50 protein-coding genes (2 of these 50 running past the window's edge) are annotated in these 57,671 nt (G+C 62.6%); 20 read left to right on the top strand and 30 right to left on the bottom strand.

Annotated features, from left to right (window positions below; genetic code table 11):
- Positions 1-687 carry the 3' portion of a polyprenol monophosphomannose synthase gene (locus ACX80Q_RS04785; protein ID WP_459329379.1) on the top strand. It extends 45 nt beyond the left edge of the window, so 687 of the gene's 732 nt are visible here — the last part of the coding sequence; its start codon lies off the left edge, out of view; it ends in the stop codon at positions 685-687.
- A 153-nt stretch (positions 688-840) separates the two neighbouring features.
- Here ACX80Q_RS04785 and ACX80Q_RS04790 read toward each other — a convergent pair whose 3' ends face one another.
- The 4 genes from ACX80Q_RS04790 to yczR form a co-directional block, all read right to left on the bottom strand.
- On the bottom strand, positions 841-1,182 hold the full coding sequence (locus tag ACX80Q_RS04790; protein ID WP_103467338.1) for an RNA polymerase-binding protein RbpA: 342 nt from the start codon (positions 1,180-1,182) through the stop codon (positions 841-843).
- A 173-nt stretch (positions 1,183-1,355) separates the two neighbouring features.
- Complete coding sequence (locus ACX80Q_RS04795) at positions 1,356-2,288, bottom strand: SPFH domain-containing protein (RefSeq protein ID WP_459329380.1); 933 nt, start codon at positions 2,286-2,288, stop codon at positions 1,356-1,358.
- Positions 2,289-2,374: 86 nt separating this feature from the next.
- Positions 2,375-2,860, bottom strand: coding sequence for an NfeD family protein (locus ACX80Q_RS04800; protein ID WP_459329381.1), 486 nt, complete (start codon positions 2,858-2,860; stop codon positions 2,375-2,377).
- Positions 2,861-2,923: 63 nt separating this feature from the next.
- A complete protein-coding gene (gene yczR / locus ACX80Q_RS04805; protein WP_459329382.1) occupies positions 2,924-4,333 on the bottom strand; it encodes a MocR-like transcription factor YczR in 1,410 nt (469 codons plus the stop codon).
- A 59-nt stretch (positions 4,334-4,392) separates the two neighbouring features.
- Here yczR and yczE point away from each other — a divergent pair, with 59 nt between their 5' ends.
- The gene (yczE, locus tag ACX80Q_RS04810) at positions 4,393-5,067 is read left to right on the top strand and encodes a membrane protein YczE (protein WP_459329383.1); all 675 of its coding nucleotides are present in this window, start codon (positions 4,393-4,395) and stop codon (positions 5,065-5,067) included.
- Here the strand turns inward: yczE and ACX80Q_RS04815 are convergent.
- Positions 5,064-5,975: a putative RNA methyltransferase gene (locus tag ACX80Q_RS04815; protein WP_459329384.1), complete on the bottom strand. Its 912-nt coding sequence runs from the start codon at positions 5,973-5,975 to the stop codon at positions 5,064-5,066. The two genes, yczE and ACX80Q_RS04815, sit on opposite strands and share 4 nt — an antisense overlap.
- A gap of 60 nt (positions 5,976-6,035) precedes the next feature.
- The gene (locus tag ACX80Q_RS04820) at positions 6,036-6,683 is read right to left on the bottom strand and encodes a peptide deformylase (protein WP_459329385.1); all 648 of its coding nucleotides are present in this window, start codon (positions 6,681-6,683) and stop codon (positions 6,036-6,038) included.
- Between the two features lie 222 nt (positions 6,684-6,905).
- On the opposite strand from ACX80Q_RS04820, the gene ACX80Q_RS04825 reads away from it, so the two are divergent.
- The 3 genes from ACX80Q_RS04825 to ACX80Q_RS04835 all read left to right on the top strand — a co-directional run bounded on the left by ACX80Q_RS04825 (position 6,906) and on the right by ACX80Q_RS04835 (position 10,720).
- A complete protein-coding gene (locus tag ACX80Q_RS04825) occupies positions 6,906-7,448 on the top strand; it encodes a GNAT family N-acetyltransferase (protein WP_459329386.1) in 543 nt (180 codons plus the stop codon).
- A 51-nt stretch (positions 7,449-7,499) separates the two neighbouring features.
- Positions 7,500-9,890, top strand: a complete 2,391-nt coding sequence (locus ACX80Q_RS04830) for an ATP-binding cassette domain-containing protein (protein WP_459329387.1) — start codon at positions 7,500-7,502, stop codon at positions 9,888-9,890.
- A 77-nt stretch (positions 9,891-9,967) separates the two neighbouring features.
- Complete coding sequence (locus tag ACX80Q_RS04835) at positions 9,968-10,720, top strand: alpha/beta fold hydrolase (protein ID WP_459329388.1); 753 nt, start codon at positions 9,968-9,970, stop codon at positions 10,718-10,720.
- Between the two features lie 705 nt (positions 10,721-11,425).
- Here ACX80Q_RS04835 and ACX80Q_RS04840 read toward each other — a convergent pair.
- Positions 11,426-11,620 (bottom strand): hypothetical protein, encoded by a 195-nt coding sequence (locus tag ACX80Q_RS04840; RefSeq protein ID WP_459329389.1) that lies wholly within the window; start codon positions 11,618-11,620, stop codon positions 11,426-11,428.
- A gap of 297 nt (positions 11,621-11,917) precedes the next feature.
- Between ACX80Q_RS04840 and ACX80Q_RS04845 the strand changes: the two genes are divergently transcribed.
- A complete protein-coding gene (locus ACX80Q_RS04845) occupies positions 11,918-12,157 on the top strand; it encodes a PLD nuclease N-terminal domain-containing protein (protein WP_459329390.1) in 240 nt (79 codons plus the stop codon).
- 361 nt (positions 12,158-12,518) lie between these two features.
- Here the strand turns inward: ACX80Q_RS04845 and ACX80Q_RS04850 are convergent, their stop codons facing one another.
- Entirely contained in the window at positions 12,519-12,809 is a 291-nt protein-coding gene (locus ACX80Q_RS04850; RefSeq protein ID WP_459329391.1) for a DUF4287 domain-containing protein, read from the bottom strand.
- 145 nt (positions 12,810-12,954) lie between these two features.
- Between ACX80Q_RS04850 and ACX80Q_RS04855 the strand changes: the two genes are divergently transcribed.
- Together ACX80Q_RS04855 and ACX80Q_RS04860 are read left to right on the top strand one after the other, a co-directional pair.
- Positions 12,955-14,589: an FG-GAP repeat domain-containing protein gene (locus ACX80Q_RS04855; RefSeq protein ID WP_459329392.1), complete on the top strand. Its 1,635-nt coding sequence runs from the start codon at positions 12,955-12,957 to the stop codon at positions 14,587-14,589.
- Between the two features lie 88 nt (positions 14,590-14,677).
- Positions 14,678-15,631: a proline dehydrogenase family protein gene (locus tag ACX80Q_RS04860; protein ID WP_459329393.1), complete on the top strand. Its 954-nt coding sequence runs from the start codon at positions 14,678-14,680 to the stop codon at positions 15,629-15,631.
- 64 nt (positions 15,632-15,695) lie between these two features.
- On the opposite strand, the gene ACX80Q_RS04865 is transcribed toward ACX80Q_RS04860, so the two are convergent.
- Together ACX80Q_RS04865 and ACX80Q_RS04870 are read right to left on the bottom strand one after the other, a co-directional pair.
- On the bottom strand, positions 15,696-16,880 hold the full coding sequence (locus ACX80Q_RS04865; protein WP_459329394.1) for a metallophosphoesterase family protein: 1,185 nt from the start codon (positions 16,878-16,880) through the stop codon (positions 15,696-15,698).
- Between the two features lie 200 nt (positions 16,881-17,080).
- Positions 17,081-18,052, bottom strand: coding sequence for a heme o synthase (locus ACX80Q_RS04870; RefSeq protein ID WP_459329432.1), 972 nt, complete (start codon positions 18,050-18,052; stop codon positions 17,081-17,083).
- A gap of 371 nt (positions 18,053-18,423) precedes the next feature.
- On the opposite strand from ACX80Q_RS04870, the gene tkt reads away from it, so the two are divergent.
- The 6 genes from tkt to pgl all read left to right on the top strand — a co-directional run bounded on the left by tkt (position 18,424) and on the right by pgl (position 26,795).
- Positions 18,424-20,571: a transketolase gene (tkt, locus tag ACX80Q_RS04875; protein WP_459329395.1), complete on the top strand. Its 2,148-nt coding sequence runs from the start codon at positions 18,424-18,426 to the stop codon at positions 20,569-20,571.
- A 160-nt stretch (positions 20,572-20,731) separates the two neighbouring features.
- A complete protein-coding gene (gene tal, locus ACX80Q_RS04880; protein WP_459329396.1) occupies positions 20,732-21,853 on the top strand; it encodes a transaldolase in 1,122 nt (373 codons plus the stop codon).
- 5 nt (positions 21,854-21,858) lie between these two features.
- On the top strand, positions 21,859-23,496 hold the full coding sequence (locus ACX80Q_RS04885) for a glucose-6-phosphate isomerase (RefSeq protein ID WP_459329397.1): 1,638 nt from the start codon (positions 21,859-21,861) through the stop codon (positions 23,494-23,496).
- Between the two features lie 16 nt (positions 23,497-23,512).
- A complete protein-coding gene (gene zwf, locus ACX80Q_RS04890) occupies positions 23,513-25,057 on the top strand; it encodes a glucose-6-phosphate dehydrogenase (RefSeq protein ID WP_459329398.1) in 1,545 nt (514 codons plus the stop codon).
- Entirely contained in the window at positions 25,054-25,995 is a 942-nt protein-coding gene (locus ACX80Q_RS04895) for a glucose-6-phosphate dehydrogenase assembly protein OpcA (RefSeq protein ID WP_459329399.1), read from the top strand. The genes zwf and ACX80Q_RS04895 overlap by 4 nt, the downstream gene beginning before the upstream one ends.
- On the top strand, positions 25,992-26,795 hold the full coding sequence (gene pgl / locus ACX80Q_RS04900) for a 6-phosphogluconolactonase (RefSeq protein WP_459329400.1): 804 nt from the start codon (positions 25,992-25,994) through the stop codon (positions 26,793-26,795). The genes ACX80Q_RS04895 and pgl overlap by 4 nt, the downstream gene beginning before the upstream one ends.
- A 263-nt stretch (positions 26,796-27,058) precedes the next feature.
- On the opposite strand, the gene secG is transcribed toward pgl, so the two are convergent.
- Together secG and tpiA are read right to left on the bottom strand one after the other, a co-directional pair.
- Positions 27,059-27,301, bottom strand: a complete 243-nt coding sequence (gene secG / locus ACX80Q_RS04905; protein ID WP_459329401.1) for a preprotein translocase subunit SecG — start codon at positions 27,299-27,301, stop codon at positions 27,059-27,061.
- 112 nt (positions 27,302-27,413) lie between these two features.
- Positions 27,414-28,229, bottom strand: a complete 816-nt coding sequence (gene tpiA / locus ACX80Q_RS04910) for a triose-phosphate isomerase (RefSeq protein WP_459329402.1) — start codon at positions 28,227-28,229, stop codon at positions 27,414-27,416.
- Here tpiA and ACX80Q_RS04915 point away from each other — a divergent pair.
- Positions 28,162-28,344, top strand: coding sequence for a hypothetical protein (locus tag ACX80Q_RS04915; protein ID WP_459329433.1), 183 nt, complete (start codon positions 28,162-28,164; stop codon positions 28,342-28,344). The two genes, tpiA and ACX80Q_RS04915, sit on opposite strands and share 68 nt — an antisense overlap.
- On the opposite strand, the gene ACX80Q_RS04920 is transcribed toward ACX80Q_RS04915, so the two are convergent.
- The 16 genes from ACX80Q_RS04920 to ACX80Q_RS04995 form a co-directional block, all read right to left on the bottom strand.
- On the bottom strand, positions 28,333-29,571 hold the full coding sequence (locus ACX80Q_RS04920) for a phosphoglycerate kinase (RefSeq protein WP_459329403.1): 1,239 nt from the start codon (positions 29,569-29,571) through the stop codon (positions 28,333-28,335). The two genes, ACX80Q_RS04915 and ACX80Q_RS04920, sit on opposite strands and share 12 nt — an antisense overlap.
- A gap of 8 nt (positions 29,572-29,579) precedes the next feature.
- The gene (gene gap / locus ACX80Q_RS04925; protein WP_459329404.1) at positions 29,580-30,587 is read right to left on the bottom strand and encodes a type I glyceraldehyde-3-phosphate dehydrogenase; all 1,008 of its coding nucleotides are present in this window, start codon (positions 30,585-30,587) and stop codon (positions 29,580-29,582) included.
- 234 nt (positions 30,588-30,821) lie between these two features.
- The gene (locus ACX80Q_RS04930; RefSeq protein WP_459329405.1) at positions 30,822-31,445 is read right to left on the bottom strand and encodes a superoxide dismutase; all 624 of its coding nucleotides are present in this window, start codon (positions 31,443-31,445) and stop codon (positions 30,822-30,824) included.
- Positions 31,446-31,553: 108 nt separating this feature from the next.
- Complete coding sequence (gene whiA / locus ACX80Q_RS04935; RefSeq protein WP_459329406.1) at positions 31,554-32,534, bottom strand: DNA-binding protein WhiA; 981 nt, start codon at positions 32,532-32,534, stop codon at positions 31,554-31,556.
- A 25-nt stretch (positions 32,535-32,559) separates the two neighbouring features.
- Positions 32,560-33,555: a gluconeogenesis factor YvcK family protein gene (locus ACX80Q_RS04940; protein WP_459329407.1), complete on the bottom strand. Its 996-nt coding sequence runs from the start codon at positions 33,553-33,555 to the stop codon at positions 32,560-32,562.
- A 2-nt stretch (positions 33,556-33,557) separates the two neighbouring features.
- A complete protein-coding gene (gene rapZ / locus ACX80Q_RS04945; protein ID WP_459329408.1) occupies positions 33,558-34,478 on the bottom strand; it encodes an RNase adapter RapZ in 921 nt (306 codons plus the stop codon).
- Between the two features lie 260 nt (positions 34,479-34,738).
- Positions 34,739-36,064, bottom strand: a complete 1,326-nt coding sequence (locus ACX80Q_RS04950) for a ferredoxin reductase family protein (protein WP_459329409.1) — start codon at positions 36,062-36,064, stop codon at positions 34,739-34,741.
- A gap of 134 nt (positions 36,065-36,198) precedes the next feature.
- Positions 36,199-38,181: an excinuclease ABC subunit UvrC gene (gene uvrC / locus ACX80Q_RS04955; protein ID WP_459329410.1), complete on the bottom strand. Its 1,983-nt coding sequence runs from the start codon at positions 38,179-38,181 to the stop codon at positions 36,199-36,201.
- A 190-nt stretch (positions 38,182-38,371) separates the two neighbouring features.
- Positions 38,372-39,040 (bottom strand): lysophospholipid acyltransferase family protein, encoded by a 669-nt coding sequence (locus ACX80Q_RS04960; RefSeq protein ID WP_459329411.1) that lies wholly within the window; start codon positions 39,038-39,040, stop codon positions 38,372-38,374.
- Positions 39,027-39,779: an HAD hydrolase-like protein gene (locus tag ACX80Q_RS04965; protein WP_459329412.1), complete on the bottom strand. Its 753-nt coding sequence runs from the start codon at positions 39,777-39,779 to the stop codon at positions 39,027-39,029. The genes ACX80Q_RS04960 and ACX80Q_RS04965 overlap by 14 nt, the downstream gene beginning before the upstream one ends.
- A 190-nt stretch (positions 39,780-39,969) precedes the next feature.
- Complete coding sequence (gene uvrA, locus ACX80Q_RS04970) at positions 39,970-42,858, bottom strand: excinuclease ABC subunit UvrA (protein WP_459329413.1); 2,889 nt, start codon at positions 42,856-42,858, stop codon at positions 39,970-39,972.
- A 124-nt stretch (positions 42,859-42,982) separates the two neighbouring features.
- Positions 42,983-43,375, bottom strand: a complete 393-nt coding sequence (locus ACX80Q_RS04975; protein ID WP_459329414.1) for a GntR family transcriptional regulator — start codon at positions 43,373-43,375, stop codon at positions 42,983-42,985.
- On the bottom strand, positions 43,372-45,309 hold the full coding sequence (locus ACX80Q_RS04980; RefSeq protein WP_459329415.1) for an ABC transporter ATP-binding protein: 1,938 nt from the start codon (positions 45,307-45,309) through the stop codon (positions 43,372-43,374). Before ACX80Q_RS04980 ends, ACX80Q_RS04975 begins: the two co-directional genes overlap by 4 nt.
- Positions 45,306-47,078 carry an ABC transporter ATP-binding protein gene (locus ACX80Q_RS04985; protein ID WP_459329416.1) on the bottom strand — a complete coding sequence of 591 codons (1,773 nt, stop codon included), beginning with the start codon at positions 47,076-47,078 and terminating at the stop codon, positions 45,306-45,308. The genes ACX80Q_RS04980 and ACX80Q_RS04985 overlap by 4 nt, the downstream gene beginning before the upstream one ends.
- A gap of 186 nt (positions 47,079-47,264) precedes the next feature.
- Positions 47,265-47,963: a PIG-L deacetylase family protein gene (locus ACX80Q_RS04990; RefSeq protein WP_459329417.1), complete on the bottom strand. Its 699-nt coding sequence runs from the start codon at positions 47,961-47,963 to the stop codon at positions 47,265-47,267.
- Positions 47,960-48,787, bottom strand: a complete 828-nt coding sequence (locus ACX80Q_RS04995) for a trans-aconitate 2-methyltransferase (protein ID WP_459329418.1) — start codon at positions 48,785-48,787, stop codon at positions 47,960-47,962. Before ACX80Q_RS04995 ends, ACX80Q_RS04990 begins: the two co-directional genes overlap by 4 nt.
- A gap of 44 nt (positions 48,788-48,831) precedes the next feature.
- Between ACX80Q_RS04995 and ACX80Q_RS05000 the strand changes: the two genes are divergently transcribed.
- From ACX80Q_RS05000 to ACX80Q_RS05010, 3 genes are read left to right on the top strand one after another with little or no spacing between them, the layout of a single operon-like run.
- Positions 48,832-51,372, top strand: a complete 2,541-nt coding sequence (locus tag ACX80Q_RS05000; protein WP_459329419.1) for a DEAD/DEAH box helicase — start codon at positions 48,832-48,834, stop codon at positions 51,370-51,372.
- A gap of 21 nt (positions 51,373-51,393) precedes the next feature.
- Positions 51,394-51,906 carry a GNAT family N-acetyltransferase gene (locus ACX80Q_RS05005; protein WP_459329420.1) on the top strand — a complete coding sequence of 171 codons (513 nt, stop codon included), beginning with the start codon at positions 51,394-51,396 and terminating at the stop codon, positions 51,904-51,906.
- Positions 51,903-53,195, top strand: coding sequence for an alpha/beta fold hydrolase (locus tag ACX80Q_RS05010; protein ID WP_459329421.1), 1,293 nt, complete (start codon positions 51,903-51,905; stop codon positions 53,193-53,195). The genes ACX80Q_RS05005 and ACX80Q_RS05010 overlap by 4 nt, the downstream gene beginning before the upstream one ends.
- 109 nt (positions 53,196-53,304) lie before the next feature.
- On the opposite strand, the gene uvrB is transcribed toward ACX80Q_RS05010, so the two are convergent.
- Complete coding sequence (uvrB, locus tag ACX80Q_RS05015) at positions 53,305-55,383, bottom strand: excinuclease ABC subunit UvrB (RefSeq protein WP_459329422.1); 2,079 nt, start codon at positions 55,381-55,383, stop codon at positions 53,305-53,307.
- A gap of 149 nt (positions 55,384-55,532) precedes the next feature.
- Between uvrB and ACX80Q_RS05020 the strand changes: the two genes are divergently transcribed.
- Entirely contained in the window at positions 55,533-55,877 is a 345-nt protein-coding gene (locus ACX80Q_RS05020) for a DUF4190 domain-containing protein (RefSeq protein ID WP_459329423.1), read from the top strand.
- Positions 55,878-55,963: 86 nt separating this feature from the next.
- Here the strand turns inward: ACX80Q_RS05020 and coaE are convergent, their stop codons facing one another.
- Positions 55,964-56,926, bottom strand: coding sequence for a dephospho-CoA kinase (coaE, locus tag ACX80Q_RS05025; protein WP_459329424.1), 963 nt, complete (start codon positions 56,924-56,926; stop codon positions 55,964-55,966).
- A gap of 19 nt (positions 56,927-56,945) precedes the next feature.
- Between coaE and ACX80Q_RS05030 the strand changes: the two genes are divergently transcribed.
- Positions 56,946-57,671: the 5' portion of an IMPACT family protein gene (locus ACX80Q_RS05030; protein ID WP_459329425.1), read on the top strand. Its footprint extends 18 nt past the window's final position; the window shows 726 of its 744 coding nt (coding positions 1-726); the start codon lies at positions 56,946-56,948; the stop codon falls past the right edge of the window.

Here is a 57,671-nt window from a genome sequence, read left to right on the forward strand (position 1 = left end):
CTGCCTAAAACGCTGACGCGCCTCCGTGCAGCCGTACCGCACGCGGATGTGCTGGTTGCCGACGACAACAGCCCCGACGGAACAGGCCAATGGGCCGACGAGTTCGCCGCCACCGACCCCGCCGTGCATGTGCTGCACCGCGCGGGCAAGGAAGGCCTGGGAGCTGCCTACCTGGCCGGCTTCACCTGGGGTCTTGACGCCGGCTACGACGTCTTGGTGGAAATGGACGCCGACGGCTCCCACCAGCCCGAGCAGCTGCCCCTGCTGCTGGATGCCATCGATGCGGGCGCCGACCTGGTGCTGGGTTCGCGCTGGGTGCCCGGCGGAAAGGTGGTCAACTGGCCGCTGCACCGCAAGCTGATCTCCACCTGCGGCAGCCTGTACTCTCGCGTCATCCTGGGCATCTCGATCCGCGACGTAACTGGCGGGTACAGGGCCTTCCGCCGCAGTACCCTCGAAGCACTCGACTTTAGCGCCGTCGAGTCTGTCGGCTACGGCTTCCAGGTGGACATGCTCTGGCGCGTGTGCCAGAAGGGCATGAAGGTTGTCGAAGTTCCCATCACCTTTGTGGAGCGCGAATTTGGTGCCTCCAAGATGAGCGGCAACATTGTCCAAGAAGCCATGGTCAACGTGACCAAGTGGGGCTTGACTGCGCGCTGGAACAAGCTGACTGGCCGCAACAAGTAGCATCATCTGGCCCCCTTCGCCCTCATGTACGACGGCGGAGGGGGCCTTGTGCTGCCCCGTTACGGAGCTTTGCTGCGGGGGAGTGTAGCGGGATGCAAAAAGGTGGGCCGCCCCACGTCAGGGCGGCCCACCTTTTGTGTAACTGGTGAAGGCTTAGACCTTCTCGCCACGCTTTTCGCGCAGGATGGTCAAGCGGTCAGCCAAGATGGTTTCCAGCTCGGGCAGCGTGCGGCGTTCCAAGAGCATGTCCCAGTGCGTGCGCACGGGCTTGTCGTTGGAGGTATCGGGAGCCTCGCCGTTGACCAGCAGGGCTTCCTTGCCGGTCTTGGACATCCAGGTTGCCGGGATTTCAGCTTCCGAGGAGAAGGTGACGAAGACCTGCTCTCCGTCGGCGCAGCGGTACTCCACGCTCTGGCGAGGAGCCGGCTCAACACCGGATTCTGTCTCCATGCTCTGTGCGCCCAGGCGCATGCCACGCAGGCTACGATCGCTCATGACTTCTCCCTAAATTTGTTGACGTCTATTGATTCAACGCTCCACTTGGCACAGTTGTTCCTGCGGGGAAGTGGGTGTTGAAAGCGGCCGGGCAAAAAGCCACGCGGCCAAACACCTATTATACGTGCTTGGCCGCGTCCAAGATGCAGCGGGTGGGGCTGGTGTGATGCGAGCTACTGCGTGGCAGGCTCTGTTGGTTCGACGGCGTCGTCCGCGTCTGTTGCCGTGTTCCCCAAAACGTTGCCGATGCCCTTCAAGGCTTCGCCCACTTCGCTGGGAATGATCCACAGTTTGTTTGAGGTTCCCTGGGCAATCTTGGGCAGCGTCTGGAGGTATTGGTAGGCCAACAGCTTCTGCGTGGGGTTGCCCTTGTGGATGGCGCCAAAAACCTTCTGGATCGCCTGGGATTCACCATCGGCGCGCAGGATGGCCGCCTTGGCGTCACCCTCGGCCTTCAAGATGGCCGACTGGCGCTCACCTTCAGCAGTCAAAATGGCTGACTGCTTGGTGCCTTCGGCCGTCAGGATGGCCGCACGGCGGTCACGCTCGGCACGCATCTGCTTCTCCATGGAATCCTGGATGGACAGGGGCGGGTCAATGGCCTTGAGCTCAACGCGGCTCACGCGGATGCCCCAGCGGCCGGTGGCCTCATCGAGCACACCACGGAGCTGGCCGTTGATCTGGTCGCGGGAGGTCAGGGCCTCTTCAAGGTTCAAGCCACCCACAACGTTTCGCAGGGTGGTTGTGGTCAGCTGCTCGACAGCCTGGATGTAGTTGGCGATCTCATAGGTGGCTGCACGGGGATCCGTCACCTGGAAGTACACCACTGTGTCAATGGAGACCACCAGGTTGTCTTCGGTGATGACGGGCTGCGGCGGGAAGGAAACAACCTGCTCGCGCAAATCCAGCAGCGGCAACAAACGGTCCACGAACGGAATCAAGACCGTCAGTCCCGGATTGAGTGTGCGCTGGTACTTGCCCAGGCGTTCCACCACGCCAGCCCGCGCCTGCGGGATGATGCGCACTGAACGGACTAGAACGATTACTACGAATATCAGTAGGACAAAGATTACAAATAGCCACACGAGTGTGCCAGCATCTCCCATGAAATCCCCTCTTTTCTGTGTAAAGAATCTGTGTACTCAGACGCTCAGGGCGCGCAGGCTCAAGCCCGGCGGCACCCTGGCGGCATTTAGGCTGTTGTTGTTGCCGGTCCGGCCGATTTTTGCGCTGAAGGGTAGTCGATGATGGCCGTGGCGCCGTCGATCGAGGCAACCTCCACGGTGGCCCCCACGGGAACGTCCACCCCTGTGTTAATCCGTGCAGTCCAAATGTCTCCACCGATCTTCACCAGGCCTGCGCTTGCACTCACGGCTTCCAGGACCACTGCCTTGTGACCGATCAAGCGGTCAATGTTGGAGAGCTGGTCCGCAGGTCCGCGGTGGAGGTGGCTCATGGCCAAGGGTCTGATCAGAACTGTGGTGGCCAGGGCTACAACGCAGAAGACCACAATCTGCAACCACAGTTCAGCGTGGAACAGGAAGGCCACAAGGGCGGCCAGTGCACCCACTGACATCAGGATGAAGTACAGGTTCAGTGTCAGCATCTCTGCAACGGCCAGGAGCAGGAAGACTGAGAGCCAGATAATCCAGCCGAAGTCATTAATCCATTCAAGCATTTCGTCCCCCTTAGAGACTGATGTGTACCTATGACACTACTACGTTGGGCTGGAAATTTCCGGCTAAATAACGCCCTGTTGGGGCATTCTTAAGGGGTCGGAGCCCACGTGCTCACCCAAACGGCTCAGGATGCTCACGCCGTCGCGCAATTGCTCATCGCCATAGCAGAACGGCAGCCGCAGGTACCTCTCGAACGCTCCGTCAATTCCGAAGCGGGGGCCAGGGACCAACCCCAAACCTTCGGCGCGCGCGGCCAGGGCCAGGGCCGAGCTGGAGATGGTTTCGGTGTTGATCCACAGTGACAGCCCACCGTCCGGGACTTCAACGTGCCATTGTGGCAGGTGTTCGGCCAGCAGCGCCACCAGGGTGTCCCGGCCGCGGCGCAGATCCAGGCTGCGGCTTGCCATCATGGAGGGCATGTCGGCCAGCAAGGTGGTGGCCACCAGCTGTTCCACCAGCGGCGTGCCCAGGTCCATGGCGGGCCTGTTCCGCAACAGTTGCGCCATGATCTCCCGTGAGCCACGGATCCACCCCACCCGCAAGCCACCCCAGGCAATCTTTCCCAGTGAGCCCAGGGTCAGCACACTGGGCGAGAAGGCTGCCATGGGTGGCATGGCGCCCCGGTCAATGTCCAGCAGTGCAGTGGTTTCATCCACCACCAGGACAGTGCCCTCACGGGCGGCTGCGGCAGCTAGATACTCGCGCTCCTGGATGGACATGCTCATGCCTGTGGGGTTGTGGAAATCCGGCATCAGGAAGGCCAGGCTGGGAGCGGCGCGGCGAATCTGCAGCAGCGCCTGGGCCAGGTCCCAACCGCCATCCTGCCGGACTGGAAACGCCAGGATGCGGGCGCCCATGGACGTGAAGGTATCCAACGCGTGCGGATACGTGGGTTGTTCCACCATGATCCGTTCGCCGGGGGAGTACAGCGTCCTTGTCACCAGGTTCAGGGCGTGTTGGGCGCCAATGGTCACCATGATCTGGTCCGCCGAGGTGGGCAAGCCCCTGTCGCGGTAGTGCTGGGCGATGGCTTCACGAAGATCGGGCAGGCCCACCATGTCGAAGCCGTCGTGCGAGAGGTAGTTGGGCAATTGTGCGACGGCGTCGGCGTAGGCGCCCTGGATCCCCGGGTAGGCGGGGGCCGTGGCCTTGGTGAAGTCAAGGGCCAGCCCATTGTGCATGCCGTGCTCGCCGCGTTCCCGGCCGGGAAGCCGCAGGGTGCTGCCGGAACCCCTGACACTGTCCAGGAAACCGTCGTCGCGCAATTTCGAGTAGGCGGCGGCCACGGTGGTGCGGCTGAGGTCCAGTGCCTGGCTGAGCTCACGTTCGGCCGGAAGCTTGGCGCCGCTGGAAAGCCGGCCGTCCATCAACAGCACCCGGATGCGCTCGGCCAAGGCCCGGTAGGCGGGGGTGTTGTTGCGCCATTCGCCCAGTTCGCGCGCCAGCCGCCTGCCCGTGACAAAAGAGTTCATAGATCCACATTAGTGGAATTGGCCCTTTTGCGTAAGTCCAGTTTGACTAGACTAGCCATATGCACTCGTTTCTCACCACCACCTCCCTGCCCATCCGCCTGATCCGGCTGTTCCTTGGCTTGGCGCTCTACGGAGTGGCCATCGCCCTAATGATCCGCGGAAACATTGGTGCGTCGCCGTGGGATGTCTTTTCACAGGGCGTCTCCCGGACGTTTGGCCTCTCCTTTGGCGTGTGGACCATCCTGATCAGTGGATTGGTCTTGCTGCTGTGGATTCCGCTGAAGCAGCGCCCCGGATTTGGCACCATTGCCAACGCCTTGCTGGTGGGGGCGTTCGCGGACCTTGGATTGGCCCTCATCCCGGAGGCCACACAGCTTCCCCTGCAGCTGGCATCCTTCGCGGCCGGCCTGTTCATCTTGGCGTTCGCCACGGCACTCTACATTGGTGCCGGCCTGGGACCTGGGCCCCGGGACGGTCTCATGACGGGCCTGGTGCGCGTCACAGGAAGGCCGGTGTGGCTGGTTCGATCGGGCATTGAGCTCAGTGTTGTGGTGCTGGGATTCTTCCTGGGCGGCGTGGTGGGGGCCGGAACCGCGGCTTTTGCCCTGGGTGTGGGACCGCTGACGCAGCTGACGCTGAAGTGGCTGCACGTTGACCTGCACGGCAAGACCCCCAAATCCCGGCTGGTGGATCTGGGCAACCCCGAGGAATTGCAGGCTGCCGGGGCGAACTAGACCTGGGCGTTGGGGGCAAACACGGAGATCCGGAACGCCGCCGTGGCGCTTGTCAGCCCGGGAAGTTGCGCCAACGCGGCACCTAGAGCCACCGGATCGAGGTGGTGCCCGGCCGGACCCATGAGGGCCACATTGCCAACATCACCCGGGCTCAGTTCCAGCGGGCACAGCACCTCCTGGCTGCTGACCAGGGAGAAGTGGCTCGCCATGGAATGTACCAAGGCGGCTTCCTTCTCCTCTTGTATGGCCAGTAGTCCGGCAAGCTGGGCAATTTCTGTCAGGTGCCCCGGCAGGGGAGTGACCACTATCAGCGATCCGCCGGGCTTGAGGATCCGCGCAAACTCGGCCGCGTTGCGCGGGGCGAAGATGACCAGGACGACGTCGGCCGTGTTGGCTCCCAGCGGCAGGGCCCGCCACAAGTCCCACACGATGTTCGCCGCTTGCGGGTTCCTCCTGGCGGCCCGTCGCAGCGCGAACTTGGAAAGGTCCAGTCCCACGGCGTCCAGTCTGCGAGCGCCTCGGTGTTCCGGCCCGGATGGGGCGTTTTCGCCACGGGTGGCCAGGGAGCTAAGTATCTGTTGCAGGTAGTAGCCGGTTCCCGTGCCCGCGTCCACCAGTAGGGCGTTTTGCGCCGCGGGCGGGAGTGCGGCGTCGACCTGCCGGGTCAGGGCGTTACTGAGGTCTTGGTAGTGGCCCGCGTCCAGGAACGCGTCTCTTGCATTGACCATGGCCGCGGTGTCCGGCAGGAACTTGGTGCCGTGGCCGGTGAGTAGGTTGAGGTAGCCCTGGCGGGCCACGTCAAAGCTGTGCCCCTCAACGCAGGCAAGGCTGGTGGCGCCTTGCTGCGGGGCAATAAAGTCCATGCCGCAATGCGGGCACAACAAAGCTTCGACTACTGAGGGTTCCATGCAACCATCTTAGTTTGGGTGTGCGGCTGCGGTGGAAACGCCGACCACCGCGGCAGGGCCCTAAAAATTCAAGCCCGCCCGGGCCGCCGCAATGTCCGGGTTGGCCCAGTGTGCACTGTACTGCGCATTGCTGGCCAGCGAGCGCGGGTGTGCCTTGTCTATATAGAGGGTCCCGGCAAGGTGGTCCGTCTCGTGCTGGACAATCCGGGCCTGCCACCCCGTGAACCTGCGCGTGTGTGCCGTGCCGTTTTCGTCCCGATAGGCGAGGTCCACTGTTGCGGGGCGGTCCACCACTGCCTGCCAGCCGGACATGGACAGGCATCCCTCATAGTGTGAAGTCCTGTCCGCCCCCACCGGTGTGTAGTGCGGGTTGACGATGGTGAAAAGTTCCAGCGGTTCGCGGTTGCGGGCTGCGGCGTTCTCCGGCGTGACGGGGTACTGGTCCTCGAGGACTGCCAATTGCAGGGGGATGCCGATCTGCGGGGCGGCCAGGCCAACGCCCGGGGCTGCCCGCATGGTGGCCGTCATGAGCTCAATGAGGCCGCCCAACTGCCGGTCATCGAGCTGCCCCGTGAAAGGGAGGGCGGCGGCGCGCAGCACGGGGTGGCCTGCCTGCACGACGGCGGGAAGCTCACCGGCGTCGAGGATGGCGGCCACAGCGTGCCGGAGGTAGTCGTCGTCGAACAGGGGAAGGCTGGGTTCAGGCATCTTGATCCTCAAGGCGCCGGGAACCCGCGGCAACCAGGTCAACGTCCACAGCAAATTTCATGTGCCTACTCCTCCAAGCGAATGTGTTGTGTCCTATTGTGCCAAGCATTGAGTGCGAATGGTCACGCGGGCTGTGGCGGGTGGGACGCGGGCAGCGGAATTCACGGCGTGTTAGCAGCGAGGCAGGCTGCGGGTCATCCGCCAACAGGGCACAATGGTTGAATGAAGAACATCACCACTGAGCGACTGACGCTGCGAGCCTGGCAAGAAACCGACGTTGATTTTGCCTACGACTTGTACTCACGCTGGGTGGTGCAACGCTTTATTGGCGCAGAGCCGGCGGTCATGGTGAGCCGGGCCGAAGCCGCGGAAAGGGTCGCCCGTTTCCAAAGCATCGACCATCCCATTCACGGCATTTGGGCCGTTACCCGCGCCTCGGATGGACTCGCCGTGGGGACGCTGCTGCTCAAGCCCATTCCCGCCTCGGGTGAGGAGCCGCTGGAGCCATCCGACGACGTCGAAATTGGCTGGCATTTCCATCCTGACCATTGGGGCAATGGCTATGCCACGGAAGCGGCCGCCGCTGTTTTGGCGCACGCCTTCAGCAGTGGACTCAAGCAGGTGGTTGCCGTGACCAACCCCGCCAATGAGTCCTCCCAGGCTGTCTGCCGCCGCATTGGCATGGCCCACCAGGGCCCCACGGAGCAGTACTACAACGCCAGCTGTGAACTGTTCACCATCGCCAGTCCGGTCTCCAGCAACTAACACCACCGCCAGCGAGGACCACTTGCCTCCCGCTGACAGAAATGAGACGCCATGAGCATCAGCAGCAATGTAGAAGCACAAACCAGCCAGTTGCATGCTGCCGACACCCATGATCTGATCCGGGTGCGGGGTGCGCGTGTGAACAATCTCAAGGACATCAGCGTTGAAATCCCCAAGCGCCGCCTGACGGTGTTTACCGGCGTCTCGGGTTCGGGCAAGAGTTCACTGGTCTTTGGGACCATTGCCGCAGAGTCCCAACGCATGATCAACGAGACCTACAGCGCCTTTGTGCAGGGCTTCATGCCAACCCTTGCCCGTCCCGATGTGGACGTGCTGGAGGGGCTCACCACCGCCATCCTGGTGGACCAGGAGCGTATGGGCGCCAACCCGCGCTCCACCGTGGGCACCGTGACTGACGCCAACGCCATGCTCCGCATCGTTTTCAGCCGCGTGGCGCAGCCGCACATCGGATCCCCGCAGGCCTACTCCTTCAACGTGGCCTCCGTCAGCGGCTCCGGTGCCATCACCATGGAAAAGGCGGGGGAGAAGGTCAAAGAGCGCCGCAGCTTCTCCATCACCGGTGGCATGTGCCCGCGCTGTGAAGGCACCGGCAACGTCAAGGACTTCAACCTGGACGCCCTGTTCGACGCCGGGAAGTCCCTGTCCGGGGGCGCCCTCACCATTCCCGGCTACAGCATGGACGGCTGGTACGGGCGCATTTTCGCCGGCACCGGCTTCTTTGACATGGACAAAAAGCTTGGCAAGTTCACCAAGAAGGAACTCCACGACCTGCTGTACAGCGAGCCCACCAAAGTCAAGGTTGAGGGCATCAACCTGACCTACGAGGGCATCATCCCCAAGATGCAAAAGTCCATGCTGGCCAAGGACGTGGACGCCATGCAGCCGCACGTCCGCGCCTTCGTGGAGCGTGCAGTGGTTTTCACCACCTGCCCCGATTGCGGCGGCACCCGGCTGGCGGAGCACGCCCGCAACTCCAAGATCGAGGGCATCAGCATCGCCGATGCGTGTGCCATGCAGATCAGCGACCTCGCCGCCTGGGTGCGCTCACTTCAGGAGCCCTCCGTGGCGCCACTGCTGGGGGCGCTGGGGGACACCCTTGACTCCTTCGTGGACATCGGCCTGGGCTACCTTTCACTGGACCGGCCCTCCGGAACACTGTCCGGCGGTGAGTCACAGCGGACCAAGATGATCCGCCACCTGGGCTCGTCCCTGACGGACATCACCTACGTGTTCGATGAGCCCACCATTGGCCTGCACCCACACGACATCGCCCGCATGAACACACTCCTGTTGCAGCTGCGCGACAAGGGCAACACGGTGCTCGTCGTGGAACACAAGCCCGAGGCCATCGCCATCGCCGACCATGTCATCGATCTGGGGCCGCGCGCCGGATCCGACGGCGGCCAGGTGGTGTACCAGGGCAGCATCGAAGGCCTGCGCGCCAGTGGCACCCTGACCGGTAAGCACCTGGATGACAAGGTGGCGCTGAAGGGCACGTTCCGGAAGGCGTCCGGGGCCATGGCGGTCCGCGGCGCCACCGAAAACAACCTCAAGGCGGTTGACGTGGACATCCCGCTGGGCCTGCTCACGGTGGTCACGGGTGTGGCCGGTTCCGGCAAAAGCTCGCTCATCCATGGCTCGGTGTCCGGCCGGGACGGCGTGGTCACGGTTGACCAGGGAGCCATTCGCGGTTCCCGGCGCAGCAACCCCGCCACCTACACGGGCATGCTGGAGCCCATCCGCAAGGCGTTTGCCAAGGCCAACGGCGTCAAGCCTGCCTTGTTCAGCGCCAACTCCGAAGGTGCTTGCCCCACCTGCAATGGCGCGGGCGTCATCTACACGGACCTGGGTATGATGGCGGGCGTCTCCACCCTCTGTGAGGAGTGCGAGGGACGCCGTTTCCAGGCCGCTGTGCTTGACTACCATTTGGGTGGGAAAAACATCAGCGAAGTCCTCGGCATGTCAGTGGATCAAGCCGAGGAGTACTTCCGCGACGGCGACGCCAAGCTGCCAGCTGCGCACAAGATCGTGAGCCGGCTGTCCGACGTCGGGCTGGGTTACCTCAAGCTGGGCCAGCCGCTGACGACCCTCTCGGGGGGAGAGCGGCAGCGCATCAAGCTGGCCACGCACCTGGGGGAGAAGGGTGGCGTCTACGTCCTGGACGAGCCCACCACCGGCCTGCACCTGGCCGACGTCGAGAAGCTCCTGGGGTTGCTGGACCGGCTCGTGGAATCCGGCAAGTCCGTCATCGTCATTGAGCACCACCAGGCCGTCATGGCTCATGCCGATTGGATCATTGACATTGGCCCGGGCGCCGGGCACGACGGCGGAAACGTTGTTTTCCAGGGCACGCCGGCCCAGCTGGTGGCATCGCGGGAAACGCTCACGGGCCAGCACCTAGCCGCCTATGTTGGCGCCTAACGGAGTGTTCGAACATTAATTCGAATATTGCGGGGGAGCGGTGCCCGATCATCCGGGAGGGGACCGAGCTGGCGTTTGTGGCTTGCGGTACCGGTCCCGTGGTGTTGATTCTGCACGGGCTGGCGGGGGATTCGGGGGAGTTTGAGCCCACCATGGCCGCCCTAGTTGACACGTATCGCGTGGTGGCGCTGGATCAGCGCGGCCACGGGCGCAGCACGCGCCGGCCCGTGGATGTTTCCCGGGATGCGTATGTGCAGGATGTTGTCGAGCTCATTGCTCAGCTCAGCCCTGATGCACCTGTTCGTCTCGTGGGGCAATCCATGGGTGCCCACACGGCCATGCTGGTTGCTGCGTCGCGGCCGGATTTGGTGTCATCACTGGTGCTCCTAGAGGCTGATGCCGGGTCAGGGTCGCCGGCGGAAGCTGTTGCATTGGGTGAGTTCTTTGCCGCTTGGCCCGTGCCATTTGCTGATGCAGCTGCCGCAGCGGCGTTTCTGGGTGACTCACCTCTTGCCGCGGCCTGGGTCAAGTCCCTGGAACCCCGGGACGGCGGGCTCTGGCCACGCTTTGATGCCGACATCATGGAAGCCTGCATCCGCCACGTGATGCGGCCACGGTGGGACGAATGGGTCTCTGTGCAGCCACGGACGCTTGTGGTGTACGCCGATGGCGGGATGTTCACCGAGGTGCAAAAGCGTGAGTTCGTCACGCGGCGGCCAGGAACGATTCGCATTGATCTGAGCAACGCCAGCCATGACGCCCATCTGGACCAGTTTGAGGCGTGGATTCAGGCGCTTGAGGGTTTCCTTGAATCAGCTGAAATTGGCTGATTCGGACCACTTCCGGGATCACCACGGCACGCCGATAATCTACATTATGTCAAGTAAAGCGGAGGTGGACTCCCCGCTTGGGATTAATGGACTAGTTCTGTTCCGCCGCATCCATATTCCTGATCTGTGCGAATCCGGGCTGGCAGCGTGTGCGCGATTCTGCGGTGCCGCCACATCCTGCCGATTCATAGATGCAGGATTCCTGGAAGTTGGTTTTTCCTGCCGCAGGGACTGTTGGTGAGCCCTGTATAGCCAAAAAAAATTGCTTTCGGAGGAGGCCCGCAGGATTCATGACCAACGTTGCATTTTGGGCTAAACCACTCCCCCGAGACCAAAATATGAATAATTATCCAACACCTCTCCGGCGGTCAGGCGCTGTTTCCCACCTCATTGAACGCGTTTCTCCCACCGAAAATTGGATGACCGGGACAGTGTCTTGCCTTGGCTTCTGCGAGTTGTTGAACGCGACGGCGTAGTCCTGTGTCTGATGAATGGAATCGGCCAAGAAGAGCCCGCCAAAATTCTTGGGATCCGGCCCGGGACCGCCGAGGCGGTGGGGGCCGCTCGTCCTGGCTCGAATCTGCGGACCGTCAGCCCTACGTCCCTGAAAACTGGAATGCCGGGAGGGTCATGAACATCGGGGCATTGCGGCCGGTTTCGAAGATTTGGTCCAACTCAGATCGGCCGAAACTCGAACGCCCGGCGCTAGACCCAAGGGCCGGAGATGTCCTTGCCTTTATCGATCTCACGCCGTGCATCTCGAATACCTTTAGCTACGTCAGGATTTTGGGCCTCGATGTCGTTGGCGCTCTTGTCAAAGCTCCGGAGCGACCGAAACAACACCGGCAAGGAACACAAGATGCAAATCCCTGCGATGATCAAGATCGAGGCGATGTCCATGGCATTTTCCCTCTGCATTGGAAAGAACGGCACGAAACGCAATAACATGTCCATTCTACTCTTGGGGACTTTGCTTGAACCCGTCCTGCCGCTGAAACATCACCGATTCACAAATTCGCCTGTCCCAGCACTTCCGGCGGGTCCACGCGTTCCCGTGCCATACATCCAGCGACTCGCGGGTTGACGATTGAGTGCTCGAAGGTCGCGGTAGGGTGTTAGTTACTCGCTAGTCGATATACAGCTGGCGGTGGTATCGGCCTTTTTGGGGGAAAGATGTTGACGGTGATTCTGCAATCCATGAGCAGTACAGATCCGGTCCTTCCTGCGGGGTGGGTGCTTTTGCAAATCGCGGTCTCACTTGTATGTTTCGCGCTGCTGATCGCGTCATTGATTAGCATTGCTCGGACCAAGAATCAGCCCGCCGCCAGAACCGCGGTGTGGGTTTTGTTCGTGTTTCTGCTGCCGATTATTGCTCCTTTGCTCTGGTTCATCGGAGGACGAAGGGCATCGAAGCCCACCCGTTCGCTGCCATCCTGAGCCTCCCATTCCTTTGTCTCACCTTGCTTGCCCGTGAAACGGCCTGCGGCGCTAGTTTCCATTCCGTAGACCTGATCGCAACCAGTTTCGTGAGGCCGAAGCTCAGATGTTGATTCATTCGGCAGAGCCTACCCTGACCGGAAATGGTCCGGTATTCCGCAGGAAGCCACATCCGATTCGGGGTTCATCTGACATTCCCCGAGCGTTTCCTCGTCCCCGTCGGCTGGGTCCATCTGATGGGTCACCTGGACCCGCTGGCGGGAGCCGCGATGTCTGGGACGCGCGTGCCCGAGTGAACTCGGCAACCCAGCGATGGTTGCCCAAAAATGGTTGCCCACGCCGCGTGGGGAAGTGTGCTTGGCTATGCGGGGCGGTTGTTCTTGCCGTCCAGCCAAAGCTCCGTGGACTCGTCGCGGTGGGTGCCGTCGGTGCCAACATGCTTCTCACTGATGGTTGGCCCGTTCTTGATGACATGAACCATGGCCATAGCATGTCCGCGGCCCAGCCCGTAGCTGTCCTTGAACCAGTCGATGATGGCTCCGGCCTGGATGGGCGGTTCATCGAGGCCGCGTTGATGGGCCAGTGCCAGGAGTTCCCGGGGCGTCAGACCGGTCTTGTCCTCGATCGTGTCCAGATATGCCTGAAATGACATCGCCTAATCTCCTCATGCTGGTCCGGTGGAGTGAGTCGTGGAAAGTACTCTATCCACACGGGAGCGGCATGGTCCAGCAGATAGGGTGCCGCGACATCTGGTCGGCGGCACATTTGCGTGGTTAACTTTAACTGGAAGTGATCACATGCACCAGCAGCTTGGCCTGACAGGTACCAAGAGAACAGTCTCGACGAAGACGCCCAGTACCCGCCTTCTGATCCAAAGTGTACTATCCGCCCTGGCGCTGGTGATGAGTCTTCTGGTCACCGCCCATCCAGCCCGTGCAGCCACGCTCAATGGCCATGACATATCCTGGCCGCAATGTTCAACCGCCGTGGGTGGGTTTGGCTTGCCGCTGCCACCCACGAGCACCCAGTTTGTGGTGCTCGGCTTGACCAAGGGCCTGCCATTTACTGAAAACCCCTGTTTGGGCACCCAGCTGACCTGGGTGAGGACCAATTCCAAGCCCGCCCAGGCCTACACGATGGCCGCGTTTCCCTCGGCAAGCCAACTGGGCAGCTATGGCACGAAGGGTCCGTGGTCCGCCGTCACCCGGGCCGGCCAGCTGTCCAACGTTGGCTACGCTCAGGCGTCGTTCGCGCTGGCCACCATGGCACGCAACAGCTTCCGCCCCGGCATGGTGTGGATCGATGTGGAACCACGTCCGGCCCAGCCGTGGCCCACCGCGACGGCAGCGGCGCAACGCGAAAACCGTTTGATTATTGAGGGTCTGATGCGGGGGCTGCGTGATGCCGGGTTCTCCTATGGACTGTACTCCTTCACCAGCGGGTGGCAAGCCATCACGGGCTCGTGGCATCTTCCCGGGGTACCGGTCTGGGCCACCGCCGGCCGGCTTGACTACCCCACTGAAGCGCAGGACCGCTGCGTCCAACCAAGTTTTTCCGGTGGGCGTGTCTACCTGTCGCAGTGGTACGACGATACTCGCGACTACGACCTCACCTGTTCGAACTATGCATTCACGGCGCTGCCCATGCCAGGCTCTGCCCTGTCCGGCTCCACCGCCGACTTTAACGGCGACTGGAACAATGACGTTCTGGCCCGGGTGGCAGTGGCAAATCAATTGCGCCTCTATCCGGGCACCGGCAAAGGCGTCTTTTCGGCTGGCTCCACGATTGGCGTTGGATGGGGCGGCTTCAACGTGCTGGAAACCGTGGGTGATTTCTCCGGCGACGGCCATGGTGATGTGCTGGCCCGGGCACCGGCCACGGGCCAGCTGTGGCTTTACCGCGGCAATGGCGTTGGTGGGTGGCTGCCCCCTCAGGTGATAGGCAACGGCTGGAACGGGTTCGACTCCATTGTGGGCCCCGGTGACATGAACGGCGATCAAAGAGTCGACGTCCTGGCCCGGGAAACAGGAACGGGCCGGCTGTGGCTATACCCTGGCAATGGCAGCGGCGGCTGGCTTTCTCGGGTACTTGTGGGTGTCGGTTGGGGAATATTCAACACCCTTGTGGCCCCTGGTGACTTCACGGCCGACGGGACCTCCGACATTCTGGCGAGAGAAACCAGCACCGGCCTGTTGTGGCTGTATCCACGCACTGCTTCAGGCGGCTGGAATCCGCGGATCCTCATCGGAAACGGCGGGAACTCGCTTCCGGCCATCATGAGCCCCGGCGACTTCAACGGCGACAGAACTGCCGACGTGCTTGGCGTCGACTCTACCGGAACCATGTGGCTCTACCCGCGCACAGCACAGGGAACCTGGGCCAGTCGCGTTCAGGTGGGCCACGGGTGGAATGCCCTCAACGCCATCTTCTAGCCGGTCACAGCCATGAAAATGAGTCCACGATTTGCGGTGCGGGGCAGCTGGCCAGAACCCACCAGCTGGCTGCCCATAAGATGTAGCCATGAATACTGACTTACGCGCAGCTCCTCTAGCCGCCGACACCCTGCGCAGCTGGGCAATGGACGAAGAACTCAAAAAGACTGTGCTGGCCAATCCCGTCCTGGCCCACGCTGCCGGCAGGATCGCCCGGCGATACACAGCCGGTGAGAGCGCAACGGACGCGTTGGCCCTCATTGAAGCCAATGCCGCACGGGGGCACCGGACAAGCATCGAGTGCGTGGGAGAATCCGTCCGGTCCGCCGACGTAGCTAATGCTGAGGCCAGCGCCTTCCAATCGTTGGCCAGTGAGCTGAAGCAACGAGGTCAGTACGCCACCGTGTCCCTGGACCTCTCACACATCGGCTCCCTCGTTTCACCTGAGCTCGGCCGCAGCAACGCCTTGGCCATTGCTGCCGCAGCGCGTGATGCAGGCAGCTACATGATGATCTCGGCTGAAGGCTCCGAACGTACGGATCTGGTGCTTGACCTTTACGATGAAATCGCCGCCCAGTTCCCGGAAACAGGCATCACCATCCAAGCGAGACTGCACCGCTCCCCCGCCGACCTTGAGCGGGTCATGGCCCGCCCCGGCCCCATCCGCCTTGTCAAGGGCGCATTCTTGGAAAATCAGCGGGTGGCCCACCCGCGGGACAGCGCCCCGCTCACGGACAGCTACCTGAGGATGGCCCAGCGGCTGGTGGCGGCCGGGCATCGGGTGAACCTGGCAACTCACGACGCCGATCTGGTCGCGTCACTGAAGTCCCTGCTCGGCCAGCAACTCCATGGCGAGCACGTTGAGTTCGAGATGCTCCAGGGCCTTGGCACCGCATTGCTCGATTCACTTCATGGGGAGGGGTACACAACACGCGAATATGTGGTGTTCGGCCCCGAATGGTGGCTGTACGTCCTGAATCGAATCGCCGAACATCCGGAACGGGTCGTGACAGCGCTCGCGGACCTGAACCAAACAGCCTAGCTCGAAGGAAAAGCAGGGCCCGCGGCAGGCAATCACCGATGGCCCTGCAATCACAGTCGATGAGCTAGCGCTGGTCGGGGCCCAAGGGAAGCGGCTCGATCGGCTGGTCGTTGGCGGTGAGGTCAATCCCGTAGTCCTTGGCAAAGACAACGCGGGTGTCCTTGTAGATGCCGGGGTGGTTCTCATCCAGTTCAAACACGCGCGCACCCCGCAGTCGGTTCCGCCCGGCACCGGGCAAACCGTAGGCCCCAAATCCGGTACCCGGCGCGTAGCCCAGCTGAACGCCGTAGTAGTTGCCCACATAGGTGTTCACGTGGTCGTGGCCCACAAAGTAGCCCTTGACATCCCCGCGCTCCAGGAATGCGTTGAACAATCCTGAGTTGATGGGGCCGGGGCACTCATCCTCGTTGCGCTCGCCCACAATGGTGTGGCGGGTCAGTGCCCGGGCATGGTCTGAGTCCTTGCGGGAGTCGATGCTGGCAAACCACATGTTGCGGTGTTCGTGCAAGGCAATGTGGCCCCACATCAACGAGGGCACCTTCTTGCCGTACATGCGCTCGGTGGCGATGGACTTTTCGCGGTACCAGCTGACCTGGTCCATGCGTACCCAATCCCACGTGGGGTAGCCCTCAAAACTCTGCCCGTTGATGGCGCCCGGCGCGTACCGGCCCGTGTCGATGAGCCACAGGCCGAAGGCAGGCGCCTTGGAGGTGGCGGACTTGATGAGCAGTTGTGTGTTGGAGGTGCCGGTGAGGCCCGGGGTGGAGTCGGCGTTGACGTTGAACGCGTAGCTTTGCAGGAAGGCAAGCATCTTGGCTTCGGTCATGCCGGTGCGTGCCAGGGAATCCTCGTCGTGGTTTCCGAAGGTCACGGCCCACGTGATCTTGCGCTTTTCCATGGGTAGCACCACATGATTCAGTGCCTGCTTGACCTCCAGCTCGTTTTCGCAGCCGCCAGTGATGACATCGCCATTGATGACCACAAAGTCTGGCTTCTCCGCATCAAGGGTGCGCTCCATGAGTTCAATGGTGCGGCGGTCGGTGCGTTCGTCGTCCTGGGTGTCATTGAACTGGACGATCTTGAAGGTGCCATTGGGGCGAAACGCAAGGCTCGGCTTGGGTGGCTTGGCCCCCGGAGCTGCCTTGCTCTCGGTTCCTGCAGCCATAGTGATTCCCAGCGCGCCCAGGGTTCCCGCGGCAGCCAATGCTGCTCTCCGGCTGAGTTTTGGCTGGTTGATGCTTGCCGTCATTGCTGCCTCTCGAAAGGTGGTGCGGCGCCTGTTTGGGCCGCAGTTGCACCACGACAGTAGGGAGCCAAACCGGCCAGCGCAGTAACACGGGAGGTCCGCCCGGAGAACGCCCGGTGAACAGCCGGTACGAAGCCGGGCCCAACGCAAAACGGCACCCATCCGCAGTGGTGGGTGCCGCCGTCGTGCAGGAAAAAAGAAAACTAGCCCATCAGGGCCGAGCCCACAAAGGGATCGACGGCCAGGGACAGGAACACCAGGGTCAGGTAGGTGATGGATACGTGGAAAACCTTCATGGCGTTCTTCTTCGTCACCAGGTTCTTCTTGGAGTTGTTGTACAGCGTGTGCGCCTCCAGCAGGAACCAGATGCCGGCAGCTGCCGTGGTCACGGTGTAAACGATTCCAGCACCGCCCAGGGGGATCATGAGCAGCGAACAAGCCACCATGGCCCAGGTGTAGAGCACCACCTGAACGGCCACCGTGCGTGAACCGGCCACCGCGCCAAGCATGGGGACGTTGACGGCGTTGTAGTCGTCGCTGTAGCGCATGGACAAAGGCCAGTAGTGCGGCGGCGTCCACAAGAAAATGATCATGAACAAGATCACGGCGGGCCACTGGACAGTGTTGGTGACGGCCGCCCAGGCGATCAACACCGGCATGCAGCCGGCAGCCCCGCCCCAAACAATGTTCTGGGATGTGCGGCGCTTGAGGATCAGGGAGTAGACCACCACGTACAGGAAGATGGCGGCAATGCCCAGGATGCCTGTCAGCGGGTTGATGCTCCACAGCAGGACCACTGCCAGAACTGTCAGCACCCAAGAGAACACCAGTGCTTCACGCGGCGTAATCACACCGGTCACCAGGGGGCGCTTGGAGGTGCGGTTCATGATCTTGTCAATGTCGCGGTCAATGTAGCAGTTGAATGCGCCGGACGCGCCAGCCGCCAACGCCCCGCCAACCATGGTGGCAACCATGAGCCAGAGGCTGGGGACGCCGTTCATGCCGGCAAAGCCGTGCGCATAAAACATGGTAGGCAGGGTGGTCACCAGCAGGAGTTCCACAACCCGGGGCTTTGTCAGGGCCAAATATCCCTTGGCCTTTTCCGCAAAACCCACAGAAACCTTGGCTGGGGTTTCGGTGGTCGGGGTATGCATTGCACTCACGTGTACTGTCACCATGTTTTCATTGTTGATTCGGCGCTGTGGCTTCACTGCCCGCCGCAACATGTGCACGGATGGCAAAGCTATCCCTATAATAGCCGCCCGAACCGCCGGAGAGCGAAAATCGCCAAAGTCAAGTGTGCGCTTCCGAGTTCTCAACATGTGAAAACCACTCACGGAAGTGGGTGCGAGTCGTGTAACTTTAGAATCGCCTGACCGCGTGTGATCAAGCCTCCCACGGCACCCGTGAGACTAAGCTTGATATTGCTGAAAGCAATACCCCAGGGCAGGGCCCTGAATCAGCAGCCAAAGTTTGTTGACATTCTTCGGCGCGCACGCTTGCCCTGCAGCTGCACTTTTTTGCCCATAACGAGAGGGACCTGTCAGTGTCACATCTGGATTTGCCAACGTTCACCTGGACCGCCAACGATCAGCGCGCAGTGGACACTGCCCGAATTCTGGCCGCTGACGCAGTAGAGAAGGTGGGTAACGGCCACCCAGGCACGGCGATGTCGCTGGCTCCGGCCGCGTACTTGTTGTTCCAGAAGGTCATGCGCATTGATCCGAAGAACCCTGACTGGATTGGTCGCGACCGTTTCATCCTGTCGCCGGGCCACACGTCCCTGACGCTGTATGTCCAGCTTTTCCTGTCCGGCTACGGGCTGGAACTTTCCGATCTTGAAGCTTTGCGCACCTGGGGTTCGCTGACTCCTGGCCACCCGGAGTACAAGCACACCGCCGGTGTGGAAATCACCACCGGCCCGTTGGGCCAGGGCCTGGCCTCGGCTGTTGGCTTCGCCTACTCCCAGCGCCGCATGCGCGGGCTCATGGACCCTGACGCAGCCCCGGGCACCAGCCCGTTCGACCACACCGTCTGGGTTATTGCTTCCGACGGCGACATGCAGGAAGGCGTCACGTCCGAGGCCTCCAGCCTGGCCGGGCACCAGGAGTTGGGCAACATGGTTGTCATCTACGACTCCAACCACATCTCCATTGAAGATGACACCAACATTGCCTACTCCGAAGACGTGCTCAAGCGCTACGAAGCCTACGGCTGGCATGTGCAGCGCGTTGACTGGACCAAGACCGGCGACTACGTCGAAGATGTTGCCGAACTGCACGCAGCCCTGGCCGCGGCAAAGGCTGAGACCACCAAGCCTTCACTGATCTCCCTGCGCACAATCATTGGCTTCCCGTCCCCGAAGAAGCAGAACACGGGCGGCATCCACGGTTCCGCCCTGGGTGCAGCCGAAGTTGCCGCCCTGAAGGAAGTTCTGGGCTTTGACCCGGCAAAGAACTTCGACGTTGAGCCGGCCATCCTGGACCACGCCCGCGAGCTGGTTACCCGTGGCGCCGAAACTCGTGAAGAGTGGAATGTTGGCTTCACGGCTTGGCAGAACGCCAACCCGGAATCCGCAGCCCTGCTGGAGCGCATTGAGAAGAAGGAACTCCCGGCCAACTGGGAAGAGAACCTGCCCGTCTTTGAAGGCGGCAAGGAAGTCTCCACCCGCGTTGCCTCCGGCAAGGTTCTGAATGCCATTGGCGGTGTGCTGCCCGAGCTGTGGGGCGGTTCCTGCGACTTGGCCGGTTCCAACAACACCACCCTTGAAGGCACCGGCTCGTTTGTGCCGGCCTCCAAGCAGACCGACACCTGGTCAGGCGGCCCCTACGGCCGTGTCCTGCACTTCGGTATCCGCGAACACGCCGCTGCCGCCATTGTGAACGGCATCCACCTGGGTGGCCCCACCCGTGCGTTCTCCGGCACGTTCCTGATCTTTAGCGACTACCAGCGCCCTGCCATCCGCCTCAGTGCACTGATGGGTGTCCCGTCCATCTACGTGTGGACGCACGACTCCATCGGTTTGGGCGAAGACGGACCCACCCACCAGCCTGTGGAGCAGCTCTCGAGCCTGCGCGCCATTCCGGGCCTGGATGTGGTGCGCCCGGGTGATTCCAATGAAGTCTCGGCTTCCTGGAAGAAGATCCTGGAAACCACCAGCAACCCGGCCGGCATTGTGCTGACGCGTCAGAACATCCCCACCTACTCCCGTGGCGCCGGTGTTGCCACGGCCACCGAGTTCGGTTCCGCCGAGGGAGTTGCCCAGGGTGGATACATTTTGGCTGAGGCCGTGTCCGACGGCGCAGTTGTCACCCCCGCCGTGATTCTGATCGCCACTGGCTCCGAGGTGCAGCTGGCTGTTGAGGCCCGCGAGGCATTGCAGGCCGTGGGCATCGCCACCCGTGTTGTCTCCATGCCCTGTGTTGAGTGGTTCAACGCCCAGCCCGCAGAGTACCGCGAGCAGGTACTGCCCTCCGCCGTCAAGGCCCGCGTCTCCGTCGAAGCCGGTTTGGCTTTGGGCTGGCGCGAATTCGTTGGCGACGCCGGCCGGACCATCTCCTTGGAGCACTTCGGCGCCTCGGCCGACTACAAGATCCTGTTCAAGGAATTCGGCATCACCACCGAGGCCGTCACGGCCGCTGCCAAGGACTCCCTGGCTGCCGTGCAGGACTCACTGGCCGCCGCCAACTCCTAAGCACCACCGGCCGGCAGGCACCACGGGATGGTTCCCGCCAGCCGCCACGTCTTCACCCCGTTGTCCTGGGACCGTGCCACAGCGCACTGCCCCAGGACAACGGAACAACGCTCCTGCGCAGTGCCTTGAGGCAGGGCCTTCATCTTAAGGAAGTAGCAAAATGACTCATTCAACTCCCACAGCAGCACTCTCAGCAGCTGGCGTTTCGATTTGGCTTGATGACTTGTCCCGCAGCCGCATCAGCAGTGGCAATCTCACTGCCCTGATCGCGGAGAAGAACGTTGTTGGCGTCACCACCAACCCCAGCATTTTTGAAGCAGCCATCACCAAGAGCGATGACTACAAGGCTGAGCTGAAGAAGTTCTCCGCCGCTGGTGTTTCGGCTGAAGAAGCCGTCTTCGAATTGACCACGGCCGACGTCGCCGACGGTTGCGACATCTTCGCCGGCGTTGCCGACGCCACCAAGGGCGTTGACGGCCGCGTCTCCATCGAAGTTGACCCGCGCAAGGCCTGGGACACCGCAGGGACATTCGAGGAAGCCAAGCGACTCTACGCCAAGGTCAACAAGAAGAACGTCCTGATCAAGATCCCGGCAACCCTCGAGGGCCTGGAAGCCATCACCTCCACCCTGGGCGAGGGCATCAGCGTCAACGTCACGCTGATCTTCTCCCTTGACCGCTACCGCGCCGTCATGAACGCCTTCCTGAGCGGTTTGGAACTGGCCAAGGCCAACGGCCACAACCTGGCCGACATCCACTCCGTCGCCTCCTTCTTCGTGTCCCGCGTGGACCTGGAAATCGACAACCGCCTCGAGGCCATTGGCACCGAGGAGGCTGCCTCCCTCAAGGGCAAGGCCGGCCTTGCCAACGCACGCCTGGCCTACCAGGCCTTCGAAGAGGTCTTCTCCTCCGAGCGCTGGGCCCTGTTGGCCGACGCCGGAGCGCTCCCCCAGCGCCCCCTGTGGGCCTCCACGGGTGTCAAGAACCCGGCCTACCCGGACACCCTGTACGTGACCGAACTGGTCGCCGCCCACGTGGTGAACACCATGCCGGAGAAGACCCTGGATGCAACCTTCGACCACGGCGTGGTCGAAGGTGACACCATCACCGGCACCTACGAGGAAGCCAACGCCCTGCTGAACCAGCTCGAAGGCCTGGGCATCTCCTACAACGACGTTGTGGGCATCCTGGAAACCGAAGGTTTGGACAAGTTCGTCGCCAGCTGGAAGGACCTCCTGAACCACGTCCAGGAAGCCCTGGACGCTGCAGGCTCGGAAGGCTAAGCACCATGACATCACTGGCATTTGCGGCCACAGGCGCCGCACAGGAAGCGGGCGCGTCCCAGCTGCTGACACTCGTTGCCGACCAGGTGGCTTCCCGGATCTTCGCCAAGGACGCCACCCTGTGGGGCCCGGAGGCAGAAGCAGAATCGGCCATCCGTTTGGGTTGGGTCGAGGCTGCAGAAGTTTCGGCACCCCTCGTGGAGCAGATCCATGCCCTGCGTGCCGAGCTTGCCGCTGAGGGCGTCAACCACATCGTCTTGTGCGGCATGGGCGGCTCGTCCCTGGCGCCTGAGGTCATCACGGCCACGGCCGGCGTTGAGCTGACGGTCCTGGACAGCACCGACCCCGACCAGGTGCGGGCCGCTGTCAGCGACCGTCTGGCAACAACTGCCATAGTGGTGTCCTCCAAGTCGGGCTCCACGCTGGAAACCGACTCGCAGCGACGCATCTTCGAAGCCGAGTTCACCGCAGCCGGTTTCGATGCCAAGTCACGCATCATCATTGTCACCGACCCGGGCTCTCCCCTGGACGGTTTTGCCCGGGAGGCCGGATACCGCAAGGTGTTCAACGCCGATCCCAACGTTGGCGGCCGCTATTCGGGCCTGACGGCTTTTGGCCTGGTCCCCTCGGGCCTGGCCGGCGCTGATATCGCTGCGTTGCTGGATTCCGCTGAGGAAGCCGGCGAAATGCTCCGTGACGACGACGTGGACAACGTTGGCCTGCGCCTGGCAGCAGCCCTGGGCGGCTCCAGCCCCTTGCGCAACAAGATTGTCATTGTTGAGGACGGTTCCGGCATTGTTGGCTTCGCCGACTGGGCCGAGCAGCTCATTGCCGAATCCACTGGCAAGCAGGGCACAGGCGTGCTGCCTGTTGTGGCTGACGCCAACTCCCCCGAAGTTGTTTCCGGTGCCGCCGATGTTCTGGTGGTGCGGCTGGTGGCCGGGGATTCCGACGTCGAACTTGGCGAGAACGAGGTCAGCATCGCCGGGGACCTGGGCGCGCAGATGATGGTGTGGGAATTTGCCACAGCCGTGGCGGGGCGCCTGCTGGGCATCAACCCCTTCGACCAGCCTGACGTGGAGGCAGCCAAGTCTGCCGCACGCGGCCTGCTGGACGCCACACCGGCGCCAACACCGGCACTGTTCACCGACGGTGCCATTGAGGTGCGCACTGCCAACCACGACGCCGACTGGTTGACTGGCGCAGGCACTGTGGAGCAGGCCATCTCTGCCCTGCTGGGCACCTTGCCGGCGGACGGCTACCTCAGCGTGCAGGTCTACCTGGACCGCCTGGCCAATGCGCCGCTGGCAGAGGTTCGTAACGAACTTGCCGCTGTGAGCAACCGCCCCGTCACGTTTGGCTGGGGACCTCGCTTCCTGCACTCCACCGGCCAGTTCCACAAGGGTGGCCCCGCAGTGGGAGTGTTCTTGCAGGTTACGGGTGCGGCGCAACAGGATTTGGCAATTCCGGAACGGCCGTTTAGTTTTGGGGAGCTGATTTCTGCTCAGGCTGCCGGTGACGCCACCGTGCTGGCTGATCACGGACGCCCGGTTCTGCGCCTTCACTTGACTGACGTGGCCGCCGGCGTTGCACAACTCAAGACTGTGGTGGCCACACTCGCTGGCCAGCACTCCGACGCATAAGGTAACTTCTCAACAGATGCCAACCTCCGCAGCAACACAAAATGAAAACCCGCTCCGGGACAGTCGGGACCGCCGACTGTCCCGGGTTGCGGGCCCGTCGTCGCTGGTGCTCTTTGGAGTGACCGGTGACCTGGCGCGCAAGAAGCTCATGCCCGCCGTGTACGACCTCGCCAACCGCGGGTTGTTGCCGCCCAGTTTTGCCTTGGTTGGTTTTGGCCGCCGTGCCTGGACCGATTCAGACTTTGCCGCCCAGGTGAAAACGTCCGTGCAGGCCCATTGCCGCACCCCGTTCGATGAGAGCGTGTGGAGTCAACTCAGCGAGGGCATTCGTTTTGTCCAGGGCGAATTTGATGACCACGCCGGCTTTGAGCGCCTCAAGGCAACCCTGGCCGAACTCGACCAAACCCGGGGCACCCGGGGAAACACCGCTTTCTACCTCTCCATCCCGCCCAAAGCGTTTGAACTCGTCTGCCGCCAGCTGTCCGAGCACGGCCTGGCGCAGGGCACGGATGAGAGCTGGCGTCGTGTGGTGATCGAGAAGCCTTTTGGCCACAACCTTGAATCCGCACGTGCCCTCAATGACATTGTGGAATCGGTGTTCCCGCAGGACGCTGTCTTCAGGATTGACCACTACCTGGGCAAGGAAACCGTCCAGAACATTCTGGCGCTCCGTTTCGCCAACCAGTTCTTTGAGCCGCTGTGGAACGCCAACTATGTGGATCATGTGCAGATCACCATGGCCGAGGACATTGGCACGGGCGGCCGTGCTGGGTATTACGACGGCGTGGGTGCTGCCCGCGATGTCATCCAGAACCACCTCTTGCAGCTGCTTGCCCTGACGGCCATGGAGGAACCCATTTCCTTCGACGCCGATCACCTGCGTGCGGAGAAGGAAAAGGTCCTGTCCGCCGTCAAGCTGCCCGAGGACCTCTCCACGCATTCCGCCCGCGGCCAGTTCTCCGGCGGCTGGCAGGGTGGCGAGCATGTTCTTGGTTACCTGGAGGAAGAGGGCATTCCCGCCGATTCCACCACCGAAACCTTTGCCGCCATCCGCCTGGACATCCACACCCGCCGTTGGTCCGGGGTGCCGTTCTACTTGCGTGCTGGCAAGCGTTTGGGCAGGCGCGTCACCGAGATCGCAGTGGTCTTCAAGCGTGCACCAAATCTGCTGTTCACCGACCACCAGGAAGATGACTTCGGCCAGAACGCCGTGGTGATCCGCGTGCAGCCGGATGAGGGTGTCACCATCAGGTTCGGCTCCAAGGTCCCTGGCACGCAGATGGAAGTCCGCGACGTCACCATGGACTTTGGCTACGGACACGCCTTCACCGAGTCGAGCCCCGAAGCGTATGAGCGCCTGATCCTTGATGTTTTGCTGGGTGAGCCGCCGCTGTTCCCCCGCCACGAAGAAGTTGAATTGTCCTGGAAGATCCTTGACCCGTTCGAGGAATTTTGGGCTGCAGAGGGCAAACAACCCGAGGCCTATGACCCCGGCAGTTGGGGACCGGCGTCGTCAGATGAACTGTTGAAGCGAGATGGAAGGACGTGGCGTAGACCGTGATAGTTGAACTCCCGGACACCACAACGTCCAAGATCACCAAGGAGATCGTCAAGCTGCGCGAGCAGGGTGGCGTGGTTGCCCTGGGCCGTGTTTTGACCCTTGTGGTCATCACCCGCAGCGGCAAGGAAGAAGAAGCCATTGAGGCGGCCAACCTGGCCAGCCGGGAGCACCCGTGCCGGATCATTGTCCTCGCGGCTGGATCCGCGCACGCGGAAACCCGCCTCGATGGCGAGATCCGCGTAGGCGGCGACGCCGGGGCATCCGAGGTCATTGTGCTGCACGGTTATGGTGAACTGGCTGCAGAAAACGAATCGCTGGTTTCGGCACTGCTCCTGCCTGACGCACCCATTGTTGCCTGGTGGCCTCATAGTGCGCCGGTCAAGCCCAGCGAGTCCCCGGTGGGCCGCATTGCCCACCGGCGCATCACGGATTCGGCCAATGCGCCCGATCCCCGTGAGGCCCTCAAACACATTGGTGATAGCTACGCCGCGGGCGACACCGACCTGGCTTGGACGCGCCTGACCAATTGGCGGATCCAGTTGGCGGCCACTTTGGATCAGTACGACGGTTCCGACCCCATCACCGGGCTGCAGGTGGAGGGTGCCAGTGACTCCCCCAGCACATTGCTCTTGGCGTCCTGGCTGCACAAGGCCCTCAACGTGCCTATTCAGGTGCGTGAAGATCCCAGTGGAACTGGCATCCGCACAGTTGTCATCGAACGTAGCAAGGGCAATGTTGTGTTGACCCGCCCGGGCGCCATCGAGGCATTCCTGACCCAGCCCGGACAGCCCGACCAGCAAATCTCCCTGCCCCGCCGTTCCCTGCAGGACTGCCTGGCGGAGGAGTTGCGCCGCTTGGACCCTGACGAGGTATTTGGTGAAGTGGTCACCGCCGGCCTGCACGAGTTGTTCGCAAAAGAGAAGGCTGTTCAGTCATGAGTTCCAACGTCCGCATCACCAAGCATCCTTCCTTTGACGTTTTGGCGGCCACCACTGCCGCACGGCTGATCACCCGCCTTCTTGACGTTCAGAGCGAACGCGGCGAAGCCACGGTGGTGCTGACCGGTGGCAGCGTTGGCATTGCGACGCTGCGGGAGATTGCGCAGTCCCCAGCCCGTTTGGCAGTGGACTGGAGCAAGGTCAACTTTTGGTTTGGGGATGACAGGTTTGTGCCCACCGATTCAGCCGACAGGAATGCCGGCCAGGCCGCCGAGGCGCTGCTGAACCACATTGCTGTTGACCCTGCCCGGGTTCACGCCATGGCCGCCTCGGACACGGTTGCCGATCTCGACGAAGCAGTGCAGCTGTACGCGGATGAGCTGGCGCGGGCCGCCCGGCACGAATGGGAGAACAGCGACGACTCCTCCGAGCAGGCACCCACGGTGCCGCGCTTCGACGTGCTGTTGTTGGGTCTTGGCCCCGACGCCCACATTGCGTCGCTGTTCCCCGAGATGGCTGGCATCCGTACCACTGGAAGCAACGTGGTGGCAGTGCGCAACTCCCCCAAGCCGCCGCCGTCGCGCGTGTCATTGACGCTGGAGGCCATCAACTCGGCCGCCGAAATCTGGATTGTGGCAGCAGGCGCCGATAAGGCAGCGGCCGTGGGCCTGGGCCTGGCCGGCGCCAACACGGTGCAGGTGCCGGCCTCCGGTGCCCGGGGCAGGAATAAGACCTTGTGGCTGCTCGATGAGCAGTCGGCGGCAAAGGTTTCGGCGCAACTGCTGCACCGCGAGCACTAGCCCCTCCCCGACGCTCTCGCAGCAATGGTGTGTTTTTTCCCGACGCTCTCGCAGTAGTGGCTGGATTTTACTGAACGCTCTCGCAGCAGCTCCGACTGAACCGGTGGCCAGCGCGATAGGGTTCTCGGAAATCTGACCATTACTGCGAGAGCGTTGGTCGAGAACCAGCCATTAGTGCGATAGCGTCTGGGGGTAACAAAGAAGAGGTCCCGCTCAGCGGGACCTCTTCTTTGTGTACTGCTACTATCTGTCCTGCGTGGTGCTTAGCTGTAGGACATGATCAGACCCAGGCCGATGATCACTACGCCCCAGGTGATGCCCAAAACTACTGTGAAGCGGTTCAGGTTGCGCTCGGCAACACCGGAGGAGCCAAGGTTTGAGCTCATGCCGCCACCAAACATGTCCGACAGACCGCCGCCACGGCCCTTGTGCAGCAAGATCAGCAAGGTCAGCAGCAAGCTGGTGACACCCAAAAGGATCTGCAGGGCGATTTGTAGTGTTTCCACGAGTGGCCTTTCAGCATGGTAATTGTAAAGCGCAAAAAAGTTGGAGTGCACCCCAGTCTATCCGTGTCCACCCGCACATTGCGAATGGACACGGAACTTGGGCGGCTATTCGCTAGTTCGTTACGAGGTGGCTCTCAAAGCGGGCAATGCTGGCAAATTCGCCGGCATCCAGGCTGGCACCGCCAACCAAAACACCGTCAACATCGCGCTCAGCCATGATGGCCGCAACGTTGTTGGCCTTGACCGAACCGCCGTAGAGCAGGCGAGTCTTGGCGGCCGTCTCGGTGCCGAACAGTTCTACCAGCTCGGCGCGAATGGCTGCACACATTTCCTGTGCGTCCTCCGGACCGGCAACTTCGCCGGTACCGATGGCCCAGACGGGCTCATAGGCAATGACCAGTGTGGCCGCCTGCTCGGCGGTCAAGCCGGCAACGCCTGCGCGGACCTGCGCGAGCGTATGCTCAACATGGGTGCCGGCCTGGCGGATGGCGAGGCCCTCACCGGCACACAGCACGGGGGTGACCTCGTTGCGGTAGGCTGCCTTGACCTTGGCGTTGAGCAGTTCGTCGCTTTCGTTGTGGATTTCACGGCGTTCGCTGTGACCCACCAAGACGTACGCGCAGCCGAGCTTGTTCAGGAATGCTCCGGAGATGTCACCCGTGTACGCGCCGGAATCCTTGTCGGAGAGGTCCTGTCCACCGTAGGCCAGCTTGAGCTTGTCGCCCTGGACCAGGGTCTGGACGCCGCGGAGGTCCGTGAACGGCGGGAACACTGCAACCTCTACCCGGCTGAAATCGTGGCGGGCATCGGAAAGTGTCCAGGCGAGCTTCTGCAGCAAAGTGATGCCCTGGACGTGGTCCATGTTCATCTTCCAATTGCCGGCAATTAGCGGTGTCCGGTCGAAATTACCGTTGGTTGAAGTCGTCATCGCTGTCTCGTTTCTTGGTGTAACTAAATCAAAACTTGAAAAATTTGCGCCAGGTGGCGCGAGAAAAGGCGGCGGCAGGATGATCCTGCCGCCGCCTTTTGATTTAGCGCTCTAGTGCGCTTAGCCCCGGAAGTTCCTTGCCTTCAAGGAATTCCAGGCTTGCTCCACCACCGGTGGAGATATGGCCGAATTCGGTGTCCGCGAACCCGAGGGTGCGCACGGCTGCGGCAGAATCGCCGCCACCAACCACTGTGAAGCCGCCGTTGGCACTGTTGGTGCTCAACGCACCGGCCACTGCGCGGGTTCCCTCGGCGAAGGCCGCAAACTCGAACACGCCCATGGGCCCGTTCCAGAACACAGTCTTTGCCGTGGCAATTGCGGTTGCGAAGGCTGCACCGGACGCAGGCCCTATGTCCAGGCCCAGGCCGCCTGCCCCGAAGGAGCTTTCCTCGATAGCATCCGCCGCAACCACTTCGTGGTCGGCATCAGCGGCGAAGCCGGAGGCAACCACAATGTCGGTCGGCAGCACAAACGTGGTGCCGGCAGCAGCCGCACGGTCCAGGTAGTCCTGGACCACGGGGATCTGGTCAACTTCCAACAGTGAAGCGCCAACCTTGTGGCCCTGTGCTGCAAGGAAGGTGAACAGCATGCCGCCGCCAACCAGGATCGTGTCCGCCTTGCCAAGAAGGTTGTCAATGACAGCCAACTTGTCGGAAACCTTTGAACCACCCAAAACCACAACGTAGGGGCGCTCGGTGTTGGTGGTCAGCTTGCGCAGAACCTCCAACTCGGTGCGCACCAGATCGCCCTGGTAGGACGGCAAAAGCTTCGCAATGTCGAAGACACTGGCGTGCTTACGGTGGACGGCACCAAAGGCGTCATCCACGTAGGCACCGTTCTCCCCCGTCAGTGCTGCCAGCTCGGCAGCAAATGCTGCGCGCTCGGCGTCGTCCTTGGAGGTTTCGCGGGCATCAAAACGCACGTTCTCCAACACCAGGACGGAACCGTCAGCCAAAGCTGCAGCAGCAGCCTGTGCTGCGGGACCTGTGGTGTCAGCGGCCAGTGTGGCGTTGAGCTCGGGAGCCAACTCCGCCAGGCGGGCCACAGCGGGAGCCAAAGAATACTTGGCCTCCGGCGCACCCTTGGGGCGGCCCAGGTGGGCGCTGAGCAGAACCTTGGCACCGGCGTCGGCCAATGCCTTGATCCCGGGCAGGGAGGCCTTGATGCGGCCATCATCCGTGACGGTAGCGCCGTCGAGCGGCACGTTCAAATCACTACGGATCAGAACGTACCGCCCCCGGACACCTTCATCGATGAGTTCGCTGAGGGTGTGAAGTGTCATTTTTAGCCTTAGAGCTTGGAGGCGACGAGCTCGGTCAAGTCGACCAGGCGGTTGGAGTAGCCCCACTCGTTGTCGTACCAGGAAACAACCTTGACCTGGTTGCCAATGACCTTGGTCAGGCCGGAGTCAAAGATGGACGACGCCGGGTCGCCAACAATGTCCGAGGACACGATCGGGTCTTCGGTGTAGGTCAGGTAGCCGGCGAGCTTGCCTTCGGCAGCAGCAGCCTTGTAAGCAGCGTTGACTTCCTCAACGGTTACCTCGCGGCTCACGGTTGCGGTCAGGTCGGTGGCTGAGCCTGTGGGGACGGGTACGCGGATGGCGTAGCCATCCAGCTTGCCCTTGAGCTCCGGCAGAACCAGGCCAATAGCCTTGGCTGCACCTGTGGAGGTCGGGATCATGTTGACTGCTGCTGCACGGGCACGGCGGAGGTCGCTGTGCGGGCCGTCCTGCAGGTTCTGGTCGGCAGTGTAGGCGTGGATGGTGGTCATCAGGCCACGCTCCAAACCGAAGTTGTCGTTCAGGACCTTGGCCAGCGGGCCCAGGCAGTTGGTGGTGCAGGATGCGTTGGAGATGATGTGGTGCGCGGCGGGATCGTAAAGATCGTCGTTGACACCCAAAACGATGGTGATGTCTTCATTGGACGCCGGAGCGGAGATGAGGACCTTCTTGGCGCCGGCATCAATGTGCTTCTGTGCGTCGGCGGCCTTGGTGAAGAAGCCAGTGGATTCGATGACGATGTCAACGCCCAATTCGGCCCACGGGAGGTTTGCGGGATCGCGCTCAGCCAGGACGGTGATGGTCTTGCCGTCAACCACCAGGTGGCCGTCAACAACCTCAACGGAAACGGACAAGCGGCCGTTTACGGAGTCATACTTGAGCAGGTGGGCCAAGGCCTCGGGGCTGGTGAGATCGTTGACTGCAACGATCTCAATGTCGGCGCCCTGAGCGAGTGCGGCGCGGAAGTAGTTGCGGCCGATGCGGCCGAACCCGTTGATACCAATACGAGTAGTCACTTAGTTCTCTCCTTGGTGCTCTTACGAACACACGTAGTCAGGTTGAAGGTCACCTTCAACCATTGTTTCCCGCACGACGTTGGGCAGAGATTCTTTCGATGGCGCACATCGACAAGCGCGCGCCGTGATCTATATTACGTTCTATGGTGCCCGCCCCGTTAATCGAACGGAGCGGGCGTCCATATGTTGGTCAGAAACACCGCCGAAACATGGTGTTTGCTAGGCCAAGCTTGCTTACGGCAGGATCAGGCCTGTCGCGTTCTTGCGGGCTGCCTCAAAGCGCTTGGACACATCGGCCCAGTTCACAATGTTCCAGAAAGCCTTGACGTAGTCAGCCTTGACGTTGACGTAGTCCAGGTAGAAGGCGTGCTCCCACATGTCCAGCATCAGCAACGGGGTGGTCGCCACGGGGATGTTGCCCTGCTGGTCAAAGAGCTGCTCGATCAGCATGTTGCCGCCGAGGCCTTCGTAGGACAGCAAGGCCCAGCCCGAGCCCTGGATGCCCATGGCTGCTGCGGTGAAGTGGGCGCGGAAGGCGTCGAAGGAACCAAACGCATCGTCAATTGCTGCCGCCAATTCGCCTTCGGGCTTGTCGCCACCCTCGGGGGAAAGGTTGTTCCAGAAGATGGAGTGGTTGGTGTGGCCACCCAAGTGGAATGCCAAGTCCTTGGAGAACCTGTTGATGTTGGCGAAGTTGTTGGTCTCGCGAGCTTCGGCAAGCTGTTCCAGAGCCAGGTTGGCTCCTGCAACATAGGCAGCGTGGTGCTTGCTGTGGTGCAGTTCCATGATGCGGGCGGAAATGTTGGGTTCCAGGGCAGCGTAGTCATAGCTGAGTTCTGGGAGTGTGTACTTAGTCACGGTTCCTCCGTTGCGATTCTTCTGTTTGTTTTGCCGAAGGTGTTTGTCCGGCAAGGGTAATCCGTCTGGAACAGGCGGTTCACCCTCTACTCTTTCATACTAGGCAGCTCAGGTATCGAGCATGTCGAAAGTGACGTTGGACTCAGTGCCGGGAATGCCCAAATCTTTGGCCTTCTTATCCGCCATGGCCAGCAAACGGCGGATGCGTCCGGCAATGGCGTCCTTGGTCAGTGGCGGGTCGGCCAGCCTGCCCAACTCATCGAGGCTGGCCTGTTTGTGGGCCACCCGCAACGCTCCGGCGTACTTCAAATGGTCCGGGACGTCCTCGCCCAAGATTTCCAGGGCACGCTCCACCCGGGCGCCGGCAGCAACGGCCGCCTGCGCCGAGCGGCGTAGGTTGGCGTCGTCGAAGTTAGCCAGCCGGTTGGCCGTGGCGCGCACTTCCTTGCGCATGCGCCGTTCCTCCCACACCAAGAAGGTGTCGTGGGCGCCCATGCGCACCAGGAGGGCTGCGATGGTGTCGCCGTCGCGGATGACAACCCTGTCAATGCCGCGGACGTCGCGTGCCTTGGCCGCAATGTCCAGACGACGCGCGGCTCCCACAAGTGCCAGCGCGGCTTCCGGTCCAGGGCAGGTGACCTCCAGGGCCGAAGAGCGCCCCGGCTCGGTCAGGGAGCCGTGGGCCAGGAAAGCTCCACGCCATACGGCCTCGGCGTCTGCGGTGGAGCCGTTGACAACTACCGACGGAAGTCCCCTGACTGGGCGGCCTCGGGCGTCCAGCAGGCCGCTCTGGCGGGCCAGGGCTTCGCCGTCGCGCACCACCCGGACCACGTAGCGGTTGCCGCGGCGCAGCCCGCCGCCGGAGACAACAATGATCTCGCTTTGGTGGCCGTACATTTCGGCGATGGCCAGGCGCAGGCGCCGGGCGGTTGCCGCGGTGTCCACCTCGGCTTCGATGACAATCTTGCCGGAAATGATGTGCAAACCGCCAGCAAACCTCAAAAGCGCGGAAACCTCGGCCTTGCGGACGGAGGATTTCTTGACGTCAAGCCGAGACAATTCTTCTTTTACTGCCGCAGTTAGCGCCATGATTCAGCCTCTACTTTCACGTTCATTAATGACCCCCAAAGATATCGCGGTACGCAGCTGCCAACCGTAGCGGATCGTGGATAGCGTTGCCACCGGAACTCCCCACCTTACCGAACACCACCTCGGCACCAATCATTGCGGCCGCTTGTGTGAATTCGCCAACATCACCAATGGATGAGGGATCCGCCAGCACCACGTCAACACTGAACCCGGGTGCGTACCGTGAAATGACGTGCAAGTGGTCAGCGGCGTTCATGCCGTCGGCTTCGGCGTCGTTGACGTCAAGGTTCATGGTCAGCAGGCGCTTGGCCTTGGTGGCGCACAGGGCATCACGCATCTGCGGCAGCAACAAGTGTGGCAGCACGGAGGTGTACCAGGAGCCGGGCCCCAGGACCACCCAGTCGGCGTCGTGGATGGCTGCGACGGCTTCGGCGCAGGCCGGTGCGTCAGTGGGCAGCAGGCGGACCTCCTCCACTTCCCCAGCCTTGGCCAGCAGGGACTGGCCGCGGATCAGGCGCCCGGGCGAACCGGGAACCTTGATGCGGCCCTCAATGGTGAGCGGCACGCTGGCCATGGGCAGCACCTCGCCGCGGGCACCCAGCAGCGCCCCGGCCCACCGCAGCCCGGCCACGGGGTCGCCGAGGAGTTCCCACAGGGTCACAATCAGCAGGTTGCCCAGGGCGTGGTTGTCCAGGGATCCGGTGACGCCCTCGCGGGAGGTGAACCTGTGCTGCATGACGTCGCGCCAGGTCCTGCCCCAGTCGGTGTCGTCGCACAAGGCGGAGAGGGCCATGCGCAGGTCCCCGGGCGGGAGGACGCCCAGCTCTTCGCGCAGGCGCCCGGAGGAGCCGCCGTCGTCAGCCACTGTGACAACGGCGGTCACATTGCCCGTGACCAGGCGCAATGCAGAGAGGGATGCGGCCAGCCCGTGCCCGCCGCCCAGGGCTGCCACCTTGGCGCCGGTGTTCAGGGTGGAAAGCTTCGCGGCGGACGGGACTATGGGCAGAATTCCTGTGTACACGCTTACTCCCGGCCCAAATCGCGGTGCCGAATGCTTGTTGTGACGCGCGGCAGCTGGCTCAGGCGCTTGGCCAGTTCAATGGCCACAGCCACCGAGCGGTGCTTGCCGCCCGTGCAGCCCACGGCGATGGTGGCGTAATGCTTGTTCTCACGGCGGTAGCCCTCAAAAACGGGCTCCAGCGCGTGCACATACCTGTCCACAAAGTCGGCTGCGCCGTTGTCCTTGAGCACAAAGTTGCTGACGGCCTCGTCCTGACCGGTCAGCGGGCGCAGTTGCGGGATCCAGTGCGGGTTGGGGATGAAGCGGACATCGGCCACATAGTTGGCGTCCACGGGCAGGCCATATTTGAACCCGAAGCTCATGACTGTCAGGCTCAAAACCACCGGTCCAGACTCAGAAAACAGCTCCGTGACGGCAGAGCCAAGCTCGTGCACGTTCATGACGGAGGTGTCCAGGATCATTTCCGCCTGGTTCTTCATTTCAGAGAGCAGCACCCGTTCGGCGGCGATCCCGTCGAGGATGCGGCCGTCCTTCTGCAAGGGGTGCGGGCGCCTGCCCTGCTCGAAGCGGCGCACCAGGGTGTCGTCACTGGCGTCCAGGAACAGCACCCGGTAGCTCACACCGGCGGCTGAGAGGGCGTTGAGAGATTCGCGGATGTCGGCAAAGAGTGCCTTGCCGCGGACATCGACGACGACGGCCAGCTTGGGCAGGGCTGCCGGCATGCGGGAGACCAGCTCCGCCAGGGTGCCAAGCATCTGCGGTGGCAGGTTCTCGATGACATACCAGCCATGGTCTTCAAGGGCGTTGGCCGCGGTGCTGCGGCCGGCACCTGACATGCCCGTTACCACCAATAGTTCGGCCTCAACCGGTTTGACCGCCGTCAAGGCTTCCTCGCCGCCGGTGCTCTCTTGATCTTGGTTCATTGCGTTTCCCTGTCAATTATTTGTGTGAAACCCAAGGGTTCCGCCGCCCAGCCACGGCTACAGACTAAGCCTAGCGGGCGAGGGGCCCCAAAAGTTGCGGAGCAGCTTTTGGGGAGGCCGCTAGGCGCTATCCTCCGGGAGGAGTGCCGGCACGGCCGAACTACATGCGGGCCACGGCGAAGAGGATGCTGGCCAGCAGCAAAAGGCCGCCGATGATGAAGACGAACCGGGTGGTCCATGCTTGACGCATTGAAACTTCCTTAAATCATGTCGAAGCGTTCGGAACTGACTTGGCTGGAGGGGACGCCCACCTGGGCGAGGGCGTCTTCCATTGCATCCATCATGGGGGTCGAGCCGCAGATGAGGAACTCGTAGCGGCGGAATTGCCTGGGCAAACGGCGTCGCAACATGTCAGCGGTGATCCGCCCGCCTTCCCCGTCCCAGTCGTGCGGCGGGTTTCCCAGGACATGGACAAGTTCAAGGTTGGGCATTCTTTCGCTCAGCTCAGCCAACTCGTCGCGAAGCACCACGTCGTCCCAGTTTCCGCTCGCGTAGAACAGCGTCACGGGCCGGACGTCCTCACGCTCCAGCATGGTCAAAAGCATGCTGTACATCGGGGTCACACCCACACCTCCCGCAACAAAGACATACCCGGGCGCTTGTCGCTGGTCCATGCTGAACACGCCGTGCGGACCGTCAACATAGACCCGGGTGCCGACGGCAACCTCTGAAACAGTTTCAGTAAAGTCGCCGGCTGCCTTGATGGTCATGCTGATGGTTCCGCTAGGCTCCGTGTCTCCGGCGGAAGAAAACGAAAACGGGTGCTGGGTGAGGCTGAACGGGGACCGGCCGATCGCGATCCAGCCGAACTGTCCTGGCTTGAAACGAAAACCGTCGTGCCCCATTGGGGCAAGGACCAAGGTTGTGGCGTCTCCGCGTTCCATGGTCACTTTGACCACTTGCCAGGGACGTCGGAGCCTCATCAGCGGGCTGATGAGGCGAACCCACACCAAGAGGAAAATGAGGATGCCGATATAGCCTTCAAAGAGAACATGACGCAGGGTTCCCTGGACAAAGTAGCCAACCAAACTCGCGTGGAGCAGGCCAAACAAGACAACGGCCACCGCAATCAGCCCGTGCGTCAGTTTCCAGACCTCGTAGCGCAGCCGCAGGCGCTTGCGCCACACGGACAACCCAATCAACACCAGGAGCGCAACAACGCTGAGCACGGCGAACCTGGCGCGCCAGGGCGCCGTCAACGGATTCAACAGGGCCAGGTACTGGGCATCTGCGATGAACAGCAGTACCGGGTGCGCCACGACAAACACAAGTGCCACGCAGGTGATCTGTATGTGGAACTTCAGCAACGCATCAATCCCGAACGGGGCAGCCACCACCTTGAACCGGGCGATCAAGACGAATTGCAGGGCCATGATCGACAAGCCAACAAAACCCAGGGCAACCGATAGGTCAATCAAGAACGGCCGGTCCACCGAAGCGGGCTGGCCGAGGGCCAGCAGGAGCGGGGCCAGGCAAAAAAGCACATAGAGTGACAACCACGCCAAGCCGCTGAGCACATTCTTCATTTCACTCCTGAGCTACGAACAATTTGTGGGTGAAATTCTGGCTGGAATGGCTGACCCTTTTGATGGTCGCAATCCTACGCCCATCCATGGGCAGATCGCCTTCCGCTCCGGTTACCTGTCCGCCCGTCTAGGTCCTAGTCGAGTATCTCGCCGGTGGTCATGTTGATGGCCGGCGCGACCGCCTGGTCCTGATCACTGGCGTTGACTGTGTCATATATTGCCTGGGCCAGCACAGGCCCCACACCCTTGGCCTGCGCGAGTTCCTCCACCGTGGCGGCGCGGACCTTCTTGAGCGAGCCGAAGTGAGCCAGCAGTGCCTTCTGCTTGGCGGCACCGAGTCCTGGCACGGTGTCCAGGACGGAGGCCACCATAGCCTTGCCGCGTTTTGCCCTGTGGAAGGTGATGGCGAATCTATGGGCTTCATCACGAATTCGCTGCAGCAGGTACAGGCCCTCCGAGGAGCGCGGCAGGATGACGGGGAAGTCGCTCTCCGGCACCCACACCTCCTCGAGGCGCTTGGCCAGGCCAATCACGGCAACGTCGGTGATGCCCAGCTCGGCCAGTGCCCGCGCAGCAGCGTTGACTTGGGGTATGCCGCCGTCGACCACCACCAGGTTGGGCGGGTAGGCGAACTTGGATTTGGACGGCTCGACGGCGTCATCCGCACCGCTGGCGGCAAGTTCACCGCTGGCGAGGGCGGTCTGCGCGCGGGCCTCCTTCTCGGCGAGGTAATTGCGGAAACGGCGGGTGATGACGTCGTACATGGAGGCGGTGTCGTCGATGGCGGCATCGCCGGTGATGGCGAACTTGCGGTATTCGCTCTTCTTGGCGATGCCGTCCTCCACCACCACCATGGAGGCCACAACGTTGGTGCCCTGGACGTGGGAGATGTCGAAGCACTCAATGCGCAGCAGCGGCATGGGCAGATCGAGGGCTTCCTGAAGTTCCTGGAGCGCCAGTGAGCGGGTTGTCAGATCCCCTGCCCGGCGTGACTTGTGCAGGGCCATGGCCTGGCGGGCGTTGACCTGCACGGTGTCCATCAACGCGGCCTTCTCGCCACGCTGGGGCACCTTGATGGAGACCTTGCCCTGGCGCAGCTCCCCCAGCCACTGGGCCAGGTACTCATGGTTGGTAGGCAGTTCGGGGACAAGGATTTGCCGCGGGATGGCATCCTGTTGCTGTTCCTCGCCGCCATAGACCTGCTGCATCAGGTGCTCCCACAGCTCGGCGTTGGAGGCGTCCTCCACCTTTTCCACCACCCAGCCGCGCTGCCCGCGGATGCGCCCGCCCCGGACAAAGAAGACTTGCACGGCCGCTTCAAGATCGTCTTGTTCAACGGCAAAAATATCCGCGTTGGTGTCCTCGCTCAGCACCACGGCGTTGCGTTCAAAGACTTTACGCAACGCAATGATGTCATCACGGACCCTGGCGGCTTGTTCATAGTCCAGCTCGGCCACGGCTGCCGCCATGCGCTTCTCCAGGGTGCCGATGAAGCGCTTGGCTTCGCCGCCCATGAAGTCGCAAAAGTCCTGGGCGAGGGCCTTGTGGTCTTCCTCGCTGATCCTGCCAACGCACGGGGCCGCGCACTTGTCGATGTAACCCAGCAGGCAGGGCCGCCCGCTACGTTCGGCGCGGCGCAGGACGCCCGTGCTGCAGCTGCGCACAGGGAACACCCGCAGCAGGGTGTCCATGGTTTCGCGGATGGCACCGGCCGTGTACGGGCCGAAGTATTTAGTGCCCTTGCGCCGTTCGCCGCGCATCACCTGGACGCGGGGGAACTTCTCACTCATGGAAACAGCCAGGTAAGGGTAGGTTTTGTCGTCCCTGAACGCGAGGTTGTACCGGGGGGAGAACTCCTTGATCCAGGTGTACTCCAGCTGCAGCGCCTCGAGTTCGCTGCCCACGACGGTCCATTGCACGCTTGCCGCGTGGTGGACCATGGCATGGGTCTTGGGCAGCAACGTGGCCGGATTGGCGAAGTATGAGTTCAGCCGGGACCGGAGGTTTTTGGCCTTGCCCACGTAAATAATGCGTCCGTGCTCGTCACGGAAACGGTAAACACCTGGGTCCGTGGGAATTTCGCCGGGTTTGGGCCGGTAACTTGCTGGATCTGCCACCAGTTCATTCTAGGGTGGGGCTGCGTCTCTGAGGGCCCACCCGGCAGCTTCTGAGCTGTGAGAGAACGCGGGAACTGCCCCCAACCCTGCCGAGTCAGACCCAGGGCCGCATTAGGTGCGTCGCCCGACGTCGGACTCGGCAGCGTTAGGTCCGACTCGGCGTGTGTATACAGGTGGGAGCCGGTGGGGCCTATTCGATGCTGGGGCTTTGGTTGTATTTGCTGCTGCGTTCCTGACCGGTCAACTCGGCAATGGCGTCCATGATGGTGTCGGTGACGTGCCGGCGGGCTGGCAGGGAGTGGTCCGGTCCCGTCTTGTCAAAGTACAGTGGCTTGCCAAAACGCAGGGTGAACTGTGCCGGGCGGAAGCCCTTGCCGCCAGCGGGCTGCAGCTTCTCGGTGCCAATGATGCCCACCGGGACCACAGGGGCGCCCGTTGTCAGGGCCAGCCAACCCACGCCGGTGCGTCCACGGTACAGGAGGCCGTCGCGTGAGCGGGTTCCCTCGGGGTAGATGCCCACGCCCTCATCGCGGCCCAAGATATCCAACAGTGTCTTGAGCGCCTGAACGCTGGCAGCTTGCTCCCCGCGTTCCACCGGAATGGAGTTTACTGACTCGAAGAAGGACTTCATCAGTTTCCCCCTGATGCCCTTGCCGGTGAAGTATTCGGCCTTGGCGAAGAAGGAGACCGGCCGCGGTGTCAGCGCCTGCACAATGACCGAGTCGAAGAAGGAGAGGTGGTTGGGCGCCACAATGAACGGCCCGTCGGTGGGCACATTCTCCAGGCCCTCAACGGTTGGCCGGCAGAGGGCGCTGATGGTGCCGCGTGTCAGCACGCGGGTCATGTCATAAAGCGCCATCGCGGGCCTCCCGGAAGGTCTGTGCCAATTCGTCGGCAAGTTCGCGCGTGGAATCGACGACGGCGGCAACGCCTGCCGCTGCCAGCTCGCCGTCGGCGGCAAAGCCCCAGGAGACGCCAATGCAGTCAAGGCCGTTGGCCTGGGCGCCCATCACATCCTGGTGTCTGTCCCCCACCATGACTGCCGTGGATCCTGCGTCGGCAAGGTGGTCCAACTCCGAGAGTTCGGTCAGGGCGGCCGCAATGATCTCGCTCTTGCCTGCACGGTAGCCGGGTGCACCCGGCATGAGGGTCTCGTCCGTGTGGGAACCCTTGATGACGGCAAATAGCTGGTCAATCCCATGGAGTGCCAGTAGTTTCTTGGCCAGAGGCTCAGGCTTTTGCGTGGCAACAGCCAGCGGAATGCCTGCGTCCTTCAACTGCGTCAGCAGGTCCACGATGCCCGGGTACAGCACGGACATGGCCATGCCCTCCCGCATGTACCAATCCCTGTACGCGGCAATGACGGCAGGCACCGTCTCCACGGGGACGCCGGCAAAGGTGACCAGTGCGTCAGCGAGCTTGGGGCCCACCATTGCGTTGAGTGCGTCCAGCCCGGGGCTCTGTAGGTCCATGGTGCCCAGGGCATATTCGATGCCCTGGGTGATCCCTCCGGCCGGGTCAACAAGCGTCCCGTCGAGGTCGAAAAGGACTGCGGTGGCAGATTTGCCACGATTGACGGGCGGAGCGGCGATATTCACGTCCATAGTTTCTCACGACATGCGCCACTACCGGCTCATCCATGCCTGTCCGGGAATATCTTAGCTGAGCGTAGTCGACCTCCACCCGACCCTCTCCCCCGCATCTGTGACGCACTTGATGCATCGGAAAGCGCTTTCTCGAGCGATTTCGGTGCAACAAGTGCGTCACAGTTAGGAAAGGGTGGAGCGGTTATGGCGTGAGGGCCTCGCGCAGGAACGTGGCGGTGTAACTTTGTTCACTCTTTGCCACCTTCTCCGGGGTTCCCGTGGCAATCACCTGGCCACCGCCGGTTCCGCCGTCCGGGCCCAGGTCCACGATCCAGTCGGCACTCTTGATCACGTCAAGGTTGTGCTCAATGACGATGACTGTATTGCCCTTGTCCACGAGCCCCTGCAGCACCAGCAGCAGCTTGCGAATGTCCTCAAAGTGCAGGCCCGTGGTGGGCTCGTCCAGCACATAAATGCTGCGGCCGTTGGAGCGTTTCTGGAGTTCGGCGGCCAGTTTCACGCGCTGCGCCTCACCACCGGAGAGGGTGGTGGAGGCCTGCCCCAAGCGAACGTAGCCGAGTCCGACGTCGACCAGCGTGCGCAGGTGCCGGGCAATGGGGGTGAAGGCCGCGAAGAAGTCGGCGCCTTCCTCGATGGGCATGTTGAGCACGTCGGCAATGGACTTGCCCTTGTAGTGGACCTCAAGCGTTTCGCGGTTGTAACGCGCACCGTGGCAGACCTCGCACGGCACGTAGACGTCCGGCAGGAAGTTCATCTCAATCTTCAGCGTGCCGTCACCCGTGCAGGCTTCGCAGCGCCCACCCTTGACGTTGAAGGAGAAGCGGCCAGGCTGGTAACCGCGCATTTTCGATTCGTTGGTCTCGGCAAATAGCTTGCGAATGTTGTCAAAGACGCCTGTGTAGGTGGCCGGATTGGATCGTGGTGTGCGGCCAATGGGGCTCTGGTCCACGTGCACCACCTTGTCCAGGTGCTCCAAACCATCCACGCGCAGGTGGCGGCCGGCCACCTGCTTGGCGCCGTTGAGCTTGTTGGCCAGCACCTTGTACAGGATCTCGTTGACCAGGGTTGACTTGCCGGATCCGCTGACGCCGGTCACGGCCGTGAGTACGCCCAGCGGGAACTTCACGTCAATGTTCAGGAGGTTGTTCTCCTTGGCGCCCACCACCGTGAGTTCACGCTTTTTGTCGTACTTGCGCCGGGTGGCGGGCATGGCGATGGACTTGCGCCCGGACAGGTAGTCGCCCGTCAGGGACCGGGTGTTGGCCAGCAGCTCCTCCAGGGAACCGGAGTGGACCACCTCGCCGCCGTGCTCGCCGGCGCCGGGTCCAATGTCAACAATCCAGTCGGCTTCCTTGATGGTGTCCTCATCGTGTTCCACCACAATGAGCGTGTTGCCCAGATCGCGCAGGCGGGTGAGCGTTTCAATGAGGCGGCGGTTGTCGCGCTGGTGCAGGCCAATGGACGGCTCATCGAGCACGTACAGCACGCCCACCAGGCCGGAACCGATCTGCGTGGCCAGGCGGATGCGCTGGGCTTCGCCACCGGACAGGGTGGCGGAGGCGCGTTCCAGATTCAGGTACTCAAGTCCGACGTCGAGCAGGAACCTCAAGCGGGCCTGGATCTCCTTCAGGACCTGGCTGGCAATCTGGGCTTCGCGACCCGTCAGTACCAGGTTGGAGAGGAAATCGAAGCAGTCGCGCATGGACAGGGCGGCAACAGCGGAAATGGACATGCCGTTGATCAGCACCGACAGCGAGGCCGGGTTCAACCGGGCGCCACCGCATGCGGGGCACGGGATCTGGCGCATGTACTCTTCGTACCTGTCCCGGGCGGAGTCCGATTCCGTCTCGATGTGCTTGCGCTGGATGTACTGCACGGCACCCTCAAAGCCGGTGCTGTACTTGCGTTCGCGGCCAAAACGGTTCTTGTACTGCACCACCACCTTGTGGTCCTTGCCGTACAGGATGGCCGTGCGCACGGGGGTTGCCAACTTGTTCCAGGGGGTGTCAAGCTCGAAGTCGAGTTCGGCCGACAACCCTTCCAGGAGGCGGTTCCAGTACTCAGTGGTGGCGGTGCCCAGCGACCACGGGGCGATGGCGCCCTCGCGCAGCGAGAGGAACGGGTTGGGGATGACGAGCTCTTCATCAACCTCAAGCTTGGTGCCGATACCGCTGCAGGCGCTGCAGGCCCCGAAGGGGTTGTTGAAGGAGAAGGAACGCGGCTCAATCTCGTCAATGGCCAGCGGGTGCTCGTTGGGGCAGGCCAGGTTCTCGGAGAAGGAGCGGATGCGTCCGGAATCCTGCTCCGGCAGGTCGACCAGTTCGGCCAGCACACGGCCGTCAGCCAGCCCCAGGGCCGTTTCGACGGAGTCGGTGAGGCGCTGCTGGATGCCGTCCTTGACTACCAGACGGTCCACCACGACGTCAATAGTGTGCTTGAACGTCTTCTTCAGCTTGGGTGGATCGCTGAGCTGAATCTGCTCACCGTCCACCTTGGCGCGGGAATAGCCCTTGGCCGTGAGTTCCTTGAACAGTTCAACAAACTCGCCCTTGCGGTCGCGCACCACGGGAGCCAGGATCTGGAAGCGGGTTCCTTCAGGCATCTCCAGCAACTGGTCAACAATTTGCTGCGGTGTTTGCTTGGCAATGGGCTCGCCGCAGGTGGGGCAGTGCGGCGTTCCCACCCTGGCCCACAGCAGGCGCATGTAGTCATAAATCTCGGTGATGGTGCCCACGGTGGAGCGCGGGTTCTTGCTCGTGGACTTCTGGTCAATGGAGACCGCCGGGGACAGGCCCTCAATGAAGTCAACATCGGGCTTGTCCACCTGGCCCAGGAACTGCCGGGCATAGGCGGAGAGCGATTCCACATAGCGGCGCTGGCCCTCGGCGAAGATGGTGTCAAACGCCAGGGAGGACTTCCCCGAACCCGACAAGCCCGTGAAGACGATCATGGCGTCACGGGGCAGGTCAAGGTCAACGTTGCGCAGATTGTGCTCGCGGGCGCCCTTGACGATCAAGCGCGACAAGTCGGGGCGCTGCGGAACGGTTGACGAGTTGTGCAACTGGGCCATGGTTTCCTTCACATTGCTGTCCACTGTGTGGGCGCGGCACGGCCAGAGCTCTGCCGGGCTCGTGTGTAATCACTGCTAAGTATAATCGAAAGTTCGTTCGAACGCGCGTTCTCTTAGCCGCACGTCAACCGCTGATGGCGCGGTCCAGCGCGGCGCCCACAATGCGCAGCGCCTGGCTCTGGGGAACACCCAAATCACGCACGACGGCGGCAAAGGCGTCAGCCGCCGCTGCAACTTGGGCGGAAATGGCGTCGCCGCCGGATGCCACGGCGGTGCCGCTGCGGCCGGCCGTCACCACAATGCCTGCCTGCTCCAATTCCCTGTAGGCCCTGGCCACTGTGTTGGCTGCCACGCTCAAATCCGCTGCGAGTGCCCGCACCGACGGGAGCTTGCTGCCCACGGCCAGCTCACCCGAGGCTGCCAAATCCAGGATCCGCAAGCGGATCTGCTCGTAGGGCGGCACAGTGGACTCCGAGTCCAGACGCCAGCGGCGCATTAAAATATCCATGGTGTTCATAACTGACTCACCTCTTCCACCAGCGGATCTCCAAACTGGCTCATGTATAGCTCGAAGTAGAAACCCTTGCGTTCAAGGAGCACGTGATGGTTGCCCTGTTCAATGATCTCACCGTTATTCATCACCAGTATCAAATCTGCGTCACGAATCGTGGAGAGCCTGTGCGCAATGACAAAACTGGTCCTGTTGTGGCGGAGTTTGTTCATGGCCGTGCGGATCATGACTTCGGTGCGGGTGTCCACGGAACTCGTGGCCTCGTCCAGGATCAAAATGCCGGGGTTGGCAATCCAGGCGCGGGCAATTGTCATGAGCTGGCGCTGCCCCTGGCTCAGCCCGCCGCCGTCGTCGCTGAGGACTGTGTCATAACCGTCGGGGAGCGACATGACAAAGTGGTCCACGTGGGTGGCCACCGCGGCCTCGATGATCTCCTCCTCGGTGGCGTCCAGTTTGCCGTACCTGAGGTTGTCCATGATGGTCCCGCCAAAGAGCCAGGCGTCCTGAAGCACCATGCCAAATTGGCTGCGCAGGTCATCGCGGCTCAGATGCGCGGTATTGACGCCGTCAACCGTGATGGTGCCGGAATCGATCTCGTAGAACCGCATGAGCAGATTGACCAGGGTGGTCTTGCCGGCGCCAGTGGGGCCAACAATGGCAACCGTCTGGCCGGGCTCGGCCACCAGGGAAAGGTCCCTGATGAGCGGCTCCCCCGGCTTATAGCCAAAATTGACGTGGTCAAAAACCACGCGGCCCTTAGGTTCGGCCAACACCGCCGGCGGGGTGTGATCGGGGGTCTGTTCCTGCGCATCCAACAGCTCAAAGACTCGCTCGGCCGAGGCCACGCCTGATTGCAGCAGGTTGATCATGCTGGCCAGCTGGGCCATGGGTTGGCTGAACTGGCGGGAATACTGGATGAACGCCTGGACGCTGCCGATGGTGAGGGCGCCCTGGGCCACCTGAATGCCGCCGAGCACCGCCACCACCACATAGTTCAGGTTGGAGATGAAGTTGGTGCTGGGCATGATGATGCCGGAAATAAACTGGGCTTTGGCGCTTGACTCGTAGAGCCGGTCATTGGAGACCCGGAACTTTTCAATGGCTGCCTGCTGCTGGCCAAAGGCCTTGACAATCTCGTGTCCTGTGAACATTTCCTCCACGTGGCCGTTCAGCTCACCCGTGCTCTTCCACTGCGCGGCAAACTGCACCTGGGAGCGTTTGGCAATCATGACCGTCATGGCGGCAACGATCGGCACCGTGAGCAGCGAGATGCCGGCCAGCATGGGCGAGATGGAGAACATCATGCCCAGCACGCCGCACACTGTCAGCACGGCGATGAGGATTTGGGTCAGGGTCTGGTTCAACGTTTGGGAGAAATTGTCGATGTCGTTGGTGACGCGGGACAGCACGTCCCCGCGGGATTCCTGCTGGAAGTGCGACATGGGCAGCTTGTCCAGCTTGGCTTCAATGTCCGTTCGGAGCCGGTACATGGATCGCTGCACAATGCCTGTGGTGATGTAGCCCTGGGACCAGTTGAAGAAGAACGCCACCACATACAGGCTCAAAACAATGAGCAGCACGGCACCCAGCGCCTGCAGGTCCAGGCCCTGGCCGGGCACCACGTTCATGGCATTGAGCATGTCGGCGAGTTGACCCTGGCCGCTGGCCCGCAGCGCCGCCACTGCCTGGTCCTTGGTGGTTCCGGCCGGGAATTTGCCCAACATCTGCCCCACGACGCCGTCGAAGATGATGTCCGTTGCCTGACCCAACACCTTTGGTGCCACCACGGACAGGCCCACGGAGATGGCAGCCATGGCAATCACGGCCACTATGCGCAGTTTGTCGGCAGCCATCAAGGCGAGGATGCGTTTGAGGCTGGGGCCAAAGGAGATGGCTTTTTGTGGCGGGCCGCCGGCGCGGGCCCCTCGCATCATGGTCATGCTGCACCGCCCTTGTTGTCTGAAAGCTCGTCTTCTGTTGACTGGTCATCGTCGCTCAGCTGAGATGTCACAATTTCCTGGTAGGTGGGGCAGCTGTCCAGCAGTTCCTCGTGGGTGCCTTGGCCCACCAACGCCCCTTCATCCAGTACCAGGATGTTGTCCGCATCCTTGATGGTGCCCACGCGTTGGGCCACCACCAACACTGCCGCGTCCCGGGTGACCGGTTTCAGGGCTGCCCGCAGCTTGGCGTCCGTGGCGTAGTCCAGGGCGGAGAAACTGTCGTCAAACAGGTAGAGCGTTGGCTGGGCGGCAATGGCCCGGGCAATGCAGAGCCGCTGGCGCTGGCCACCGGAAACATTGGAGCCGCCCTGCTCAATGGGAGAATCAAGCCCCCGGGGCATGTCCCTGACAAAGTCGGCAGCCTGGGCGGTTTCCAATGCCTCCCATACTTGCGCATCCGTGGCCTGCGGGTTGCCCATGCGGATGTTGCTGGCCACGGTGCCGGTGAACAGGTACGCCTTTTGCGGCACTAGGCCGATGGAGCCGCGCAGGGCAGCCAGCGTGACGGCCTTGACGTTGTGGCCACCGAGCTCGATGGAGCCCTCGGTGCTGTCCAGGAGCCTTGGTATGAGGTTCAACAGCGTTGACTTGCCGCTGCCCGTGGAGCCAATGATCGCCGTCGTGGTTCCAGGGGTTGCCGTAAAGCTCACCCCGGACAGGACGGGAGCCTGGGCGCCGGGGTAACTGAAGGCGGCGTTGCTGACCTGCAGCACGCCGTCGAGCTGGCCTACTGAAACAGCGCCGGGAGCATCCACCACGCTGGCTTGGGTGTCCAGGACTTCCATGATGCGTTCGGCGCTGACGGCCGCGCGGGGGATCATCATGAACATGAACATGGCCATCATGACGGACATGAGGATTTGCATGATGTAGCTCAGGAACGCGGTCAAGGCGCCAATCTGCATGTCGCCCGCGTCGATGCGCTGACCGCCAAACCAGAGCACGCCAACGCTCGTCACGTTGACCACAAAGAAGATGGTGGGGAACATGAGCGAGAGCAGGCGCCCGGCCCGCAGCTGCGAGGACGTCAGGGCGCCGTTGGCCGTGGCGAACCGGTCGGCCTCGTAGTCGCGGCGGCCAAAGGCGCGGATCACGCTGATGCCGGTGATTTGCTCGCGCAGCACGCCGTTGATGTCGTCAAGCTGCTTCTGCACCTTGCGGAAGGTGGGGACCAGCACCCGCACGATGAGGCCGATCGCCACGATCAGCAAGGGCAGGATGACCAGCAGCAGCCCGGACAGGGGGACGTCCTGGGCCATGGCCAGCACAATGCCGCCAAGGCACATGATGGGCGCCATGACCATCATGGTGAACGACATCAGGGTCAGCATCTGCACCTGCTGGACGTCGTTGGTGGTGCGGGTGATCAGCGACGGCGCGCCAATGATGCCCACCTCCTGGGAGGAAAACGTCTCCACCTTGTCGAAGAGGTCGCGGCGGATTTGCCGCCCCACGCCCATTGCTAGCTTGGCGCTCAGGTAGGTGGCCGCGATGGCACACACCACCTGGCCCGCCGTGATGGCGAGCATCCAGCCGCCTAGGTTCATGATCAGGTCAATGTTGCCCTTGACCACGCCGTCGTCGATGATGTCGGCGTTGAGCGTGGGCAGGTACAGCGTGGCCAGGGTGGAGAGAAACTGCAGCACCACAATCATGATCAGCTGCGCCCTGTGCGGTGCCACATTGCGGGCTATCAAGCGAAACAGCACGTCAAACTCCTAGGTGCGCATCAAAATTTGGTTCGAACAGGTAACAACTTACTCCTGGGGGGCCAGCTTGTCAGCGTGGGCTCCCTGTGATTGCCCGGGGGCTCGCGAGTACGCAGATAACGCCCTCAAAACGCGTTGAGAGGGCGTTATCTGCAGAGTGACCGGCGGGTCAGCACCTGCCAGCCCTCAGCCGAAGAGCTCAAAGGCCACGACCCCGCCGGCGGTCACCATCTCGATTTGCCGCCGGGCCTGCGTTTCCACGGGTTCGGGGCTCAAGGCGCGCAGGTACTCCGTGTGTTCCGCCAGTGAGGCAACTGCCTTCTCGATATTCGCCGGGCTGACCTTCACAAAATGTGTTGGCTGAGGAGTGCTGATACCCACCCAGCGGACCTTGTGGCGGCCCAAACCCTCATCGAGGAGTTCGGGGAAGATCCAGTCATTGTCCGCATCGGACACCGCGTCCAGCACGCTGCGGCCAACGGCCCTGTGATCAGCGCTGTTCCAACGCCCCGGACCCCACGTTTCGCCGTGGTTCAGTGTCAGCACAACATCGGGTTTGACCTGGCGGATATGCCGGGCAAAGTCACGGCGCAGCGCCACACCTTCCTCGACCCGGCCGTCGGGGTGGCCAAGGATGGTCAAATTCTCCACGCCCACCTGCCGGCACGCGTTGAGTTGCTCCACAGCCCGCAACGGACCGCTCAGCTCGGGAGCCATCGTGGCAATGCCAGCCTCCCCGTGGGACGCCAGCAGGTAGTGGACTTCCTTTCCGTCCTCAACCCACTGGGCCACGGCCGCCGCCATGCCATATTCGGGGTCGTCCGGGTGGGCAACAATGACAAGGGCGCGCTGCCAGTCCTGCGGAAATGCCTGTAAATCGCTCATTGTTTTTCTCCCACCATGAAGATGCGCCGGAACTCAAAGTTGGTACCAAACTCCGTGGCCGGATAAGCCTGCCGCAACAATGCCGCGTAGTGCTGCTCAAACTCGGCGCTTTCCACGGGACCTAGCGCCGCCAGCACGGGGCGCAACCCCGTCCCGCGGACCCACTCCAACACTGGGTTCTCCCCCTGCAGGAGCTGGCTGTACGTGGTTTCCCACACATCCACCCGGGCCCCGCCGCGCAGGAACAGCTCCTGGTACTCCGCCGGCTCCCCCACCGCATCCTGATGCCGCAGCACCCCGTCCAGCTGCTCCCGCCAGCGTGCACTGGCTGCCAGTTCCCGCATGATGGTGTGCGACGGCGCCCCAAAGTTCCCCGGCACCTGGACTCCCAGCCACCCGCCCGGGCGAAGCGCCGCCAACCATCCGGACATTAACCGCCGGTGGTCCGGCACCCACTGCAGGGCGGCATTGGAGACAATCACGTCGGTCGCGGCGGTGGGCTCCCAGCCGGCAATGTCTCCCACAGCGAAGCTCAGCCGCACGGCGGGGTGGGGCTGGGCACCTGCCGGGCGTCCGGCGTCGTCCGTCAAGAGCTGCTTGGCGGCGGCAATCATTTCGGCCGAACTGTCCAGCCCCTCAACGAAGGCGGTAGGCCAGCGCTGCGCCAACGTAGCGGTGAGGTTGCCCGGCCCGCAGCCCAGATCGACCACCGTGGCGGGCGCGGTTGCAGCGATGCGGGACGTCAGGTCAAAGAACGGCCGGTCGCGAAAATCGCCAAACTGCACGTACTTCGCCGGTTCCCACAAAAATCCTTGATCACCCATGGCGTTATCCTGCCACAGCCTTGAGAGCATAAGCTGGGAACACCATGAATCTTCTTGAACAGCTTGCCACCCTGAACCCGCAAACCTCCTCCGACGATGACGTTCTTGACGCGTTTTTGGAATGGACCATGGACAAGGGCATCGAGCTGTACCCCGCCCAGGAGGAAGCGGCGCTGGAGCTGGTCAGCGGCAACAACGTGATCCTGTCCACGCCAACAGGCTCCGGCAAGTCAATGGTGGCCATCGCCGCGCACTTCAACGCCATGGCCCGGGGCGCCGCCAGCTATTACACGGCCCCCATCAAGGCGCTGGTGTCGGAGAAGTTCTTTGCGCTCTGCGAGATTTTTGGGGCCGAGAACGTTGGCATGATCACCGGCGATTCCTCGGTCAACCAGGACGCGCCCATCATCTGCTGCACGGCCGAGATCCTGGCCAACATTGCCCTGCGCGAGGGCGAGAACGCCGATGTTGGCGTTGTCATCATGGACGAGTTCCACTACTACTCGGACCCGCAGCGCGGCTGGGCCTGGCAACTGCCGCTGTTGGAGCTGCCACAATCCCAGTTCCTGCTCATGAGCGCCACGCTGGGTGACGTCAGCCGCTTTGAGCGCGAATTGACCGAGCTGACCAACCGCGACACCACCACCGTTTCCTCCACCGAGCGCCCCATCCCGCTGCACTACTACTATGTACAAACCGGTGTGCACGAGACCCTGGAAGAACTGCTCGCCACCAAGCAGGTCCCCGTCTACGTGGTGCACTTCAGCCAGGCCGAGGCCATCGACAGGGCCCAAAACCTGATGAGCATCAACGTCTGCACCCGCGAGGAAAAGGACAAGATCAACGACCTCATTGCCGGGTTCCGCTTCTCCGCGGGCTTCGGCAAGACCCTCAACCGCCTGGTCCGCCACGGCATCGGCGTGCACCACGCAGGCATGTTGCCCAAGTACCGCCGCCTGGTGGAGCAGCTGGCCCAGGCCGGCCTGCTCAAGGTCATCTGCGGCACCGACACGCTGGGCGTTGGCATCAACGTGCCCATCCGTACTGTGCTCCTGACAGCCCTGAGCAAGTACGACGGCGTCCGCACTCGCGTTTTGCAGGTGCGTGAGTTCCAACAGATTGCCGGCCGTGCAGGCCGTGCGGGCTACGACACCGCCGGCACAGTCATTGTGCAGGCACCGGACCACGTCATTGAAAACACCAAGGCCATGACCAAGGCTGTGGCAAAGTTTGGTGACGACCAAAAGAAGCTGCGCCAGGTGGTTAAGAAGAAGCCCATGGCTGGTTTTGTCAGTTGGGGTGAGCCCACGTTCACCCGCCTGGTGGAATCCGTGCCGGAACCGCTGACCTCCAGCTTCACCATCACCCACGCCATGCTGCTGAACTTGTTGGAACGCCCCGGGGATCCCTTCCTGGCCGCCAAGACCCTGCTCACCGACAACCACGAATCGCCGTCCAAGCAGCGCGCCCTGATCCGCAAGGCCATCGGCATGTACCGCGAACTGCTCGGTGCCGGCGTGGTGGAGCGCATTCCGGAGGAGGAGCTGGAGGCTGACGGCCGCACCGTGCGCCTCACAGTGCACCTGCAAATGAACTTTGCCCTGAACCAGCCCCTCTCCCCCTTTGCCTTGGCGGCCCTGGAACTGCTGGACCCCGCATCCCCGAGCTACGCCCTGGACGTCATCTCCGTCATTGAGGCCACCCTGGAGAAGCCGCGCCAAATCCTTGCCGCCCAGCTCAAGCGTGAACGCACCGAAAAGGTTGCCGCCATGAAGAGCGAGGGCATCGAGTACGACGAGCGCATGGCCATCCTGGACGAGGTCACCTACCCCATGCCCCTGTCGGAGCTGCTGTTTGGCGCCTTCGAGGTCTACCGCAAGGCATCCCCCTGGGTGGGCGACTTTGAACTGAGCCCCAAGTCGATCATCCGCGACATGTACGAGCGTGCCATGAACTTCGGCGAGTACGTCCAGTACTACTCGCTGGCCCGCTCCGAGGGCATCGTGCTGCGCTACCTCACCGACGCGTACAAGGCGCTGCGCCAAACGGTTCCCCAGGATGCCCTGCGCGAGGACCTCGAGGACATCATCTCCTGGCTGGGCGAGCTGGTCCGCCAGGTGGACTCCAGCCTGCTCGACGAGTGGGAAAAGATGACCTCCGGCGACGATTCCTCCCCAGCGCTGGAGGAAACCACCCTTCCGCCGGCCCCGCCCAAGCTCACGGACAACCAGCGGGCCTTCCGGGTCATGGTCCGCAACGAGATGTTCCGCCGGGTGGAGCTCGCTGCTGACGATGATTTCGAGGCTTTGGGGGCGCTCGACGCCGAACACGGCTGGGATTCTGATCGCTGGGCCGACGCCCTGGACACCTATTGGGACGAACACGAATACATCGAGTCCGGCCCGGCCGCCCGCGGACCCGCCCTGTTGACCATCACCACCGGGGACGACACCTGGACCGTGCGCCAAACCATCGTCGATCCCGAAGCCAACCACGACTGGTCAATGACGGCCACAGTGGATCTTGACGCGTCCAACGAGGCCGGGTCCGCCGTCGTACAGTTCAAGGACTTTAGCCGAATGTAAGGTGCGCGCTAAGCTCTGTGTATGAGTTTGATTCGCACTGCTGTGCCCTCCGATGTCCCCGCAATCCTTGGCATGATTCACGATCTGGCTGTGTATGAAAAAGAGCCGGATGCTGTGAAGAACACCGTGGAGATGCTGCACGCCAATCTCTTTGGCAGCAACCCGCAAATCTTCGCCCACGTGGTGGATTCCGAGACGGCCGGCGAGCCCATTGTTGGCTTCGCCCTGTGGTTCCTGAACTACTCCACGTGGGAGGGGACCTTGGGCATCCACCTCGAGGACCTGTATGTGCGCCCGGAGACCCGCGGCGGCGGGCACGGCAAGGCGCTGTTGCGCACGCTGGCCCAGATTGCTGTGGAGCGCGGCTACGCCAGGGTTGAGTGGAGCGTGCTGGACTGGAACGAACCGGCCATCAATTTTTACCAGTCACTGGGTGCGGTACCCATGGACGGCTGGCACGTCTTTCGCCTGGACGGCGCCGAACTGGGCGCCTTCGGTGCGGCAGAGTTGGCCGCAGCAGAGGCACGGGCATGACGGTGTCGGAGCCGTACGTCATCCGCGGCGTGCGCCTGCGCGACCACTGGTTTACGGCACCCCTGGACCATGCCAACCCCGCAGGCCCCAGCATTGAGCTGTTTGCCAGGGAGCTCAGCGATGACCGGGTGGATGCGGATGAGCTGCCCTGGCTGCTGTTCCTGCAGGGCGGGCCGGGCGGGCGTGGCAATAGGCCCACAGCTCTAGGCGGCTGGCTGTCCGAGGCAGCCAAGCAGTTTCGCGTCTTGATGCTTGACCAGCGCGGCACGGGCCTGTCCACCCCGGCCACGCGGCAAACGCTCCCCCTGGTGGGCGACGTTGCCGCCCAGGCAGACTACCTGGCCCACTTCCGGGCCACGGACATTGTTGCCGATGCCGAGTTGATCCGTGCTGCCTTGGGTTCCGGGCCGTGGAGCCTGTTTGGCCAGAGCTATGGCGGATTTTGTGCCCTAACGTATTTGTCCTTTGCCCCGCACGGCGTGAAGGAGGCACTCATCACCGGTGGCTTGGGCCCCCTGGACGGGCCTGCCGACCAGGTGTACCAAGCAACCTTTGAGCGCTTGCGCGGCCGCAACGCCGAATACTTCACCAAGTACCCGCAGGACCGCGCCGTAGTCACCCGGATCATGCGTCACGTGGTGGCCGTGTCCGAGTACCTGCCCACGGGCGAGCGGCTCACACCGGAACGCGTGCAGATGCTGGGCAACTACCTAGGCGGAAACACCCGCTTTGACGGCCTGCACTATCTACTCGAGGACGCCTTTGTGCCCACGGTGGATGGTGAGCGGCTCTCCGACAATTTCCTGTCGCAGGTTTCTGCCCAGGTCAGCCGCGCAGCTCAGCCGCTGTACGCGCTCATGCATGAGTCCATCTATGTTCAGGATGAGCCCAGCAATTGGGCCGCCGCCAGAGTCTTGGGCGAGCACCACGACTTCCACCCGGACGTTGCCGAGCCGCTGCTCACCGGTGAGGCCGTCTACCCCTGGTACTTTGAGCAGGACCCGGCCTTGAGCCCTCTGAGCGAGCTGGCCGAGGTGCTGGCCCAGCGCACCGAGGGTTGGGGTCCGCTCTACTCCCGCGAGCAATTGGCGCACAACACCGTCCCTGTGGCTGCTGCCGTCTACACGAACGACATCTACGTGGACAGGGAGATTTCCCTAGCCACGGCTGCCGCCGTCACGGGCCTGCAGGTATGGGAAACAGCCCAATTCCACCACGATGGCATTGCCGACGACGGCGAGGGCATCTTCGCGAAGCTCCTCGCCATGGTGCGGGCCCCGCAGACGTAGTATCCCGCCCCTGCAGATCTATGACGCAGTTATAACATCGGAAAGCGCTTTCTGGCGGCTTTTTGATGCAACAACTGCGTCATAGACGGGGTGGGGTGAGTGTTGCCGCTTAGGCGTGGCCGGCCTCGCGCATTTGGCGAAGCTCCTTCTTCAGATCCCCCACCTCGTCGCGCAGGCGGGCTGCGAGTTCAAAGTGGAGGTCGGCGGCCGCGCCGTGCATCTGCGCCGTCAACTCCTCGATGAGGCTGATCAACTCGGCAGCGGGGCGGGAGGCAAGCCCGTCCTGGCGGACAGCCTTCTTGCCGGTGCCGGCCTTTTTGAGCCGTGCCTCCTCCAGTAACGCTGCCGTGTCGGCATCTTCACGGGCCAGCTGGTCGGTGATGTCAGCGATCTTTTTCCGCAGCGGCTGCGGATCAATCCCGTGCTTGGTGTTGTAGGCCACCTGGATTTCCCGGCGCCTGTTGGTCTCGTCAATGGCGAATTGCATGGATGCCGTGACCCTGTCCGCATACATGTGCACCTCACCGGAGACGTTACGGGCTGCGCGCCCGATGGTCTGGATCAGCGACGTGGAGGAACGCAGGAAGCCTTCCTTGTCCGCGTCAAGGATGCTCACCAGGGACACCTCCGGCAGGTCAAGGCCTTCACGGAGCAGGTTGATGCCCACCAGCACATCAAAGACACCCATCCGCAGCTCGCGCAGCAACTCCACCCGCCGCAGGGTGTCCACATCCGAGTGCAGGTACTCAACCTTGATGCCGTTGCCCAGGAGGTAGTCGGTCAAGTCCTCGGACATGCGCTTGGTCAAGGTGGTGACCAGGACGCGTTCATTCTTGGCTGTGCGCTTGCGGATCTCACCGAGGAGGTCGTTGATCTGGTCCTGGGACGGCTTGACGATGATTTCAGGGTCAATGAGGCCCGTGGGCCGGATGATCTGTTGGACGTAGCCATCGGACTTGCCCAGCTCGTACTTGCCCGGTGTTGCGGAGAGGTACACGGTCTGGCCCACGCGCTCCAGGAACTCATCCCATTTCAGTGGCCTGTTGTCCATGGCCGAGGGCAGTCGGAAGCCGTGGTCCACCAGGGTCCGCTTGCGGGACATGTCGCCCTCATACATGGCGCCAATCTGCGGCACCGTCACATGGGATTCGTCAATGACCAGCAGGAAGTCATCAGGGAAGTAGTCGATCAGACAGTGCGGGGCGCTGCCCTGCTCACGGCCGTCAATGTGCCGAGAGTAGTTTTCAATGCCGTTGCAGAAGCCCATCTGCTCCATCATTTCCAGGTCATAAGTGGTGCGCATGCGCAGCCGCTGGGCCTCGAGCAGCTTGTTCTGGCTTTCCAGTTCCTTGGTGCGGCTGGCCAGTTCGTCCTCGATCTGCTTCACTGCCCGGGCCATGCGGTCGGGGCCCGCAACATAGTGCGACGCCGGGAAAACGTACATCTCGTTCTCCTCCCGGATGATCTCTCCCGTGAGCGGGTGCAGGGTGTAGATGTTCTCCACCTCGTCGCCAAAGAACTCCACCCGGATGGCCTGCTCCTCATACATGGGGATGATTTCCACGGTGTCCCCGCGCACCCGGAACGTGCCGCGGTGAAAGTCAATGTCGTTGCGGGTGTACTGCATGCTGACGAACTTACGCAGCAGGTCATCACGGTTCATCTGGTCCCCGCGGGTGAAGGTGACCATGCCGGCCACGTACTCTTCCGGGGTGCCCAGGCCGTAGATGCAGGATACTGTGGCCACCACAATGACATCCCTGCGGGTCAGCAGCGCGTTGGTCGCCGAATGCCGGAGGCGCTCCACCTCCTCATTGACGGAGGAGTCCTTCTCGATGAAGGTGTCCGACTGCGGCACGTACGCCTCAGGCTGGTAGTAGTCGTAGTAGGAGACAAAGTATTCCACGGCGTTGTTGGGCATGAGTTCCCGGAACTCATTGGCCAGCTGCGCCGCAAGTGTCTTGTTTTGCACAAGCACTAGCGTGGGCCGCTGGACCTGTTCAATGAGCCACGCCGTGGTGGCGGACTTGCCGGTTCCCGTGGCGCCCAGCAGGACAATGTCCTTCTCGCCGTTGGTGATGCGTTCGGTGAGTTCCTTAATGGCTGCCGGCTGGTCGCCGGCTGGCTGGAATTCACTGATGACTTCAAAGGGGGCCACAATACGATTGATCTCTTGCGCAAGACTCATGGTGTTAACGCTACCCCTGTTGGTGGCGGTGCGGGCACAGGGTGAACAATGTCATGGGTAGGACTCCCCATGAAACATGCACGGTATTTGCCTCCCACCGTGCAAAACTATTACCAGCTAGTATCATCATTCGCCCTTGAGAGGACATCATGACGCAGAATAACCCCGAAGAAAAGAACCCGTACGGCCAGCAGCCGCAGCCGTATGGCCAGCCCGCCTACGGAAACGCACCCTACGGTGCTCCGGCCGAAGATCCGGGCAAGACCCTGGGCATCATTGGCCTGGTCCTTTGCTTTGTGTTCTCCCTGGCCGGACTTATTGTCTCCATCATCGCCAAGAAGAAGTCCACCGAAGCTGGCTTCACCAACACTCCGGCTAACGTGGGTGTCATTCTTGGCTGGATCTTCACCATCCTCGGCGTCATCGGCGTCATCATCTACATCATTGCCATCGTTGTTTTGATCAACAGCGGCACCATGACCACCACGTACTAAGCACTGCATAAAGGTTGCGGGCCCCTTCCCAGGACGGAAGGGGCCCGCAGCCTTTAATCAGCCTTTAGGCAGCCTTTAGGCAGCCTTTAGCCGGTAAGGCCGGGTGTCAGGGAAGAAACCTCCACGGTGGCCGCCCTGCCGGGATCTGCCGAGGCATGCAGTGACCCTCCCCCGCTCGTCCGCTCGGTCAGGGGGAATCCCGCAGCTGCCAGTGGCTCAATGGCGGCCAACAGATCCACCCCGGCGCGCAGCTGCACCCGCAGCTCCAGGACATCCGGAGCCGGCTTCCCGGCAATGGCTGTTGCGCCAATGTGGTCAACGCTCACGGCTGGCTCCCCCACAGCCGCTTTCACCCGCGCCGCCAAGCGGGCGGCCTGAGAAGGCCAGCTGGGATCGGCCGGAACGGCACCCGCCGTCGCGGGCCCACTCGCGGGACGGCCGGCGGCAAGATTCGCGGCAAAAGGCAGCAGCCGGCCATGCCACAGCGCATCCAGTTCATCCAATGCCCGCTGTGGGGAGCCGTCGTTGGAAATGACCACGTCGGCGGCGGCCGCCCGTTCGGCATCGCTGGCCTGCGCGTCCATCCGGGCCTGCGCATCCTCCCTGGACATGCCGCGGTCGCGCACCATCCTCGCCACACGCACCCAGGCTGCGGCCTGCACCACCACCACCAGATGGAAAGCGGCCCCCTGCCCCGTCTCCACGAGCAGGGGGATGTCCTGGACGACTATGGTGCCGGGGCTGGCCTGGTCCTTCATGGCCTGCGCGGCGGACCTGACACGCGGGTGGATGATGGCGTTCAGCGCCTGCCGTGCGGAGGGGTCGGCAAACACCAACGACCCGAGCTTGGGCCTGTCCAGCGAGCCGTCGGGCAGCAGGAAGTTCTCGCCAAACTGCGCCGCCACCTGGGCCAGGCCCGGGGTGCCGGGGGCCACCACCTCACGGGCGAGCTGGTCGGCGTCGACCACGACGGCGCCCAGTTCACGGAAGCGGGTTGACAGAAGCGATTTTCCGGCAGCAATGCCGCCGGTGAGTCCCAAGGAAAGCATGACTCCACACTAGACTGAAATGGTGAGCCAAACCCCCGAACCCCAGTTGGCCACTCCCGGCTCCAACAGTTACACCACCCTCGCCGCGGGACGGGACTTCCGCCACGAACTGAGCATCAAGCGGTCGCGATTCATCACCGTGCTGCGCCGGGTAGAGAGCGAGGCGGCCGCCCGTGAGCTCGTGGCTGAGCTGCGGCGCGAGTTTTACGACGCCCGGCACCACTGCAGTGCCTTTGTCATTGGCCCCGACCGTGGCGTGCAGCGCTCCAACGACGACGGCGAACCCTCCGGCACCGCCGGGACCCCCATGCTGGAGGCACTGCTGAAGCGCGAGACCCGCGCCGCGTCCCCGGCGTCCGGATCGGCAGTGGGCAGCGACGGGGCCGCCGACCTCAGTGACGTGTGCGCCGTCGTCGTACGGTATTTTGGCGGGATCCTGCTGGGCGCGGGCGGTCTGGTCCGCGCCTACTCCGAATCCGTGAGCTCAGCCATCGACGCCGCGCCCCTGGTGCGGCGCAACAGGCTGCGGCTGTTCACGGTGGCGGTGCCCCATGCGCAGGCGGGCCGGCTCGAGAATGACCTGCGCAGCTCCGGGTACGTCATGACGGGCAATGCGTACGACGCCGAGCACACCCAGGTTGGGCTGGCCATGGCCGACGACACTGACGTTATTGCCGCCGCCGTTGAGCGGTTGGCGCAGCTCACCGCCGGCAGCTGCACGCTGGCGGCTGTTGGTGTTGATTGG

This window comes from Arthrobacter sp. HLT1-20, from assembly GCF_054510895.1.

Coding starts and splice junctions, on each gene's coding strand:
- uvrB (WP_459329422.1), bottom strand. CDS start 55,383: ATGAGTCTTGCGCAAGAGATCAATCGTATTGTGGCCCCCTTTGAAGTC.
- ACX80Q_RS04885 (WP_459329397.1), top strand. CDS start 21,859: ATGACATCACTGGCATTTGCGGCCACAGGCGCCGCACAGGAAGCGGGC.
- ACX80Q_RS04800 (WP_459329381.1), bottom strand. CDS start 2,860: ATGCTTGAATGGATTAATGACTTCGGCTGGATTATCTGGCTCTCAGTC.
- ACX80Q_RS04840 (WP_459329389.1), bottom strand. CDS start 11,620: ATGGACATCGCCTCGATCTTGATCATCGCAGGGATTTGCATCTTGTGT.
- coaE (WP_459329424.1), bottom strand. CDS start 56,926: ATGCTTTCCTTGGGACTCACCGGCGGCATTGCTGCCGGAAAATCGCTT.
- ACX80Q_RS04825 (WP_459329386.1), top strand. CDS start 6,906: ATGAAGAACATCACCACTGAGCGACTGACGCTGCGAGCCTGGCAAGAA.
- whiA (WP_459329406.1), bottom strand. CDS start 32,534: ATGGCGCTAACTGCGGCAGTAAAAGAAGAATTGTCTCGGCTTGACGTC.
- ACX80Q_RS04950 (WP_459329409.1), bottom strand. CDS start 36,064: ATGAAGAATGTGCTCAGCGGCTTGGCGTGGTTGTCACTCTATGTGCTT.
- tal (WP_459329396.1), top strand. CDS start 20,732: ATGACTCATTCAACTCCCACAGCAGCACTCTCAGCAGCTGGCGTTTCG.
- ACX80Q_RS04980 (WP_459329415.1), bottom strand. CDS start 45,309: ATGACCATGATGCGAGGGGCCCGCGCCGGCGGCCCGCCACAAAAAGCC.
- ACX80Q_RS05000 (WP_459329419.1), top strand. CDS start 48,832: ATGAATCTTCTTGAACAGCTTGCCACCCTGAACCCGCAAACCTCCTCC.
- ACX80Q_RS04815 (WP_459329384.1), bottom strand. CDS start 5,975: ATGGAACCCTCAGTAGTCGAAGCTTTGTTGTGCCCGCATTGCGGCATG.
- uvrA (WP_459329413.1), bottom strand. CDS start 42,858: ATGGCCCAGTTGCACAACTCGTCAACCGTTCCGCAGCGCCCCGACTTG.
- ACX80Q_RS04845 (WP_459329390.1), top strand. CDS start 11,918: ATGAGCAGTACAGATCCGGTCCTTCCTGCGGGGTGGGTGCTTTTGCAA.
- ACX80Q_RS05010 (WP_459329421.1), top strand. CDS start 51,903: ATGACGGTGTCGGAGCCGTACGTCATCCGCGGCGTGCGCCTGCGCGAC.
- pgl (WP_459329400.1), top strand. CDS start 25,992: ATGAGTTCCAACGTCCGCATCACCAAGCATCCTTCCTTTGACGTTTTG.
- ACX80Q_RS04850 (WP_459329391.1), bottom strand. CDS start 12,809: ATGTCATTTCAGGCATATCTGGACACGATCGAGGACAAGACCGGTCTG.
- ACX80Q_RS04915 (WP_459329433.1), top strand. CDS start 28,162: ATGTTCATCTTCCAATTGCCGGCAATTAGCGGTGTCCGGTCGAAATTA.
- ACX80Q_RS05020 (WP_459329423.1), top strand. CDS start 55,533: ATGACGCAGAATAACCCCGAAGAAAAGAACCCGTACGGCCAGCAGCCG.
- tpiA (WP_459329402.1), bottom strand. CDS start 28,229: ATGACGACTTCAACCAACGGTAATTTCGACCGGACACCGCTAATTGCC.
- yczR (WP_459329382.1), bottom strand. CDS start 4,333: ATGAACTCTTTTGTCACGGGCAGGCGGCTGGCGCGCGAACTGGGCGAA.
- ACX80Q_RS04995 (WP_459329418.1), bottom strand. CDS start 48,787: ATGGGTGATCAAGGATTTTTGTGGGAACCGGCGAAGTACGTGCAGTTT.
- zwf (WP_459329398.1), top strand. CDS start 23,513: ATGCCAACCTCCGCAGCAACACAAAATGAAAACCCGCTCCGGGACAGT.
- ACX80Q_RS04830 (WP_459329387.1), top strand. CDS start 7,500: ATGAGCATCAGCAGCAATGTAGAAGCACAAACCAGCCAGTTGCATGCT.
- ACX80Q_RS04865 (WP_459329394.1), bottom strand. CDS start 16,880: ATGACGGCAAGCATCAACCAGCCAAAACTCAGCCGGAGAGCAGCATTG.
- ACX80Q_RS04855 (WP_459329392.1), top strand. CDS start 12,955: ATGCACCAGCAGCTTGGCCTGACAGGTACCAAGAGAACAGTCTCGACG.
- ACX80Q_RS04960 (WP_459329411.1), bottom strand. CDS start 39,040: ATGGCGCTTTATGACATGACCCGCGTGCTGACACGCGGCACCATCAGC.
- ACX80Q_RS04790 (WP_103467338.1), bottom strand. CDS start 1,182: ATGAGCGATCGTAGCCTGCGTGGCATGCGCCTGGGCGCACAGAGCATG.
- ACX80Q_RS05005 (WP_459329420.1), top strand. CDS start 51,394: ATGAGTTTGATTCGCACTGCTGTGCCCTCCGATGTCCCCGCAATCCTT.
- ACX80Q_RS04795 (WP_459329380.1), bottom strand. CDS start 2,288: ATGGGAGATGCTGGCACACTCGTGTGGCTATTTGTAATCTTTGTCCTA.
- ACX80Q_RS04860 (WP_459329393.1), top strand. CDS start 14,678: ATGAATACTGACTTACGCGCAGCTCCTCTAGCCGCCGACACCCTGCGC.
- ACX80Q_RS04990 (WP_459329417.1), bottom strand. CDS start 47,963: ATGAGCGATTTACAGGCATTTCCGCAGGACTGGCAGCGCGCCCTTGTC.
- ACX80Q_RS04920 (WP_459329403.1), bottom strand. CDS start 29,571: ATGACACTTCACACCCTCAGCGAACTCATCGATGAAGGTGTCCGGGGG.
- yczE (WP_459329383.1), top strand. CDS start 4,393: ATGCACTCGTTTCTCACCACCACCTCCCTGCCCATCCGCCTGATCCGG.
- ACX80Q_RS04975 (WP_459329414.1), bottom strand. CDS start 43,375: ATGAACACCATGGATATTTTAATGCGCCGCTGGCGTCTGGACTCGGAG.
- rapZ (WP_459329408.1), bottom strand. CDS start 34,478: ATGAACCAAGATCAAGAGAGCACCGGCGGCGAGGAAGCCTTGACGGCG.
- ACX80Q_RS04820 (WP_459329385.1), bottom strand. CDS start 6,683: ATGCCTGAACCCAGCCTTCCCCTGTTCGACGACGACTACCTCCGGCAC.